Here is a 57,671-nt window from a genome sequence, read left to right as displayed (position 1 = left end):
GATGATTTAGACTCTAAAAATTATGTTGAATTGTATTCTAAATATAAAGAAAAATGGGATTTGCCAGATTTAGACATAAACTTAAAATTCACAACTAAGAAAAAATATTATTCTAGAGAACAAACTTATAAACAAGCAAAAGAGTTTAAATTAACTAAAAAAGAAAATGAAGAACTCTATAAACTTGAGAAAAAAGAATTATTAGGTCAAAAATTATCTTCCCAAGAATTAAAAAGGAAAGAACTCTTGCAAGCACAAGATGAATTTGCCTATCTCAATGCGTTAAATAAAAAACATGGGGGATTAAATTACGAGGATTATTCTAAATTTAAAAAATTATATAAGCAAGTAAAAACAAATATTAAAATAGATAAAAGGATATTAGAACAACCATTGTCTAACTATAAATCAGATATTCCTTTAGATAAAAATCCTAAAAATTTAAAGAAATTTAAAGGAACTAATGATGAAGGTTTACTTCCTAATGGTGAAGAAATCACAGATTATTTCACTAAGGATGCTCGAGACATGACTATCCGTGAGCAGCAAGTGGCTCATAGATGGTTAGGTTCTGATTATAAAGCATTCACTAACTTTGAAGTAGATTGTGGCCGTGATGTTAAGAAGTTCGAGAAATGGATTTATGACATGGCAAAAGCCTACGAAAAAGACAATTCATTGAAATATTATGAATATTATTATAAAAACTGTCGAAATAATATTACTGGAAAATTAAATAAATCTCTTGCTAAAGATTTGGCTCGTAGTATTGCTCATGATGTTCCTGTATTGGATGATATTTTGAATAATCAACTGAAACAAGGCATTACATTATGGAGAGTCCAAGAAAATCATAATCTCACTTCTATTGTTGTTGGCGATATTATGGATTTCCCTAATTTCCGTTCAGCTGCAATTTCAAAAGAAGGGGCATTATGGTTTAGTGCAACTAACTCTAAACCTATGAAGTATCTTATTGAAATTGAAGCTCCAACTGGTACAAGAGGTGCATTTTTAGCTCCTATTAAGCAAGGTACTTGGTTTGCTCCTCCTGAAATTGGAGTTGCCCATCCGTTACATGGTCAGAACTATGCACGGGAAATGGAGTTCCTGCTTAAGGAATGTAAAGTGGAACTTGTTAAATTTGGAGGTAAACCAGTTAAAGGAGCAATGGGTGAAGATTTAATACCGATAAAATTAAGGGTGGTCGGATACAAATGAAAAGAGCAGAATTTTTTAACCCTGATTATTTATTGCTTCATGCTGATGAAATAATTAATAATACAAGCGTGTTATTGCCTCAATGGTTCTTCCTATGTATTCAATTTGATGAGGATCCTAAGTTTAGGGATATTTGGCGTCGTATGTATCAGAAACACCAAGTAGAATCCGGTAATTGGTACATCTTTGGTCGTGGGGACCGTTGGATTGGTCCAAATGAAAGTTGGGAGGAAGCGGAGGATCGTATTGTTCGTGAGTATTGTGAAGCTACTGGTCACTGGGACTTATTCATATGGAAAGAAGTAAAATCATAATTATTAATTTTTTCCTATTTTTTCTATTTAAACTAAATCAATAAATTTATAAAACTCAAAATCCTGAAGATTATGAAAGGTATATTAAGTGGTGTAAGGATAGGGAGAGAAGTACTGGTAAAAAGTATTTTCATAAGATTTAATTATATTTTAGAGAGCGTAATTAATATTAATAAGTATATTAGGTGGTTATATGCCAAGTGAAGAAAATTTAGAAAGACATATCAATAAATTAATGATTAGTAAAATTTTTAAAGTAGATAGTAAATTTTCTGAAGATTGTGCAGAAAATTTTCTTCGTGATGCTTACATCAAAAATAGTTATATTGAGCGTATTGATGATGAAAATAGAAAATATTGGAGAGGATTTACATCAAAATATGTATATAGTTTTAAAACTAAAACAAAAAATATCAATGATGAAATAATTCAAACTAAAGATTTTGACGAAGGTATTGATGAACTTTATGAAAATGAAGTTTTCATATCTAAAATATTTAAAAATACTTATGTAATAAAAAAAGATGCCATATCTAATCCTAGTTTTGTGGATACTATAATTTTACCTGACTTAAATTTTATTTGTATTATTGGTAGCAAAGAAAATGTACAAGTTCCTGAAGAAACTTTAAAAGATTTTTTAAATGAAAATGAAATTCATTATGAAGAAATCAATATATGTCATGACTTTTTGTTATGGCTTTTATGGAAATTATATTTAGGAGAAAATATATCCTCAGATATTTCATTAGATTATTTTGAAGATTTAAGAGTTGGCTTAGATAATCCTAGAAATATTGCATATGATAATTCTCCAACAAGTATTAAAACTGAAGGAACAGGACATGAAATGCCATCACTACCTATATGTTATGGATTGTTTAATAAAAAACCTTTAAATCAGTTAAAAGGAGAATTTATTTATAAGGGAAAAAAATTTATTTTAAAAATCGATATATTTAAAAGGAATGAAACAGAAATAAGTAATATTCATATTCATTCTAATGGAGATTTAGAGGGTTTGTATTATAGTGAGAAATTACAATTAATTTTGCCATTTTTATATAATTTGTCTAATTTAATTTATGAATGGGAAAATTTTGAAAATAAAGATAAATATCCTGATGAAGAATATCTTGATACTTTATTAGAAAATGCTAAAGATGAATTTAATGAAACAATAGAAGCATTTGAAGAATATAAAGAAAACTATTTATCTAAGATTCAATAAGGGTGATAAAATGATTTTGTATATTTATAAGTTAAGAAATTTTATGAGTAAAATTAATGATTTGCCTAGCAATATAATAATACAAAGTCAAGATGAGGATCAAATTTTATGTTCTGTTAAATTTGATAATTTTTCAAGGAGCATAATCGTTCACCCTAATTCTGATTTTTTATTTATAATTGCAAATAAAAAATCTGAAAAAAGGAAAATTTTTAAATTATTATATTCTATTTTTAAAGAAAATTTATCATATTTTAGACCAACTGCTGAAGAAGAACATAGTTTTATTTGTTCAAATAAAGATGTTTCTTTAAAATTTATTCATGATAATAAAATAGAATATAGTAATAATTTAACAAAGGAGTATTGTAAAAAAACATTGAATAGGGACTATTATTTTTATGAAGCTAAAATTAATTTAGATTCCATACCTAATTGTTATTTTTTGTATTATGGTGATGCAATAAAAATTAAGGATTCTTTTAGGGATCATCTCTCTTCTATCATTGATTCATTTGAAAACAATTGGGTGGTGGAATAATTTTAAATTATATAAAAATCTATTTTAAAGCTATAAACGATTATTGTACATTTTATAGCCATGCAATTGCCGTTATATCTGTTGTAATTGCAATTATAGGTCTTTATTCACCCATAAATAATTTCATTGTTTCGAATTTTTTTTGTTTATTAATTTTTCTTATACTCTTTGTTGCGATTCATTTTTTTAATTGGAAAAATAATAATTTTAATTCATTAAATTTGGATTTTGATTCATCAATAATTATTGGAGGTGAAAATGACAATCATTTATCATTCAATATATCCAAATTAATTGTTCCATCTGAAGATGCATTGTTATTAACATTAAAATTAGAGTTTGATGAGGTTATAAAATCATCTTTGCTTAAAAAAAATTTTTATACTTTAATATTCAAAAAACCGAATGATTTAGAAATAAATTTTAAAAATAATACTAAAATTCAATATGCTATTGCCGATGATGGATTAGAAAGTCCTTTCTATTGTATTATAGTTGAAAATAAAAATAATTCTATTGACAATCTTTTATTTGAATTACAAGCAGGAAATGAAATGAAGGGCAATTTAGAAATTTATTTTTTAATAGGTAATTTTGAAGAAGATTTTAAGGAAAAAATTTCTAAAAAATCACCAGTATTTAATGAAAGAGTTTGTTCAAGGGAAATTGAGATAGATGGGGGAGGATGCATTATTATTGATCGCCGAGTTTAAATTCAACAGTTTAAATCTTTTAAAAAATTTTATTTTTATTTTTATTTCTATGTTCCATACTATTTACTTAATATATTATTTGTAACTAATTTGTAAATTATTCAAATTTGGCTATTGTCTTGTTTTTTATGTCATTACTATTTTATACACTTTTTAGGCTAACTTGTGACAATGTTGTCATGGGGTGGCCTTTTTTTATTTTTTATTTAACACTATTTTTACAAAAACTATTTTTTTTACAATTTTGCCTATTGGGGCTTATTCCACTCCCTATTTCTTATTTAAACTGTTTTCCTTTGAGTCTCTAACTTTCCACTATGTATAGTGAAGATACTATATTTAATTATTATCTTCAGTTTATTTTTTTCACCAAAAAAATAGAATTTTATTAAAAGTAGGAAAAGACTTAGTGGGGAGTGTAGATACTATCATCAACATAATCGAGGAAACCAGGGACTACATCATAGTCACATTGCCAATATTCATACCAGACACTAGGGATTGTGAGTATGATCAAGGCGAAAAGCCCTTGACTGCAGAACAGATATACCTGGACTGGAAGATAGTTGACCTGGAACATGAATTCCTTTACAATGGCCAAGTGATAGGAACATTAATGGAATCACATATTACAACAAGGCCACAAATTGTAAAGTTCATAGACGGCACTCCACGAGAATATCCTACAGGCACATGGTTTGTTACATTGAAAATTACAGACCAAGATGTGATTCAAGGAATCAAAGATGGACACTACACTGGCGGTAGTGCAACCACTATCGAAAGAAAGGATGCAGAAAAACTAAGGAAATTACTGAACAGTCATGTTCCCGCATCCACCAAGTCCAGAATAAAAAGGATAAAGATATCTGACATCAAGGACCCAGTAGTGATAACAATCAGCATAGTCCATTCACCTTGTGTTCCACTTGCAAAATTTTGTAGTTTAAAAAACAACAATAAAAAGGTGTCACATATGACAAAAGAATTAAACGAACAAATAGAAGAAGAAACCAAAGGATTCATTACCAAAATAGGCGAAATCCTTGGAAGTACCAAATCAGATAAAGAGAAAGATGATGAGAAAGATGATGGTAGCAAAAAGCAACCTGACTTTGTAACTGCAGCTGATTTTGATGATTTTAAAAGTGAAATCATTGAATTGGTAACTGCTATGAATGATAAGGTCAATGAGGTTGTCAAAGCTTCCGCAAAAGCAGATGATGAAGAAGACGAGGAGAATGAACCTTTAGGTTTGACTCCTGAAGAGGAAAAAGAATTGGAAAGACTTCTTGCTAAAAAAGAGGCCTCCACCAAATCAGATGATCAAGATGATGAGGAAGAAGAGGAAGAGGAAGAAGATGAGGATGATAAGGAAGAGGAGATTAAGGCAAGTAGCAAATCTACCCCCGTCCATGACACAGGCAAAAAGTCCAAGCCTCAATTAACCGATTCTGCAATCGTCTATAGTATAATGGGCCGTGACAACACCGGTTCCGCTAAAAGAAAATAATTTAATGATTTTATAATTTTTATTAATTTCTATACCAAAATAAACTTTTAAAAAACTAAAATTATGGAGTAAATGATAATATGGCTGTAAATAGCAAAATATTAAACGAAATCACCAATCCAGCTGAAAAAGCTGCATTCAAAAACATGCGTCCTGACATGGCAACTGGAAAAGCATTGCTCAATCCAGAACAATTAGGTTACTTCCTCAAAGAAGCAACCCTTGACAATACCTTATTAGCAGATGCAGATTTCACCTTAATGAAATCCTTTAAGAAACAACTCAACCGTACCGGAATTAACGGAAGAGTATTAACCAACGGTTACAAAGCAAACGGAGATACCGATGATGAAATTGCTGCTGCTGATGTAGACTTCGGTGCAAACGAATTGGATGCTAAAAAGTTAAAGGCAATGTGTGAAATCAGTGATGATGAAAAAGAAGACAACATGACTGGTGAACAATTCGAGCAAACCCTCCTTGGAATGATGGGAGAAAGAATCGGAGAAGACCTTGAATACTGGGCAGTCTACGGAGACACCACCATTGCAAGAGCAGATGATGCTCTCTTGAACACTACCGATGGATGGTTGAAAAAATGTGTCAACAAGCTTGAATCCACCGGTATCGATGCAAATGATGGTGCTTACGATATCAATGATGGGCCTGAAGCTATGTTTGATGCAATGATTAAAGCATTGCCTGCAAGATTCAGAAAAAATAGATCCCAACTCAAATTCTATGTTCCATTTGAAGTGGAAGATGCATACCGTAACGTATTAATCGCACGTGGAACTACCCTTGGGGATTCTGCACAAACTGGATTTGCACCTTTAACCTTTAAAGGGATTCCTGTTGTACATTGTGCAACCTTGGATGATGAAACCGGAAGAACCTTATCTGGTGATGTTGCACATAGCATTTTATCCAATCCTAAGAACCTTGCTTACGGTATCTGGAAAAACCTTAGCATTGAACCTGAAAGAAAACCTGGTGAGGAATTAACCAAATACTGGTTCAGAATGAGAGGAGATGTGGATTACTACTTCAGAAACGGTGCTGTAACTGCACAAATCACCACTACTGAAGTGGAAGGTTTACCAGAACTTAGTATGGGATAAAATATTAATGGTTTTATCCTATATTTTTTTCTTTTTTATTAGAATAATTTCTTTTTTAATCATTTAATAAAGACTCAAATAGGAGGTAATTATGTTATGAGTTTAAAGAATTGGAATGAATTGCCCCTTCTTGTTAAAAGAAACCCTAAAAAATTCTTTGATTATCTTTCTGAAGAATTAGGATTAGATGTAAGTTGGGATGATTTAACAGTGATTGAAAGGAGAAGCAGACACAAACAGTACAAGATTATACAATCCGGTGTTGATGGTTTGCCTGCTTGGAATGAGTTATCTCCTTTTGAAAGACGTAACTTGAAAAAACTTTATAAAAAGATTAAAACAGTTGTAGAGGGTAGCGAACCTATAGCTGAAGAGCCTGTCGATGAACCAGTTGCAGATCCTACTACCTATGATATTAGTGTCAGTGTAAAAGATGCAGAGGATACTGCAATACAAGGTGCAACAGTAACACTCACTGATTCAACCGATAACACTAAAACCTTTACTGGAACAAGTGGCTCTGCAGGAGGATGTACCATAAAGCCAACTGCTGGAACATACATTGTAACTGCAACCTGTGAAGGTTACGAAGATTACACTGCAGATGAAAATCTTGCAGTAAGTGAAAACGGCAATTTAGCTATTATTTTAACTGCAGCTGTTGAAACTGAAGAAAATACTGAATAAAATTAGATGGAGAGTGTATTGTTGTGTGGGTTAATGCTGATGAAATAATAGAATTCACTGGAGTCAAGCCAAAAACATTTCGTCTGGAAAAGGATGACACTAATGGATTAAGCGTTTTATTGGAAAAATGGATTGAACAATCTGAAAGCCTTATCTGCTCTTATTGCAATTATGATTTCAATAAAGAAGAAGATGAAGTTCCTCCAGCTGTTCAAAATGTTTGTCTTCGTTTAACTGCCAATATGGTTGCATTAGCCCAGGCAAGAAAGGACACTTCTGTAGTTAAAGTCAATGACTGGAGCATTCAAACTGTAGGCAGTGATGTTTTCACTGATGACTTGAAGGATGACTTGGCTCCTTGGGTTTGTGAACGAAAAAGTTACAAATCTGATAAAATTGAGTTCCTTGCTATAACTGGAGACTAGTCTTATGGTTAAAATCTATCTTGAGATTAACGAAATCAATAATGTGCTTGATAATATTGATGGTTTAAGTGAAAAGATAGTGAATAATGTAGCGGTTGATTTATTAGGTAATGTCAAAAGAGAAAGCCCAGTAGACCATGGAAGATTGCAAGGGTCTTGGACAATATTCGATGATGGGCCAAACCAAAAAACAGTCAAGTCTTCAGCTAACTATGCAGATTATGTAAACAGCGGTACTGGAATATATGGGCCACATAAAACACCTATTGTTCATCCAACCATAGGAAAAAAATTTGCATTTCAAGTAAATGGCAAAATGGTTTACACAAATATCATTAAAGGTATCAAACCTCGTAGATTTGTTGAAAGTGGAATGGAAAAAACTCAAAATAGGATTCCAGAACTTGTTATTCACAGTATCAATCAAGCAAAACTAGGATAAAAAAATAAGGATGTGATTCTAAGTGGATGTGGTAAATCAAACAGATGTTGTAACACGTAACATTAAGCATTATCTTGAACATGAAAACCAAGAAAATGGCCTCCTGGAAGATGTTGAAACAATCATCAAAAGTTACAGAAGCGATGAACCTATAGACACTCCATGCATATGGATCAACAAACAGGAAACAGTCCCTTATGATAAAAACAATTTATCCAATACCCAAAGTTTGCAAACTACTTATGAGTTTGTTTGTATTGATTACGATGAAGACCTGGAAACTGCTCAAGACAAAAGCGAAAACCTTGCAGCAAGAGTACTGGCTAGCATATTAAGAAATTTTAATCAAATCCGTGAAGATGAAAATGACCCTTTAAGAATATTCCTGAAGGTGTCTCTTAAAAATTTGACTGTGGGCAGCATTCCTATCCGTGGCAAGCTTGATGGCATTCCTGCAAGCAGCGTTACACTTGACTTTGTTTACAGTATTGATTGGTTGAAATGTAGAAAATTATGATGTTGACATTTTTATAGAATAAAAGGAGGATAATTAAAGAGAATAAAGGGGGAAAATGAATTTAAAGCAAAAAAATGGTTTAATAATTAATTCTTAAATTTCTTTGATAGTAATGGAAATTTTTTTCTTCAGCTTCTCAATTTACCATACTATTAAAAATTAAGATTCTTCTGCAAACATAACCAAAAAAATAGTTGCTTATTTTGATGTCACCTCCTAAAAAAATAGACTTTCAAACATTCCCCTTTTTCAGTTCTTAAAACCTCCTTTTTTCTATAAAAAAAATATTGATTAAAAGAAAAGACGATTATTAAAAATTAATGAAGATATGATGGTGCATGATTATGGTGCTAAGATTATTAGGATTAAAACAAGAGAAAACCTATGGAAAACTCGATGGGGAATACTTGGCAAATGGAGACCCTAATCCGGATTTTGATATTGATGATATAGATCCAGATTTCCATAGACGTTTAGGTGATGGAAGTTTCCAATTAAACGATGAACCTGTAACCTACAATGATGGTTCACGTATGGTTCAAGGAGCAAGACCTGGAGCAATCAAACCTTCAGGAAGCACTGCTGGGAAATGTGACCTTACACGTATAGGCCACTTCTTACGTGCATTCTTTGACCAATACAAATGTACAACTGGCACTGCTGTAGAAGGAGTGACATATTACACTCACGAATTCTATGGCCGTGAAGACCAATACTTAACCAGTTTTCATGGATGGGCAACCTTCGATATTTTCCAAAAACACATCAAAGGATTACTCTTGGAATCTTTGAAACTTGAAGTTTCAGATGACTATATGAACCAAAACGAAGAATGGATTTACATGGACGAGGAATCCGATGAAATAGACCAAGCAGAATATGACATTATAGAAGTGGAAAACGATATTCCTTTAATGTTCTATGATATCACTATACAATTAGATGATGAAGATATCAACAATCCTGCAAGGGTCTACACAAGCTTCAACTTTGAAGGAAAGAACAACTTCAACCAAGATGGAACTGTAGGATTAGGTAGCCGTAGGCCTCAAAGGCAGGCAGCTGCACAGGCAAGGGACATCCGTGTATCCTTGAACAGTTACTTGGATCCTTCCAGTCTTGAGTTGATTCGTGGTGCAGAATATGGTGAGAAAACAATTACCACCCCGTCCCAATGTAAAATTTTAAAAGTGCCTTTACGTGTGATTGTTCAAGCTTGTGAAAACCAGAATGAAAGGCTTGAAATGTTCTTCCCAAAATGTACAGTTAATGTGGAATACAGTGCTAGTGAGTCTGATGAGATTGAAACAACCTTCAACCTTACCGCTTTAGGTACTGGTACTGCAGAATTATTGGATAACAGTACTGTAAAAACCGATTGCTACTGCAGATTAGTGAACACTGTACCTGAAATCACTTATGAGATTGAAGAAGTGGCAACTGAGCCTTAAAATTTTAAACTTTATATTTTTTTAAAATTTAATTTTTTTTTTAAAGATAAATTTTTTTTTTGGTGATAAAAGATGGCAAGATTAACAAAAGACGCATTATTAAGTGGAATAAGTAACATTGTAACCTTAGAATTAAAGAGCATGGATGGAAGCGTAGCATTAAGGCCACTTTCACAAGCAGAAGTTGGAGAATACAACAACATCCAAGCAAGAGCAATGGGAACTTTCGACACTAACGAAAGAGCAAGAAGAGGAATGAGAAACACCAGTGATGTAACCAGCACTGGTAAAATAAACTTCGCAAAAACCTCCGAAGCAGAATACGATGCTCAAAGATATGCAGTATCCAAAAGCATGACCTGCAAAGGTGAAGAATACTCCGAAGAAGAAGTAGGCCAATTCACCGGAGCAGTATTTGAGGAAATATTTGAAAAAGTGAAAGAAATCAGCGGAATCGAAGATGAAAATATTGAAGAAGCTGTAGATCAGTTTCCTGAGGACTGATGAAGCTGAAGAGATAATCTGGTTGGATTACTGCGGTTATCATTTATCGGATAAGCAAAGTGATTTAACATTATATCAAACTTTATTCCTTTCTAAAGGGAGAATGAAACTTTATAAGGAAATGAATAAAGTCAAATAAAATTAATTTTATTTTTTTTATACTAATTTTTTTTACAAATTATAATTGATTCATAGGAGCAAAAAGAAGATGAGTTTAAAACATACTATAGAACTGGTTATAAAAGCACAGGATGAAGCTTCAAAGAAAGTGCGTGATGTTGAGAATCAGGTTAAAAAATTTAGTAACGCATCTAAAAATTCTGTGAATCAAGTAAATAAAGCATTTGAACTAAATAAAGGAACAATAAAAAATTTAGATTCTGAATTAAAAAGAATAGGAAATGAAGGACCCTCCAGTTTTAAAAAATTATCTAAATCCCAACAGGATGTTCTTACTAAATATAGTATGTTAGATAAGGAAACTAGAAATTTTTTAGAGCAAAGTACTCTCCCATCCCATATTAATTTATCAGGGCCTGTCAATGACGCTCAGAAAAAATGGAAAGAATTAAATAACATTACAAAAACATGGTCTGGAAGTATTGAATATTCTAAAGCAAAGCTTCAATTATTAGGGACCAATACAGATTCTTTGAAAGGTAAATTACAATTAGTAGGTACAAATATTCAAACTTATGTTAGTACAAAATGGGATACAGTAAAAAATAAGATATCCTCCGTAGCTTCAACTATACAATCTAAACTTAGTGGAGCTATTTCAAGAGTAGGCCAAGGAATCAGAAGTTTAGGAGATAAATTCAGTGGTCTTGGAGGGATTATTAGTTCTGTAATCGGAGGTATTGGTATGGCCAGCATTACAGATATGACTGTTGGCTTAGCTATGAACCGTGAAAGGATGACTGCATTGACTAATGCCACAATGGGGGGTGCAAAGGCTGGAGACCAACTTCTAAATGGTTTCACAGGTGTTAATGCAGTGTTCAAGGATCTGCAGGGGAACTCAACAAAGACATTCATGGGTCTTGACGAGATGACTAACCATAGTTTAGTTTCACTAGATGACCTCGGACAAGCAATGTCAACTATTAAAATGAGTACTGGAATGACTAATGAAGAATTGGCAATGTTTTCCAGTACCGTTAATGATGTAGGGCAGAGAGCTATATTGATGGGTAAAAGTGGAGAAGAATCAATAACTCTTATGCAGGCAGCAGGACGAGGTCTCAATGGTGAATTTGATATGTTGAAGACAAACTTTGGAATCACTAAAGAAACATTAACTGATCTTGGTTGGAGTGGTGCTGCCGACGATGTTGAAGGGTATCAGAAAGCATTAGATGAGGCTCTTGCAAAAGGAGGGGATATGGATGGAATGTTGGATACAACAACAGGGCATCTTGAAACATTGAAAAAGAATTTCCGTGTGGCGGGTCGTCATGTTGGGGAAATGTTCACACCTTTTATTGATCAAGCAGTCCAAATGTTAAATAGTTTAAATGATAAATTCCCTCATCTTTATGAAGGTCTTGTAGGTATTGCAGGGGCAGTAAGTGGTTTTGCTACTATTGCTCCAAGCATTGCTCCTGCATTATCTGCATTTGATAGTTTAAAAGATAAAACTAAATCAGTTCTTGTGTTTACAGGATTTTTAAAAGGGGAAGAGGATGCTTTAACTTTAGCTACACTTAGGGAATCTGTGGCTCAAAAGATTTCTGCTGCTACAAAATGGTTAAGTGCAACTGCAACAGGGGCATATAGTTTAGCAGTTGGTGTTCTAACAGGTGAGATAACTTTAGTTGCTGCTGCACAAAAAGTGTGGAATGCGGTTATGGCAGCCAACCCTATAGGTTTAGTGATTGTCGCCTTAGCTGCATTAGCACTTGCAGTTTATGAAGTGGGGAAATATTTTGGTTGGTGGAAAGATATTCCAAGTATGCTTTCCTCTGTTTGGGCTGGAATTCAAAGGCTTTGGAGTGCTTTTATTAATAATCCTGATGTTCAGGGTTTTATTAAAGGATTAGGTGATGCTTGGAACAGTGTAACATCTGCATTAGGGCCTGTAATCACTGCAGTGATGAATTTCTTTGGTGTAACTGTAAAAAGTAGTGAAGAGTTTGATATTGTTCGTGTAATCATAGATAGTGTAGGTGCTGCTTTCCATCAAGTAGCCAATGCAGTCCGTACTGCCATAGGTGTTTTCCAAACTATCTATGGAGTATTCCAAGGTATCGCTTCATTCCTTGCACCATATGGTCAAATGATCTATGATTTCCTCAAACCAATAGTCTGCATACTACTCGGATGCAGTCCAGGTATTGTCCCTGCATTGGAGAAAGTTCAGGAAGTGTTCCAGACTGTATGGAGTTTTATAGCAGGATTCATAGGAAGCTATGTAAGCACTGTTGTAAGTGTTATAGGTACTGTAGTAACTACTGTTCAATCAATTGTTAATGTGTTTGCTCAACTTTTAACTGGTCAAATCAGTCTTAGTGAAGCAATTCCAATGATTTGGAACCTTATAAGTAATGCTTTTGTAACAATTGGTGGAACAATATTAAGTTTCATCACCAAATGGGCAGGACAACTCTTAACACTTGCAATACGTGCAGCAACCAACTTCATGAATGGAATAGTGAACCGTATTAGAAATCTACCTGGAAAAGTCTATGGTTTCATCACTTCTACTGCTTCTCGCATTGCTTCAGGTGCTGTTAATTGGGCTAACAATGCTAGGAATGCAGCAACAAATACAGTAAATAGTGTTGTTAATAATATTCAAGGGTTGCCTGGAAAGGTTTACACAGAATTCTTTAATATAGGGGGAAAAATCGGTGAAGCTGCAAGTCATGTAATTCAAAAGGCAGCTGATTTTGCCAATGGTGTAAAGAACAAGGTACTTGATATATTAGGCATTCATTCACCAGGTATATTGCAAGAGAAAATAGGGATTGAATTCCAAGACATCAGTACCAGAAGCATTGGCGAAAAAGCAAAATTAGCATATGAAAACGCTAAAACATTCGCTAGCAATATAATTAGTGGTTTTGAATCAGAGGATATGAGCAGTCTTGAAGTGATGACTCCAGAAATCGCTTCAAACACTCCAACTATGCCATTGGCAAGCACAGTCACTCCACAGCTTGAAGCTCCAGATACAAAGGCCATCACTGATACTGTAACAACTGCCTATGACACTATGAATAATCTTGTAGGAACAGACTTGCAAGACTTGCAATATATGAACACACAATCCTTTAACAATATCAGTTTGAATGAAGAAACTATGATGAAAAAGATTTACAGTCACGTTAACAGTACTTTGTCAACTATTTTAAAGACTAATAAAACCTCTTTAAATCAAAACACTAACACTACAAAGACTCAATTAAGCAAAATGCGAAACAGTACAACTACTGTAACTGGGCAGATGGTTAAAGCTTGGAATAGTATGAGAACCAGCATTGTATCTGCAGCTAGAAAAATAGATTCCGATGCGACAGCACACTTCAATACTTTAGGTAAAACCATTGGAGGATTTTATGGTAAATTGCAAAACCCTAGCAGATGGGGTACTGGACCAGGACCTAAAGAGGAAAGAAGAGGTACAGGCAGAGGCTCAAGACTTGTAAGCAATGGCCACTCCATGAGAGTGATGAGCAGTAGATTAGCCAATGCCACTATGAGAGAAAATCATATGCCTAGAACAATCACTGTCAGATCTGTACAAAATAATCCTGTTTTAAAAGGTTTAACAGATTTCATCAGTGATGGGTCTAATATTGATGTGAGAACCTTATTTGAGACTGGTGTCTTATCACCATTTAATCTTGGTGGCTTGTCTCGTGCAAGTTTTGGTGCATGGGAGAACACTGCAAAACCAAACATTGACAAGATTAAAAAGACTGCACGTAACTGGAGCATGAAAGGCCCAAGGTTGGCAAATCGTGTCAGTAGTGGATTGACTTTCCATTTGAAAGACTTTGAGAATGGAACTCCCCGTATTGGTATGAATGATTTTATCAATATGGCCTATGCATTAGTAAACTCAACTAGTTATGGTTACTATGCTAATAGCGAAAGGTATGGTAGTTGGTTAAATGCACTTAATCATGGTGTAATGAACTGTAGTGATGGTAGTGATATGATTATAGCACTTGCAAGGACTTGTGGTTTGCCAGCATCAAAGGTTCACTGTTACTGGGGAACAAGCAGCGGTGGTATAGCAGGTGTTGCAGGTAAAGGTGAAGGTCATTTTGTTGCACGTATTGGTGGCCGTATCATGGACAGTGTTAGTATGCGTCATGGAAGCCTCACCAGTCCTAAGGTGCATGGTTATGGTACAGGGCCCTCTCCATTTAAAAGCCTTCGTGAAAGCAATAATGATAATTATATTGGTTCTGATGATGTTCAAATCGGTGGAAAATTAGAAATCATTCATAAGCATGAATTTGAAGGCCTACCACAAGGTATTGATGAGGCTAAACTTGCTCGCATGATCAACGATGCACCTAACAATGAAAGGTTTGTTAAGCAATTGGCTAATAATGTGAAATTCCAGATTGCAGACCATCGTGCAAAAGTGAGATTTGAACGTAAAGGAAATCGTAGCAAAGGTTTAGGAGCATAAATTATGAAAACATTTATAATATATCCAGATAAGGCACGTGCTTTAGGAAATGTGATGAATAATAATTCTAATGTTTTAGATATGGTTGAAGTTAATTCTAATGTTATACCCTTACTCGATGAGGAACACCCTATAACTCCAGAGGAAGGTAATCAATATTGCCCTCCAATGACAGTGGATTATGATAATTTACAGTTCCCTATTTTCCAGATGAATGTTTTAGGCAGTCTTTATGATACTAGTTTGACTTTAGATGTAAGTGCCAACGCTCTTTATGTGGGTGATGGAGTGACTATTACTGCTACTCTCCGTGATAATAATGGTAACCTATTGGATGGGGCTATTGCTTTCAAGTGTGGAAATGATTGTATTACTAATGGAAACAATACAGGAAATAATGATGTTTATGCAAGCACAACTAATGGGGTAGTCAGTTTCAATTATTCCTTTGATAGCATGGGGGAATATACTATCACGGCCCGTAGTGTCGCAACCAATAGGTATCATTCATCAGAATCTTTTGAGGAGATTTCTGTTTCTAAAAAACCAGTAAACATTTGGATTAATAATGTATCTGATTCTGGGAATGATGGAAGCATAGCTGATGCTGATACTGGATATAACAATGTTGGAGGTTCTGATAGTTATGTTGGAAGCAACACTGAATATAATGATGAGATACAATTCAAAGTCCAATTGGTTAACCATAATGATCAGCCAATAACGGGATTATCCTATTCAATAACATTAGATGACCAATTATTTGACACAGGAACAAGCACGGCTAATGGGGAAATTTATACTATAAGCAATCTGGATTCAGGGGAACATACACTTACTGTTTATTTCCCTGGAAATAATATGTATGCATCCCGCACTGAAACTATTGGAGCATATAATGGTTCACAACTGGAGGTTTACGTTTCATATGAAACCACAGACTTACTTAATGCCGCCTCACAATTGTATACTGGGGTTTTAGAAGTAGATGTTTATTATAAAACAAATCCAGTAGCAGGACTTCCCATAACTGTCATAATCGGAAATATTGACATTAGTGATACAACAAACTCAAGCGGATCAGTAGTTATTTCCGGTTGGCCACTGGGTAAAGGAACCCATTCGGTAGTGGTTAATACCAGTGCAACAAATCAGTTTACAGCAACTACAACCACTACAACAGTCACAGTGCCTTAAAAATATGTGAAAGGGAGGAATAAAATATGATTATTTTAAATTTTGATGTGGTAAAACAGAGAATAATCAAGAAAAATACTGAATACCTTGTAAATCATACATTAAATTTTTTAGAATTCCATTTTTCTTTTGATGAACAGTGGGATTCTTTCTCTCCAAAGTATATTATTTTTAAGCATAATGAAAAAAACTACTTAAATATTTTAACCTATGATGAGGAATTGGAAAAATATACTATAAAAGTTCCGTCAGTTGTTCTGGAAGGTTCAAGCTTCCGTTTCACAATATATGGATTAGTATATGTGGGAGGTTCAGAAGTAAGAATCACAACTCAAGAAGTAACAATCAAATTACATGATAGTGGGTTCACAACAGATATCTCTAATCTCTCTGAAGATGGAGATATAGATATTTTCACCAGGTTATTTGATTCTATAGGCAATAAATATGATGAAATAACTATTGAAGATGATAATATTCTCTGTAAAAGTGATAATATTGTACTGCAAGTTTTACCCTTATCCACTTTTTTAGATGATTATTACAAGAAATCTGAAACAGATTATCTCTTTGATAATAAAGCGGATAAAATTCATAATCATGTAGTTGTTGATGTGACAGATTTTGAAAATAATGTGGATTGCGATTTAGAAATTTTTTTAGATAGTTTAACTGAAAACATCAGAATAATATAAAAAGTTTAAAATAAAGGAGTGTTATAAAATGGTTGATAATACTAAAGTAACTGCATTCGTAAATGCTTTAAAAGATAAGTTTGAAAATAAAGTAGCAAACAAAAAAACAGATATTAGTGGGGATTTCAGCACAGATACTGTAAGTTATCCTACTGTACAAGCAGTTAAAAATTATATTAGTGGTTTGGGATTCCTTACAAGTCACCAAGATATTAGTGGTAAAGAAAACACCAGTAATAAGACTTCCAGTTGGAATAATACAACTAATAATACCCGGTACCCTACTGAAAAGCTTGTTAAAGATTCACTTGATGGGAAAGCAAGCAGTTCTCATTCACATGGGGATATCAGCAATGATGGTAAATTAGGAACTGCTAGTGGAAAACCTTTGATTACAGGTACAAGTGGAAAAATTACGGTTGGTGCATTTGGGTCTAGTAGTGGACAATTTGCAGAAGGTAATCACACTCACAGCAATTATTTAACTGAACATCAAAGCTTAGAAAATTATGTTCAAACCACTGATAGTAGACTATCTGATGCCCGTACTCCTACAAGCCACACACATGGGAATCTTCAAAACAATGGGCAAGTGGGTTCTACTGCACAAGCAAACAAGAATGTAGTAACTGATGCAAATGGTAAAATAACCACTGAGGCAAAACCTACCATACCAACTAAAACATCAGACCTTACTAATGACAGCGGATTCTTAACCAGTCACCAATCATTGGAAAGTAAGACAGTAACCGTTGAGGAGCAGGCCACTGCGGAATCAGGTTTTGCTAAAACATATGTTGTCAAGCAAGGAGGAAGTCAAGTTGGATCTAAAATCAATATTCCAAAGGATTTCCTGGTCAAATCTGGTCAAGTCAAGTCTTGCACCACAGCGGATAATCCTGTTTCTGGTTATGCTGTTGGGGATAAGTATATAGATTTTGTCATTAATGCAAAAGATGGCAATGCTACTGATGAACATATGTACATCCTCGTATCTGATCTTGTAGAGGATACCACTTACACTGCAGATAACAGCACTTTACAATTAAGCAATGGTCAATTCAGTGTAAAAAATGGAGGAATCACTAAAACAAAACTTGCCAGTGCAGTTCAAACATCTTTAGGTTATGCAGATAATTGGAATTCTTCTCCCGCTAAAGGAATTACTTCAGCCGATATTAACAATTGGAATAGTGCAGGCAGTTCAAATTTAACCATTAGTGATATTGACTCTGAGATTGAAGATTATTTGGATGCTATCACTGCTGCATTAACATAATGGAGGTATAATATGTCTTCTGTCAGTGCTTTTATTGATGCTATGGTTAATAAAATCAATGATTGTATAAGTTCACATAATACTGCTGCTTCTGCACACAACACATTATTTGAAGGTAAATCTGATACTGGACACACCCATGATGACAGGTATTATACTGAGGATGAATTGAAATTCACACAAAAACAATCATTGCAAAGCGGGAAAATATTAGTATTCTCGAATGCTTTCCTAGTTCATGTGATATTAACAGGAACATTTAGCAGTTTGACTGCCAATGGTGTAACAACATTAAGCAGTACAACAATAAACACTGCATACAGACCGAAATATTCATCTGCAGTGTGGGGTAATGGTGATGGAAGATTCGGTGCAGTCAGTGTTACAAGTTCAGGCACTATCAAAATAGTGAACAATTCCACAGCCACTTCATTGAATATTCACACAACTGTAACTTATCCATTGGCAAGTGCAATGCCATGATTTGATGGGAAACTATAACATTCACCCCAATGGGTGCAGGAAACTGATACAACACTATCCAAAGTTGGTGCATTAATTAAAGAAAGAAATAATTTTATAGAAAATGAGCTAAAATGTAGAAAAAGTAATAACTTCCATAATGTTCTCAATATAAATGGAGGAGAATCATGTCAACTAGTACAAAAAGACCAAACACTATAAATCAAACTACAGGATCATATGCAAGCGGAAAATATTATCGTTCCTGGTCTAATTTATCTAATCTAAAAACAGAAGCAAGTTTCGCAGACTGCGGTACAGGAACTAGTAATAGCACATTAATCAGTGGAAAAAATGGTACATACCCAAGACCAGCACCTCTAAAACTAACCAATTTTAAATTTAACATACCATCCACTTCAAAAATTACTAAAATCACAGTGTACTATAGGCATTATAAACCTAAAATCAAAGGGGCTTATCCGACATTCAATGCCCCGACAATAGATTTATTGAATGTTACTGCCGATGCTAAAAAGGGCTCTGCAGTACCAACAAGCAGTACAGAGTATAGTGTATCTTGGAGCATTAGTCCTAGTGTATCTAAAGTTAATAGTAGTTCTTTTGGTGTATCTATTAATTACCCAGCTAACACTAGCACTAATCCTGGACAGTTACGTCTTAGAAATGTGCGAATAGTTGTAACTTACACAAATGTGGTGACCAATACAAGTTCTAGCAGTTCAAATTCTGACATACTTGTATTCACTGAGGGCGGAAGTAGCCTAGTTAATATTGGAAGTGATGGTAATGTAATCAGTAATAACACGAATACTATAAGTATTTCTCAAACGGGGGCAAATGTTTCAAAATCTAAAGTATACTTTGGGGAAACAGTGGACATAACATTAACTATCTCTGCTTCTTCTAAGATCACTGCCACCACTTTGATGTTAATAACAATGCCTGATGGGGTCCAGTTCATAGGTAAAAAAAGTGGGAATGGAACAGTTGATGAAGGAATATGGGAGGAGTCTCAAAATTATGAAAATTATTACTGGGTAGCTAATTTCAGTAACAGCAATTCCGTTTCAATCACTTTCACAGTAAAAATCATGAGTATTGGAACAAAAAGTTTTAAATTCCGTGAATCAACAACTAGTAAGCAATCAACTATAAATATAATATCTGAATATCCTCCAACAATACTTTTTTGGGAAAATACTAATAATAACATTGCAACAGTTGAAAATGGGGTAGAAATTACAATTGGTTGTTATGCTCAAATAGAAATGGAAACTAATTTCACAGTAACATTTCCTCCAGAAGTCTTAACGGTTGCTTGGGATGATTCAGATTTTACAGTAACAAGAAATAACAATGTACACACATTAACAAAAACATTAAATCAAGGAGAAAATCACTTCACGGCCACCCTATCTTTTTCGGATGTTGGAAGATATTCCATAACAGCTGCCGGTGATGATAATACAATCACCCACACAATAATAGTTAAGCCTTCCTATCTCACGTTGCCTTACTTCACTAAGATAGTGGCGGATGAACAAATTAGGGACCGTTTAGGTAACAGTAAAGAATACACTTTATCCTCTTTAATGAAACTTGTCATAGACCAAGGTAATGAAGACATTATAGAATCATATGATTATAATTATCGTCTCGGAGTGTTTAACACAAACTTTCCAGAAGTTTCTACTCAAAATTCAATCGATATCATTAATGCAGATTATTGGAGAAATCTTATAGAAGGCAATGCAAACACTGTAACGATAGAAGATAATGCAATCAAAGCCAACTCTGTATGTTGTTTCGGATTAAATAGGGAGTTCATCAATAGTAATTATTATACTCTTTCTTTTGACTTGGACACTACAACAAGTACACGCGTAGGTTTTCTCTTATTCGGCGATCCATCTAGCACACTAGCAAATAAATGCTCATGGTATGGTTTCATAACAGATGTGGAAAATACATTCATTGAATCCTACGATCAAGAAGGGGAACCCACTAAGTTGTATACTGGACCAAAGAATTACTTTAAATATGGAGTAAATAATATTAAAATAATCCGTGACAACAATATGGCATTCATTTATATTAATGATGAATTATTTTACACAGTTAATGGCCTTTCTAATTGTTATAATACTATTGGCTTTCAAAAATGGGGAGGAGGTTCTGTTAAAATCAGTAATTTTAATTTGGATTTTGATATAGATCATATAGACGGTTATCTATTGGAAAATGCGGAATGGTCTGAACCAATAAGTTCTGCTAATAATTGGGAAGACATTCAAGTTAAGTTCTTCTATTCAGACCAATACCCTCTCATTTTCCTCATCACTGGAGAATATATTGAAGCTAATGCAGAAGAAATAACAATTGAATACACTTACCCATGTCTTATAGAGGCAGATTATCGGGAAAATGCTGAACTTCCTGGTGTGTATGAATACCCTATAAAAGAAATTGCTGATTTTGAAAAATCATGTTCTATTGACCTTCAACCAGGACAGGTTACAGATATTGCAAAACTTTATGATATAGATTTAACTAATTTCCTGGAATCAGATGAGGATAATAGAGTCATACAGGGGGTTAGCGTATTGTTTGATGTTCTCACTTGTGACAATCCCGTCAGTATCATGTGTGCCCTTAAAAGCCCGCTCTTCTCTAAAGAAGGGACAAGAAGCATCAACATAGAATCAGTATTCTTAGAGGAAGATATTTTCCAAGGGGTTGTGAACTTAGGGGGCAGTTTTGACCTTTGGGGATTAGATTTTGATGATTTCAAATTATCTTCATTGGAAGATTTGACCATTGATCTTCAATTATTAAACTATTTTGAACAAACTACACATATTGAATTTAATAATTTAAGGATAGTCTTCTATTATGTGGATCTTGAGGAATCAAAGATCTTAGCAAAAGTAAATGGTGTGGACCTCAGATATTATAATGTTTTCATACAAAATGTAACAATTAATCCAGGAACCAACAATGATGTAAAATACTTGGAGGTTGAAGGTACTGACAGTAACCTTGCTTACAGATCCAACATCAAAGGGAAAGAAATTGAATTAGAGATTCGTGTTCCTGGTTGCGATATCGAGGAAACCACAGCCTATGTTGAAAGGTTAAGTAAATTATTAAGCAATAAACGGGATAAGTTTAACAAGCCTATCCTTAACGAGATAGAATTTAGTCATTCCCCTAATCGTGTCTGGCCTTTTATAATTGAAGATTCATTAGACCTTTCTGCGGAATTTACGGAATATGAAGGAAAAATTAAACTTGTTGTTCCTAGTGGTACTGCTTATACCAAAGAGCCTACTGTTACCAATGCTGCAGGAACCAATAGTGGCCTTGCAAAAGTCAATCCAATTGTAAGGATTATAGCTCAAGGGGGCAGTATCATTGTAAAAGAAGTAATATCTAATCAAGAATGGAGATTAACAGATAAAACATTAAAAGTAGGGGACATTATCCGTATTGACTGTGGTGAAAGAAAAGCATACAAAATCGAAGGAGCGGATGATGAATACAGTGAAGAGGAAGGTGAGGATTCCCCAGATATTGATATAACTGATAAAGTTGATTTCAATAGTGATTGGTTCCTTTTGCATGAGGATTATAATTTTGAATGTGAAAACACAGCTATAATACAATCTGTAACATTCAACGAAAGATGGTGATGAAAATGAGTTTTACTATACTTGTACTCAATCCTAACGAAGAGCCATTAGAGTATTTGGATTCAGAGCAATGCGAAATTGAAGAGGTAAGTGAAGAAAAGGAATTAAGAAGATTATCTCTCATATATCCTCTTGGAGACAATATAAACCATACAAGGGAATTGTTTAAGATAGGGAATAAAGTATGGATTCCTGGAGGCAACGGTTTGGAACCTTGCTTGTATATCATTAGCAGTGCAAATAAGTTTGATTTTTGGGAAGACAATAATATAGAATTGGAACTAGAGGAAGTATTGGTTGAATTGAACTATGTGGAACTTTTCCAACAGAGGGAAAATGAAAATGTTACAATTATTAACTCAACTTTCTTACAAGAGGAATTTGGAAAGTATTTCAATATTGATCCAGAGAATATTGAAGATTGCTTAACTAACCGTCTTCAGAAAGTGGCTTTAAATGGTACAATGACTAAATTGGAACTCTTAAGATTAATTGAAGAGGAAACCAGCAATATTTTCATCACAAGATATGAGAAAGACTCTGGGAATGTGATAAAACGTTATCTTGATTTCAAAAAACCTACTAGTGTTGGCAGAGATCTTAATACAGTCATAGACCTTAGTTTTAATGCTGATAATATTGAGTATACTGTTGATGAATCAGATACTTATAAGGCTATGGCTCCAGTTTTAAGCCTCGACAGTGTCAGTAGTGGTGGAGAAAATGAAATGACTAGGTCAGATTTGCAGACCATAATTAATAATTGGAAAAGCTTGTCTATCACTAAAGGTTCATTAGTTCCCATGATTATTGAAAAGGTCAATGTAAAGGCCAGTACTCGTGCAGCTGCAGAAAATATTTTAGGCAGTTTTAATGTTTCATCTAATTACTGGGTTCGTCCACTAAACCCGAATGATAACATAGACACTAGCAACTCTAGTAATTCCACTTGGGAATTTTTAAAAGCTACTGCCTATTGGAATGCACCATTTGAAAAACGCAGCAATGAACTGTTTATACGTGACACTATTGATACTGAAGTTTCATATGATGAGATTCAAAGTCGAAAAGATTTAGATCAAAATGCTCAAATTGTTGTGCCTAAGGTTGGTACATTGGAAACAAGTGAATCGGATAAATACATTATCTATAACCGTTGTGCTATGAAGCTCATTGAAAAAAGGTACAGTGAAATAGAATTGGAGGTTGATGTTAAAGATATTGAACAGATAACAGATGGAAATAGTGGATTTAACTTATATGATAAAGTACAAATTAAGATTCCTGAGTATGAGAAAGCTATTAAAGCCCAAGTTTTAAGTATTACTAAAAACCCTCAACTTCCAGGTGAAACTAAAATAACTTTTGGAAATGCAAATATAGGTACCAAAATCAATCAGGAAGGAACCCTACTCACAGCTTCTGATACCACAGTAAAATATAAGAAGGGGCAATCTGTTAGTGCCACACTTAAAAAATCAGATGGGGCTGCTCTTTCTGGAAAAGACTGCAGTATCCTTGTCCATCGTGATGAGACTAAATTCACTATAAAAGCTTATGATGAATATGTAAAAGTCAATCAGGAAGTTACCACTACTGTGAAAGGGAATACTACTACAATAAAAACTTATGAAACCATTGATGGTAAGAAGTCTCTTGTGAAAACTGTCACTAAAACAGTTAGTGGCAATCAGATTAAAACTGTTACTAAAGAACCAGGAAAATCACCAGTGACAAAGATCACCTCTTCTGAAGGGACAACTGTAACTAAAAATAAGAACGACCGTGATGTAAGTACTACTAAAGCAGGTAAAATTAGTAAATCTACTACTAGTACAAGAGTTGGTGGGGGAAAAACTGATGATCCTTCCAAGGCACCTCTCTTGACAGTGACAGGTAATGCGGGTATAAAAACTAGTGCTTATCCTTACAAGAAGAGTACTCAAAAATATTATACTAAAACTTGGAGGAACTGGTGTCCTTTCTGCCACCGTATAGGGAGTCTTGCAGTCAATACCAAGCATGTGGCGGAGGGGGAATTGACTTGTGTTTGTGATGCAGATTTTGATATTCCAACAGGATTAGATAAAGACCCTCGTAGGCGTAAGGCACTACGGGATGCTAATGGTAAGTACAATACAAAAAATAACATTAAAACTAGTGTGGGGCATGCAAAATATACGGAAAAGGCATCTAATAAAGATACTACAACTACAAGGACTAGTCAGTTTGAAAGAAAAGTGCATCATAAAAAAGAGACCATTACGATTCCAGCTTTCGATAAGGTATATAATCATAAAACAAATAGCAATGGGGTTGTTAGTTTGAAAATTAACTTAAGCAAAGGAAAATATAAGGTCACTTTTAATTATGGTGGCAGCATGGAGTATGGGGCATGCAGCAGCACTATAAATTTAACAGTGAATTAATTATGATATCTAATAAAAAGCAGAAACTTTTCATTTACCTTATCTATCCTAATCAATGTGTGTATTGCTCATTGGATGGATCATGTGAATGTAAGTTGGAAATAAAAGATTGTGTTTGTAAAAATTATATCCCTAAGGGGGAATGAATGTTGTCAAAGTATAAGAAAGATTTGATTATTAAGGAATCAGGGGAGATTAAAAGTTTTATGGAGAGGAATAAGAAGATTCCTAAAACTTGCAATCTTGGTGGAGTGATTTTATCTCCGTATAGTGTATCTTATTTGATGGCTAAGAGTATTCAGGATAAATTCAAGAGTTCTGATTATGGCCTTGTAAATGTGGTAGTATACAATGATAAAATGCTTTCTGACACTATAGATGAGAAGGTTGATAAATCTGATTACATGATGATGGTTAATAATTTCATCAGTTTTTGTAATACGTATCGTCGTGTTCCACGGTACATAACCACTCAGAAGTCCAGGATTAAGGTAAGTTTTGAACTGTTCCTGTATTGCCTTTCTAAAATTATAGTGTTCTATCAAAATAATAAATGTTTGCCTAATTACTGTACTTTTAATAAAGGGTTTAATGCAAATACTAAAAAGGTTACAATACCTACTAAAAAAGTCATCAAGCAATCTACATCAACCAATAAAAATACTAAAACTTTTAACAGTTCACCACACCCAACCAAAAAAGGATGCGGTGGAATGGGACAAGACACAAGCTATTATTGTGGAGTTAGTGCATTGCAAAAATGCCTTTTCAAATTTGGCATAACTGATTTCTCACAAAAGACACTTGCCAGTTGGGCAGGAACCACACAAGCGGGCACAAGTCATCAGGGCCTAGCTACTGCAGTGGCAATGGTAAACAAGAAAAAAGGAACCAATATAAAAATAACCGAAAAGAACTTCTCAGACATTGGATGGGAGGGAGTAGGCAAAATACTAGCCAATCCTAAACAAGACATAATTTTCCACAATTGCTATAGATTAAAATATGGCCATTATGAAGTATGCAATCAAGTTAATCTCACCAATAATGTGGAAAAAGTGTTAAACAGTCTTGGAGACAAATGCACTAACACTTGCTATTGTGGGTATGTGGAAAATCGTACAGCTTCAGAGTTTAAAAAATATATGGCTGCAATAAGTCAAAAAAGCTTAATAATCTTAACCAAAGGGTGATTAATGATGGATAGGGAAAAGGAAGATTTCATAAAACGAGTTAATTTATCTAATCGTCAAAAAGAGATTAACAGGATGTTTGAAGAGGAAGGTTTAACTGATGAGATACTTAAGAAACAGATAGAGCTTAACAAGGAAAGACATAGGCTTGATATTCATGATCCAACTGAAACTGTTTATGTTGATGAAGATGGAAAAGTATTTGTTCAATAATTCTTTATTTTTTTATTTAATTTGCGCGTAAAAAACATATTATGTCTTCTGAAATAAAAAAGATATATTAATGATGAAAACATAATATTAATCACTTAATAAAAAAAGGGGTTTTTATAATGGCAAGTAAAATTAATAACACACCAACATTAACAGGCAGAAGTGCTAAAAGATTTGTCAAACTAATGAATGAACGACCTTCTAAAGAAAAAAGAGATTATTGGAAAAAAGTGGAATCTCAAAAAAAAGTGCCTTTTTAAATTTTTAAATCATGATATAAAAAGAACTTTCTTTCAGGGTCTTTTTCAATTATCTTTTCAAGATTTTTCTTTATTTCTTCATCATCTTTAGTTAGATTTACAAAGTAATGTTTATCTGTATAAAATGTATATGCTCTAGCAAAACTTTCTAATGTGATAAATCTGAAACCCAGCTGTTTTTCTGAAAGTTCCTTAAGATTTTGCATAATTGATTCAAATATTTTCTGTCCTATGTGTTTCCCCATATACTTTTTATCAATAGCGAAACGACCAATTAAAACACAAGGTAATAAATAATTATTATTTACATTTTTTGAAGATAATTTTTCTTTAATAATATTAATTTTATATTTCTCTCTAATTTTTTTAATTTCTATTTGACTAGTCAATAAAGTTACGTAACCTATTAATTCCCCATCACATAAAATTAATTTTGTTAAACTTAATTTTTCATTTTGTTGTTTTAAAGCATCCTCTTTTAAGAATTCATTTAAATCTTCTGAAATAGAATTGAAGTTATCAAGTTCATGTTTTTCATTTAATGTTTCATAATAAAAATTATTTTTTATATATTCTGCATTCATGAGGGATATATTTGTTTATAATCCTATATAATTTTAAATTTTTTTGTAGAAAATCATTTTTTTACATAATTTTATTTTTGTTCGTATGGTGTCTGATTGTTTTGGTTTCTATTTTTATATACTACTTTTTTCATATATATTATTAGTGAATATTTTTTTAGAAGAATTATGTTAAAAGTAAAAGGATTATTTTTGATGTTTATATATAATTAATTACATATTTAATTATGTATTGAAATATTAAAACAATTTATTATTAAAACAAGATTAAAAAAATCTTATTGATTTATATTTATTATTTAACGGTGAATAAAATGAGAATAGGAATTGCAGATACTACATTTGCCCGTTATGATATGGGTGCTGCAGCAATTGATGAATTAAAGAAAAATGCTTCAGACCTAAAGATTATTCGCACTACTGTTCCTGGGGTTAAGAATCTTCCTGTTGCAAGCAAAAAATTAATTGAAGAGGAAGATTGTGAAATTGTAATGGCATTAGGAATGCCAGGACCAATGGAAAAAGACAAGATGTGTGCTCATGAAGCTTCTACTGGCTTGATTCGTGCACAGCTCATGACAAACACACATATTTTAGAGGTATTTGTTCATGAGGATGAAGAGGAAGACCCAAAGGAACTTAAAAAATTGGCTGATAATAGGGCTCGTGAACATGCTCAAAACCTTATTAAAATGATGTTCCATCCTAAACAAATGAGAAAAGAAGCAGGAAAGGGAATGAGAGAAGGTAAAGAGGATGCAGGTCCTTTATAATAATTATTTGAATATAAATAATTTATCAAATGCTTAAAATTTAGAATTATTTAATCTAAATAAAAAATATATCTTTTAAGATTATGTATTTGATGTAAATTTAAATATGAATCCTTTAAGATTATTTTGATTAAATTCAAAATCAAATCTTAAAGATTATATAACTAAGAAGTAAACTCAATTAAAATACTTAAAAAAATTATTAAAACAATTTAAAATTCGATAATATGTCAAACGTAAATTCAGAACTCACTCAAGATGTTTATTTGATTGTGCCTGCCTTTAATGAAGAGAAAACCGTTTCTCAAATTATTGAAGGAATAGCTGAAAAAGGATACAATGTTATTTTAGTCAACGATGGTTCTAAAGACAAAACATTAGATTTGGCTATTGAATCAAAAAGGAAATATCCTGATCAGATATATGTAGTTTCCCATGTAATCAATAGGGGATTAGGTGCTGCATTAAAGACAGGAATGGTTGTTGCACTAAATAAGAATGCTAAATATATTGTTACCTTTGATGCAGATGGACAGCATGAAATTGGAGATATTCCAAAGGTTTGTAGGCCATTGCAAGATGGTCAAGCAGATGTTGTTATTGGTGCAAGACCTTTTGAAGATATGCCAATCAGTAAAAGTTTTGCAAACCTTATTATGAATGCCTTGACTTTCATATTCTATGGAAGAAAGGTTAAGGATTCACAATCAGGTCTTAGAGCATTCACTGCCCATGCTGCAGATGTCATCAATATTGTTTCAAGAGGATATGGTGTTTCATCTGAATTCATTAAGGAGATAAGTGACAAGAACCTTAGATTGTCTGAAGTTACAATCACTACAATCTATACTCCTGAAACACAAAACAAGGGTACTGATGCAATAGTTGGTTTGAGGATTTTAGCTAAGATGGTGTTAGATTTATTTAGAATATAATTGGGAAGTGTTATTATTATAGGTCCTTTTCGTACATATCAAGTTTTATTAATTATTACAACTATACTTGTGATTATATTCTTCTATAGGAGATTATGTGTTAAAAAGATCACTCCTGCCACATTTGTTTTATGGGTTCTTATTTGTTTAATTGTAAATTTCTTTGCATTTGCTCCTAGATTAAGTGACCCTCTTGCAGGATTCTTTGGTTTTGGTAGAGGTTTAGACCTGCTCATTGTTGTAGGATATGCAGTTCTGGTTTATGCAATCTACAGATTATATGTGAAAAATGATGAGTTAAATAGAAACATGACGGAATTGGTCAGAGCTTTAGCTATTAAGGAGGAAATTCAATCAGAAGACTTAAATGAGGATGAATAATTCTCATTTAATTTTATTAATAATATTTTTTAGATTTATCATTGGCAAAACTTTTAATGATAAATCTAAAAAATACTATTTTTCACTTCTTTTTAAATCCTTTTATCAATAAATTTTGAAGTAAGGTTATATCATGAGTGAACAAGCACAATGGGATTCAACAATTTCATTTATTTTTGCAATGATAGGAGTTGCTGTTGGATTAGGAAACATATGGCGATATAGTTATGTGGTCTATACTAACGGTGGAGGATCCTTTTTCATACCTTATCTTTTTGCAATATTCCTTTTGGGAATTCCATTTTTAATTTTGGAATATGGGATAGGCTTCTCTTTTAAGACTTCCTTTACAGAAATCCTGAAAAAGATAAATCCTAAATTTGAATATATTGCTTGGATTTTAGTTTTATTTACTTTTATCGTAACAATCTATTATATGGTTATTTTAGGTTGGGATTTAGTTTATCTCATAAGCAGCTTTACTTTTAATTGGGGAACTGATTTAGGAAATTACTTCATCAGCAATGTAGGTGGCAGTTCCAACATCAGTGATATTGGATTTTTAATAATTCCAACTACTGTAGCTGTTTTAGTTGTATGGTTTATCCTATGGTTTATTTCAAATAAGGATATAGACAAGGGAATTGGAAAGGCATCTAAAATACTTATTCCATTGCTCTTTATTATAATGGCAGTCATAATAGTATATGCATTGACTTTACCTGGAGCCAGCATTGGAATTAATGCTTTGCTTCATCCTAAATGGAATATGCTTTGGGATGTGAATATATGGCTTGCTGCATTTAGCCAAATCATCTTTTCATTAGCTTGCGGTGAAGCTCTTGCATTAACATATGCAAGCTATTTACCTGAAAATTCCAAATTGGTTGACAATGTACTTTTAGTTGTTGCATCAAATTGTATTTTTGAGATTTGTACAGCATTTGGAGTGTTTTTCATTCTTGGATATATGTCCTATACAAGTGGAACTGCCTTGACTGAACTGATTTCAGAAGGAACCGGTTTGATTTTCATTGTATTCCCTACAATCTTTAATATAATGGGTCCTGTTGGCAGAGTTTTAGCTCCATTATTATTTTTGGCAATCCTATTTGCAGGAGTCACTTTAGCCTTTGGACTGTTTGAGCCAATGCTTAGTTCAACCCATGATAAGTTTGGATGGTCAAGAAGAAAAACCACAACTGTATTATGCATAGTGGCTGTTTGATTTCTTTAGTTTTAACAACTGGAATCCGCAGTTATTTAGTTGGAATAATTGATTCATTCGTTAATAAATTCGGTGTATTATTCCTAATACCTATTCAAGCAATCATATTTGGATGGATCTATGGTCTTGATGATATTATTCCAATATTAAATGAGAATTCCTCAATTAAAGTAGGGAAGCTTTGGGTAGTTATTATAAAATATATTGCTCCTGTAATCTTATTCGTCCTTTGGTTTATTGGAATTATTGGATTGTTTAAGGATGCAAGCATGTTTGAATTGGCTATTGATATGATTGTTATGGTCTCTGTATTGGTGGTTTCTTATATTTTTACAAATAAGAAGTCTTCAAATGGATAAATGAGGATTTTTTTATTTTTCTATCAGAATTTTGATAAATAAGATTTGGATGAATATGGATTTTTTTATTTTTTTATCAGAATTTTGATAAATAAAATTTGGATGAATATGGATTTTTTTATTTTTTTATCAGAATTTTGATAAATAAGATTTGGATGAATATGGATTTTTTTTATTTTTCTATCTGTTATTTGATAATCATTGATGGATATGAATTTTTTTATTTTTTTATCAGATATTTAATAAATTATTTATTCTTAAAACTATAAATTTAATTTAATTAACTAGATTTGGAGAATTAAGATGCCTGAATTAAGTTTTAGACAAGCGGAAGAAAAAGATGTTCTTTTAATATTGGATTTTATTAAAAATTAGCTGATTATGAGCATCGTTTGGATGAAGTGATAGCTACAGAGGAAGCATTGAAATATTGGATTTTTGATATGAATCAAGCGGAAGTCATTTTTGCCCTTGAAGATGGAAAGGAAATAGGATTTGCATTTTTCTTCTTAAGTTTTTCCACTTATATTGCCAATGTCAATATGCATCTTGAAGACCTCTTTATTGATCCTGAATATCGTGGAAAAGGATATGGGAAGGCATTGCTTAGGGAACTTGCCAAAATTGTAAAGGAAAGAGGTTATGGAAGATTTGAATGGACTTGCCTTGATTGGAATGAGCCTAGCAAGGAATTTTATAAATCAATAGGTGCAGAAGAAAAGGATTGGGATGTTTTCCATTTTACTGGTAAATCCTTAGATGATTTTATAAATGAATGATTCTATTTTATTTTTTTTTTTTTCTTTTGCATTTTCATGATTTCCATTTTTTAAATTAGTAAAATTGTTGTTTATCCTAATTTTCATTTCAATTATTTTCTTTGATTTTTTTCCTAATTTTAATTTTTTAAAATAGGAAAATTGTTTTTTATCTTTTATTCTTCAAATTTTTCTGATTTTAAAAATATTCAATGTTTTAATCTTTTTTTATTATTTCATTTAATTTATGATTATTTTTTCATATTATTTCTGATTATTTTTTTTAATAATTTTTATTTCATTAAATTTATTTAATAAAGTTTTAATAAGTGTAACAATAAATATATTTTTAAATTAATTTAATTAATTCTTGGGTTATTTTTTTGTTTTTTTTATTAATTAAATTATAATTTTCTTTTATGGGTGATTATAATGAGTGAAAACGATAGCGATATGATTTATGGCTTATGGGATAAACCTCCTGCTTTTGAATTGATTTTATTATCCCTTCAGCGTTTATGTGCGATTTTTGGTGCTACCATTTTAGTACCTATTGTAGTGAATACTACTGTTGGCGAACCAGTGTTCTGTTCCAGTTGCATTGATTGCTTCTGGTGTAGGTACACTCCTTTATGTAATTTGTACAAGAAATAGAAGTCCCGTATATCTTGGAAGTTCATTTGCATTCATTGCTCCTATGATTGCAGGATTTGCTATTGGCGGTAAATCAAGTATTTTTTCAGCTTTAATGGTTGTAGGTTTAGTTTATATGGCAATAGTATTAATCATAAGATTTACTGGTAATGAATGGATCAATAAATTATTGCCTCCTGTAATTGTAGGTCCTATGATTATGGTAATCGGTTTATGTTTAGCTCCAACCGCTATTCAGGAAATCGGTCTTGACCAAGCGGTAATTCCAATGAACAACCTTATTGTAGCTCTTGTAGCATTCTTAACAACTGCTGTAATAGCTATTCGTGGTAGAGGTATGCTAAAGGTTATTCCATTCCTTATAGGTATTATTGTATCCTATATTGTAGCAGCTTGCTTAGGAATGGTTGATTTCTCAGGATTCTTTGCAGCTCACCTATTTGAAATTCCTGATTTCTATATTCCATTCGTTCACTATAACTTTAATCCTGCTGCTCTCTTGACAATTGTTCCTATTGCTCTTGTGACTATGGTAGAGCATGTAGGGGACCATAAGGTGTTAGGTGAAATCATTGGCCGTGACTTGATTTCAGACCCTGGTTTGAACAAAACCCTTTTTGGTGATGGTATTGCTACTTTCTTTGCAGCATTTATTGGTGGTCCTGCAAACACTACCTATGGAGAAAACACTTCTGTAGTAGGTTTAACAAGAGTTGCTTCCATTTATGTTATTGGTTTAACTGCAATCTTTGCAATACTATTTGCATTCTCTGGTCATTTGACTGCTCTCCTTGCAGCTATGCCTAACCCAGTTATTGGGGGTGTAGCTATTCTTCTTTACGGTTTTATAGCAGTTAATGGGGTAAAGCTCTTGATTCAAGAGGAAGTTAACTTCAATAACAATAAGAACATTGTTGTTGCAGCTACCATGTTGGTTTTAGGTTTAGGTGGAGCTACATTATCTGTTGCTCAAGGAGACTTGTCTGTTTCCATTTCAAGTATGGCTCTTGCAGCAATTACTGGTGTAGTACTTAATTTAATCATTCCAGAAAGAAAAGATGATGATGAATACACAGAAATTCATTAATTCTTTTTCTTTTTATTTTTTTATTTTTATTTTTTTATTTTTATTTTTTTATTTTTATTTTTTTATTTTTATTTTTTTTAATGAACAAGTCATAACTAGATTAAGTTTTGAGGTATTTAATCTGTATTATTGGATAAAATAAATCGGATCGGTTTAAATTGAATCTATTTAAATTGTATATATTAATTTTCAATATTAAAATCATGGAGATAAAATATGAATGAATATGTTTTAAATCATCCATTAATAACTCATAAATTATCTATTTTAAGGGATGAAGAGACAAACACTAAAAAATTTAGAGAAGTGGTAACAGAAATAGCTGCTTTATTATGTTATGATGCTACTTGGGATGCTAGACTTGAAGAAGTGGAAATAGAAACTCCTATAGCTAAAATGAAAACTGGTAAGATTCGTGAAGAGAATTATGCTGTTATTCCAATCCTAAGGGCAGGTTTAGGTATGGTGCATGGCATCATAGAGGTTATGCCTAATGCTAAGGTAGGCCATATTGGTCTTTATCGTGATGAAGACTCATATTTGCCTGTTGAATATTACTATAAGGTCCCTGAAAAGATTGAGGATAAGGTGGCAATGATTGTAGATCCTATGCTTGCAACTGGAGGAAGTGTTATAGCAACCATCGATAAACTTAAGGAGGATGGTGTTGAGCATATAAAATTCCTATGCATAGTGGCAGCTCCTGAAGGAATTAATGCTATTGAATCAATGCATCTTGATGTTCAGATTTTCTGTGCAGTAGTGGATGATGGATTGAATGCAAACAAATACATCACTCCAGGTCTTGGTGATGCAGGAGATAGGATATTTGGTACAAAATAAGATTGATCTTCATTTTTTCTTTTTTTTGATTAATCTTTTATTTTGTAGGGAATAAGTTTGATTTTCTTTTTTTCTTTTTTTTTGATTAATCTTTTATTTTGTAGGGAATAAGTTTGATTTTCTTTTTTTTTCTTTTTTTGATTAATCTTTTATTTCTTTTTTTCATTTGAATGAATATGAATTTTAGAATTTTGTTGTTATATTGTATTAATTTGCTTGATTTTATAGTAAACTTTATTATATAATGAAGTTCAAAAATAAATTAAGAAGATATGAAAAATATTCAAAAGATGAAATTTCTATAAAAATTCAATATTTTTTAAGATTTTTCAGAATTCTTTAATTAAACAATTATATTTATAAATATTTTTTTATGGTGAAATTATGAGTGAAGTATATAAAACATTCACATCCGAATCAGTAACCCCAGGACATCCTGATAAAATTGCAGATATTATATCTGATTCAATTTTGGATGCATATATGGAACAGGATCCTCATGCTCATGTTGCATGTGAAACTTGTGTTACAACTGATTTCTGTTTGGTGTTTGGTGAAGTTACATCAACTGCCAACATTACTAGAGCAGATATTGAAAAAATCATTAGAGAGACTATCATTGAAATTGGATATGACAATCCTGACTTGAAATTTGATGGTCACAACTGTGAAGTCGTTAGTTTATTGCATGCTCAATCTCCAGACATTAAGCAAGGAGTGGACCGTGAAGGTGAAGAAAGTGGAGCTGGAGACCAAGGTATGATGTTTGGTTTTGCAACAAATGAAACCGATTCATTAATGCCATTCCCAATTGATTTGGCTCGTAAGCTTACAAATAAATTAACAGAATTAAGAGAGTCTGCTGAAATTCCATATTTAAGACCTGATGGTAAAGCTCAAGTATCTGTAAACTATGATAAGGATGGAAATGTAATTTCCTTAGATGCAATTGTTCTTTCAACCCAACATGATGAGACTATGTCTCAAAATCAGCCACAACTTAAGGAAGATATTCGTGAAAAGCTCTTTAAGGCTGTTATTCCTCAAGAGTTGATGACTGAAAACACCAAAGAACATATCAACCCAACTGGTGTATTTGAAATTGGTGGTCCTCATGGTGATGCAGGTTTAACCGGTCGTAAAATCATTGTAGACACTTATGGTGGATATGCAAGACATGGTGGTGGAGCATTTTCAGGTAAGGACTGCACTAAAGTGGATAGAAGTGCATGTTATATGGCAAGATACATTGCTAAGAATATTGTAGCAAGTGGACTTGCTGAAAAATGTGAAATTCAAGTCTCTTATGCAATTGGTGTTGCAGAGCCAACTTCTGTCATGGTTGATACCTTTGGAACTGGCGTGGAAACCACTAAACCTATGGAAGAGATTGTACGTGAAAACTTTAAGTTAACTCCTGATGGAATCATCGAAACCTTAAACTTAAGATCAACCAAATACAAACAAACTGCTAAATACGGTCACTTTGGTATTGAAGGACTTCCATGGGAAGAAACTGATAAAGTTGACGATTTAAGAAAATATATTGCATAATTATTTTTAAATATATTTTTTATAATTTATTGAGACTTCATTTTTCTGGAGTTTCAACTTTTTTTACTTTTTTTCTTTATTGATTTTAGGTTTTTTTTGCTTTTTTCTTGATTTTTTGAGTATTTTTTTATTTTTCGACTTTTTGTGAAAATGTTCATTTTTTGTTAGTGTTTTTTTATTTTTTGATTTTAAAGTGCTGATTTTTTCTATTTTTTGCCATTGATTCCAATAAACGATTATCAAAAAAAATTAATATAGTATTATAATAAAAATTATATTAAATAATAGGAGATTTGCAATTTTAGAGAATATCTTAGGTAGGGTTTTCAATGACGTTAGATGAAATTAAATTGAATGATTATTTAAATTCCTCTGAATTTGAAGATGATTCCTCTTTTTGGAAAGATAATTTGTCTGATATTGGTGAATATGTAAAATTCCCTAATCTTTCATCAAGCAATTTTGCAATCAAAGAGATTCCTTATAAATCATTTGATGATTTTTTTAATCAGCAAGGAATTACTAACTTTGAGTTCATGGCTGCAATATTCTCCTTATACTTATCTAGAATTGATATGACAAAGGGATGTCTCTTAAAAACAGTCATACGCGATAATGATGAGGATAGGAATACTCTTCTTAAGATAGAATACAAAAAAGAGATTTCATTTATGGATTATGTTGAAGAGGTCAAAGATGCTTATGCTGATGCCCTTAAGCATACGATAGTGGATATTGAAAATTATATAGAGGACTCCCTATCCTATTATTCCATTTATGATTTTACAGCTTCAGAAGACATTTCCCTTGATGATGAGGAACATGATTTTAGCAAATTCAATAATCTTTCAATCTTAAATTGCGAATCTTCTGCCTTGACATTAAATATCTACAAGGATTCATTGGAATTGGCTTATGATTCTAATCTGTTTTCTGAAGTCTATATTGAACATATGGCTGCAAATATCGGTGCTTTGATTAACGAGGCAATTGATGATCCTAATCAGCTCATTTCTGAAATGAATATGCTTTCAGATAATGAAAAATCATTGATTTCTCAGTTTTCCAAAGGAGAATCCATTGATATTGGTGAAAAGAAATCATTCGCCAGTCTTTTTCGTGAAAGCTATATCAAATATCCTGATTATATTGCTGTTGATGATGGAGTCAATCAAGTCACCTATGGCGATTTGGAAAGATTCTCTAATTCAATAACCTATGACCTAGAAAACGCTTATGACATTGACATCAATAATCCTGTTGGATTGATGATTCCTCGAAACTATCATTATCCTGAATTGGTTTTGGCATTAAATAAGTTAGGTGCAGCTTTCATTCCAATTGACCCAATATACCCTATTAACCGTATAGATCATATGTTGAATATAGCCAATTCAGATTATATTATAACCACTAGGGAATTTGCAGATTTGCATGATTTCACTTTGATGTCATATGCATTGAAGATTTGAAAAGGGATTTGGATGGGGATTTTGAAATCATTGTCAATCCTAATGATATCTTTGCTGTTTTTTTCACTTCAGGAACTACTGGCTTGCCTAAGGGTGTGACAGTTACCAATTATCTTATTCAAGGAATAGGAACCCGCATTGGAAACGTCTTCAAGCCATCCTCTGGTGATGTTGTAGGTATTTTAACAAGTTTCAGCTTTATGATTTCCGCTAGGATGTTCATTGCATTCTCTTTCGGTGAAACAGTAAGAATTTTCAATGAAAATGAACAAAGAGATCCGGTTTTATTGATTAAAACTCTTAAAGAACAAGAAATGAATGATATGGGTTTGCCTCAGTCTTTGGGGTTTCATATTTTTGCAAATGAAGATATTAAATTGAAATATATGGCATTTGATGGTGCCAAAGTAGGTAAGGTCCCTAAAAAAAGCAGCGATACTAAATTGGCTTGCGCTTATGGTACAACAGAATACCTTATGGCATTGATGAATATTTTCAATCCAATGGATGCTGATGATTATCCTGATGGAATTCCTCTTGGAAAGCCTGTTGCCAACACTTGGGTTTATATCCTTGATGAAAAGGGAAATCAAGTTCCGATTGGTGTTCCTGGTGAGATTTGCATATCAAGTGACTTTTTAAGTTCTGGCTATTACAATCAGCCTGACTTAAGCAATGTTGTATTTGTAGACAATCCTATCTCCGATTGTGATGACAATAAACGGATGTACCGTACTGGAGATATTGGATTTTATAATTTTGAAGGGGAAGTTGAAATCATTTGACGAAGTGATGACCAATTGTCAGTTAGAGGATTCCGTATTGAATCCAATGAAATAGCAGGCATTATGAAACAGTTCAAGGAGATTGATGAGGTCTATTTGGATGTTGTCCAAGACAATCTGATTGCATACTATGCAATTGGTGATGACTTGAATATGAAGTTAAAAACGCCTTAAGTCGTGAATTGCCTTATTATATGATTCCTTCAATGTTTATTGAAGTGGATGAGATTCCTTTAAATCCTAATGGAAAAATAGATAAGTTTGCATTGCGAGATATTGTCAGAAAGGATAGGAATTTGGATATTGAAATCAATGATGATGTTTTGGCAGCTGTTGTGGATGCCTTTAAGGATGTCTTAAGAAGCGATAGTGTTATGATGGATGATGATTTTGTAGCAATGGGTGGTAACTCCTTATCTGCAATGAAGCTTCAGATGGTATTGAATGAGAAATTAGGTGTGAACTTGTATTCCAATGAAATCATTGAACTTAAGACACCTCTTGCCATTGCCAACCATATAAAGTCTGATTCTGGGATTTATTCCCCCTGTAATTTCAAATTACAGTTTTGATGATATCTGTCCTTTGTCTGAAGCCCAATTAAACGTTTACCTTGATGAGATGGTTAATGATGTAGGGACAGCTTACAACAATCCATATATTCTTGAATTTAATGGAAATTATTCAATTGATGAAATCAGAAATGCAATCGACATATTGCTTGAGGCTTATCCTGTTTTATCTGCTCGCATAATAAATGAAAAAGAGTTATTGTCACTTTCTTTTGATGTTAAGCCCGAGATTATGGAAGGGTCAAAGGATGATATTGGATCATTTATAAGACCATTTGAATTGGACAAGAGCCTATCAAGATTCCTGATGATTGAAAATGATGGGTCAATTTCCCTATGCCTTGATTTTCATCATTTGATTTTTGATAGAAGCTCTATAAATATTGCATTGAACAGTTTAAACTCTATTTTAAAGGGTGATAAGATTCTTCAGATGATGGAGTATTGAGGCAAATTTCATTAGAAGAGAATATTAGCACTGATTATATGGAAAATGCAGGGGATTTCTTTGCTTCAATGTTGGAAGATAGGGATGAGGCATATGGATTGCTCCCTTCAGTCATTTGCAGTGATGATGATTTTGAATACAATTCTAGCTTTAATATTGATAAGGATAATTTAAGCTCTAATGAAATTGATGATCTTGAATACAATTCCTGCTTTAATATTGATAATGCTAATTTAAGCTCTAATGAAATTGATGATTATGAATACAATTCCTGCTTTAATATTGATAATGCTAAATTAAGCTCTTTTCTACAGGATAAGTCTATCACTAATAATCAATTTTTTGCTAGTGTTTCGCTTATTCACTATCAAGATTTACAGGAGATTCAAAGGCCCTATTTAACCTTATTGAGGATGGCCGAGGACATATTGACCTCTCTGAGTCTGTAGGGATGTTTGTTAGAACATTGCCCTTGCTCATTGACTGCAGCAATCAGGATGTCTCCTCATTTTTAGATTATTCAAGCGGGCTGATTAATTCGGTTATGAAGTATGACTTGTATCCTTTCCGTATTTTAGCCAATCAATATGATTTAACTTCAGACATTTTATTCCAATACTCACATAGTCTCTTTTATGATTTGATGGATAATGATGAATTGCCTTATAAAGTAGAGGAATTAAAGCATGATTCAATGGGAGACTTGTCCTTTTTCATATTTGACCTTGGGGAAGACAGTTTCGGCATAAAGATTCTATATTCAGACAAGTTCTCTAAAGGATTCATTGAAGATTTTGCCAAGACATATGAATTGATTCTAAAGGAAATGATGGATGCAGATAAGTTATCTGATATCAATTATATAAAAGATGAGGACATCAAGCTATTGGAAAGCTATTATAGGAAGGAGGATTTGGATTATGATGATGTTTTAGATGCATTCAATGACAATCTTTCAAATCATCCTGACAATCCTCTTGTATCTTATGGGGATGTTTCCTATTCCTATGCTGAAGGGGCCTTCATTGCAGATAGGATTGCCAAATCCTTAAAGGATATTGGAGTGAAAGCTCAGGACAATGTTGCATTCCTTCTTGAAAGGTCTGAATTGTATATGTTCAGCGCTTTAGCCATAATGTCCATTGGTGCAGTCTATGTTCCGATTGATGATGCACTTCCAGATGAACGGATCAGATTCATGATAGAGGATGCTGATGCGAAGGCTGTCATTGTCAGCGATGCCACTTTCCAACGTGCTCAAGGATTAGTCAACAAACAGGAGAATGGAAATATTCTATTGAACATCTCTTCCATTGTTAAAGATGATTGTGGAGCTTTGACTGATTTGCCTGTCATTTATGGGGATTTGGCTTGCATATTATACACAAGCGGAACTACTGGAATTCCAAAGGGAGTCAGAATCACTAGAAAGGGAATCACCAGCTATGTTGATTTCTATGTAAAGGAATATGAAATGAGAAATGATTCCACATTCGGATTGTTCTCTTCCATTGGTTTTGATGTAGGGGCTATAAGAGGTCTTTGTGCACCATTATATGGAGGGTCATCCTTAGATATTGTTCCTATGGACATTAGGTTGGACATTAAAAGGTTGAATGAACATTTCATTGCTCATAATGTTAGCCATACCACCCTCCCTACACAGGTTGCAAGAATGTTTATAAATGAAGTTGAAGATACTTCCTTGAAAGTTCTGATTACAGGAGGAGAGAAGCTTGGTGAGGTCAATGCAGATTTAGACTATTCATTCATTGATTCTTATGGGCCTACAGAATGCTGCGTTGCGGTTTGTGCTATTGAAGAATGTAAAAAGATAGATTCTTCTTCCATAGGCCATCTATTCCGCAATATAAAGGCTTATGTATTGGACAAGGAGTCTAGGCAGGTTCCTATTGGTGCAGTAGGTGAGTTATGCATATCAGGAAATCAGCTTGCTGACGGTTATCTGAATCGTGAAAAGGAAACAGAGGAAGCATTTGTTGAAAATCCATTTGACAAGGACGAGGATTATTCAATGATGTATCATACTGGGGATATGGTAAGGGTATTGCCTGATGGTTCATTAGGAATTGTTGGCCGTCGTGACGGTCAGGTTAAAGTCAGAGGCAATCGTGTTGAGTTGGCTGAAGTTGAAGCCATTATCAGTGGAATGGACCATATCATCAACGTATCTGTTCAAACTATAGACTTTGGAGGCAATAGGGAATTAGTCGCTTATGTTGTTGCAGATGATGAAATTGCTGAAGGCAATATTCAAGAGCTGGTTTGCAGTCATGTTTCATTCCATCAGCCTGATTATATGGTTCCGACATTTGTCATGGCCTTGGATGAGATTCCTTTGACCCTTAATGGTAAAGTGGATAAGAAAGCCCTTCCTGAAGTCGATAGGTCTCTTTTGCATAATGATTATGTCGCTCCAAAAAACGAGAATGAACAGGCAATTGTCAATGCCTTTGAAAAGGTGTTTGGTTTGGAAAAGGTCAGTGGCTATGATGATTTCATTCGTTTAGGAGGGGATTCCTTAACTGCAATCAAGCTATTGTCCCATCTTGAAAATTATCATGTCACTGCAGCGGATATCCTAAGCTTGAGAACTCCTGAGGCCATTTCAAATAATATGGATGATGTTTCCTTTGATTTGGATGTTTATTCATTGGAGACTGGATGCCCATTGAATGAGGCTCAAGTCAATCTATTTGCAGATATCATGTTTAGCAATACTGTAGACATTTTTCACATCCCAATATATATGCAAATTCCTAAACGCTATGGCATTGAAAAGATACTTGATGCATTGGATGAGATTCTAAAGGTCCATCCTATCTTGACCATGCACTTAAGTGACCATTATGAAAAAGGGGAAAAGAAGAATCTCTTTGCAAGAATTACAGAGGATATGGATTTGCTAAAGGATTTAGGTGATAATTTTGGAGACCAATCCCTTGTGGATTTACTAAAGGAGAAAAATTGGAATGTCAAGAGTATTTATGACATGATAAGCACTGTACTGAAACTGTTTAAGGGACAATACCCTTATTTGGTCAAAGGTTCAAAACCTCCAATGTCTGTTGAATCTAACTTCAATATGGATATGGTGAAGGATTTCATGACAGAGGCTTTTGATTATTACAATTATCTGTCTATGTTCAAGATCTTTGAATTAGAGGATTCCTATCTGTTTCTGGCCAAATGCCATCATATAATCTTTGATGGATTGTCTGGAAATGTGTTTAAGAGGAATTTCCAAATTCTTCTTGATGGAGGTTCCATTGATGTTGATGATTCATTCCTGAAGATGTCTGCATTCCATCAGCAAATCAAGGGCACTGATAAATTCATTGAAGCAAGTGATTTCTTTGATTCCATGCTCGGTGGCATTGGAGAACTTGAAAGATTAAGTGAAGATGGCAAAGCTGGAGGATATTCCCTTTCAGTATATGATTTGGAGCTTGACCATAGGGCTGTTGAATCATTTTTAGAAAGTGGAGGAATCAGTGAAAACATATTGTTCACAAGTGCCTTTGCTTATGCATTGGCTCAATTAACAGGTGGCGAGGATGTTCTCTTCACCATGATTGACAATGGTAGAGGCAGATTCAATGATTATGATTCTGTTGGATTATATGCAAATATTGCACCATTATTGATAAATTGCAGAAATCGCAGCATAAGCTCTTTTATGGAGCATCTTTCAGATAGGGTCTATGGTGCAATAAAGTATGATTTCTATCCTGTTCTATTGCTCTTTCAAAAATACCCTCTTGATGCTGAGGTAATATTCCAATTTGTGCCTAATTGGGTTAATTATGATGGAGTCAATGAGGACAGCAGTGAAATCTTCTCCTTTGATTCCTCTGATGATTTTCTTGGTGATTTCCTATCTAATTTGAATGACCTGATTGCTGAGTTCATTGTTCAGGTATTTCAAAATGGGGACAAGTATAGTGTAATGATTGTCAATTCAAATAAGTATTCTGAGAAGATGGTTAAAGATTTCAAGGATGTTTATGAATTGATTTTATCAAATATCATTTGCTCAGACTTATCTGATGATTTAAATAACTTGACATAGGATTTTTGATTTATGAGTAATATGTTTTAAAAAATTTGTGATGGTTTTAAATGGAATGGTGTTTCATTTAGTGTGGTTTATTTGATTTGTGATTAGTGGAATGGTGTTTCATTTAGTGTAGTAGATTTGATTTGTGATGATTTTGGTGAGATGGTGATTTAATGCTTTACAAAAAGATGCTGAGGGACATTTCGAATTATAAGATTCAATTCATTTCCATATTTTTAATGGCATTTTTAGGAGTCTTCATATTTTCAGGCATTAGTGGGGAGGCTCTTTCTCTTGAAGAGAACATCAATGACTACTATCAAGAGTCTAATCTGGCTGATGGTTGGATTTACGCAACAGATATTGGTGATGGTTTTGTTGATAAGGTCACTGATATAAGCCAAACCAAGGATGTTGAAAGGCAATTGGTCTTAAGTTCCACACCGAATTTCACAAGCAATCCTGAGATTAAACTGGATTTCATTGAAAACAATTCTATTTCAAAGTTTTATTTGGTTGAAGGAACCCCCTTCGATTTGAATGATGAATATGGGGTATGGATTGATAAGAACTTTGCTGATGAAAAAAATCTCAAAATAGGGGACAAGATAAGCTTTAAGGTCAATGGCATTGAAATGGAAAAGGAAATAAGGGGATTGATTTATTCTCCAGAATATGTTTATAATGTTCCTTACTATGCAATAAAGCCTGATCCTAGTGGATATGGATTTGCATATATGTCCTATAAGGCATTTCCAATAGACCCTGTCCCATTCAATGTCTTGAATGTCAAATTTGATGGGGATGCTCAAGACTATTCCAATCTCTTAGATGAGAAATTAGGTGATGATTACAATTCATTCTTGCCAAGAGACTTGCATTCCAGTGTAAGCGCATACCAAAATATGATCAGCCAGCTGAAAATGATAGCAAATGCCCTTCCATTGGTATTCATCTTTATTTCAATGCTGATGCTTTTAACTTCAATGAAAAGAATCATCACACATCAAAGAACTCAAATTGGTGTTCTTAAGGCGAATGGATTTAAAAATAGGCAGATAATGGTGCATTATCTTTCTTACACTTTTCCAGTATTGCTTGGATCCATTTTCGGTTTGATTTTAGGTCAGATTCTCATACATAAGATAGCCTACCCTCTTATTAGTCAGTTCATTGGCAATGCTTTCTTCTCTGGATTCTCATACATAAGATAGCCTACCCTCCATTAGCTGAATTATATGTATTGCCTTACTTTAATCCTGTAGGGGGAATGAGATTTGTTTATGTAGTCATTATAATGGTCTTGTTGTCACTTGCAGTTTCATATTTCTCAATCAGAAGCATTGTTAATGAACATCCCTCAACTATTATACGGCCAAAGGCACCTAAAGCTACAACTTCTTCATTTGTTGAAAAGTTGAAGATTTGGCAACACATGTCATTTAATCTTCGTTGGAATTATAGGGATGCGAAAAGGCATAATTTCAGGGCAATCATGACTATTGTAGGTGTATTGGGATGCACTGTGCTTTTGATTTATGCATTTGGATTGTATGATGGAATGACTGATGCGGAACATTGGGAATTCGATAAGATAAATCATTTTGAAAATAAGCTGATGGTTGATGCTGATGCAAGCTTATCTGAAATTGATGATGTGGCAGATATGGTTAATGGAGATAAGATAATGGAATCTGCCGTTGAAATAGAATCGGATTCCACGAAAAAGTCTGGTTTGCTTTTGGTATTGGACAGCACAGATTTGATTACTCCAACAGACATTCATCAAAATGAGATTGAAATAGCAGATGATGAGGTTGCCCTTTCAAAGAAAATGGCTGATCTTTTAGGGGTAACTGTTGGAGATACTGTCAAGTTTCATATTATGGGCTCTGATAAATGGGTTAAAGTGAAAATAGATAAGATAGATGGACACCCATCCTCACAAGGATTCATAATGTCTAGAGAAAAATTAGATGATTTAGGTTTGAATTACACTACAACAAGCATCATAACTTCAAAAAAAGATCTAAAAAGAGAGTATGATGGAATAAAATCCATTGTCTCTAGGAAAGATATATAAATGCTTTGCATGAACTTAACAAATCCCTATGGTCAATGATTTATGCATTGATGATTTTTGCAGTTCTTTTGGCATTGATTATCATGTATAATTTAGGTTTGCTTAGTTTTTTAGAGATGGAACGTGATATCGGAACCCTTAAGGTTTTAGGGTTTAAAACTGCAGACTTGACAAAGCTCTTGCTGACACAAAGCTTGGCTTTCATAATCATTGGAGGTTTATTGAGAATTCCTTTAGCCTATAAGGTATTGGAAAAGGCTTGGGAGTCATCAAGTGAGAAGTTCTTTGCAGTTCCGAGTATATCCTTAACAAATTTGGCAATCACATTTTTGCTAATACTGGCAGTTTCAATTCTAATAAATCTGAACTTTGCATATAAGATCAAAAAGCTTGATATGGCTGAAGCCCTTAAGATTTTGGAGTAATTATTATTTTTTACTTTTTTTTTAATTTTTTTAATTATAAAATTGCCTTAAGATTCTGGAATAATTCTTATTTTTTACTTTTTTTTAATTTTTTTTTAATTATAAAATTTCTTGATTTTTCTTTAATGTTTGCTTTTTTTGCTAATTGTAAATTTATCTTGCTTTTTTCTTTAAAAAATTTAATCATTATTTAATCATTATTTTAAGTCGAATTTCCAATCCTTTCTTTTATACATTCATATCATTTCAAGTATAATTGAAAATTATTTCAATACATTTATATATTTATTAAAATAATTATTATATAAGAGAAGATTATACATAATAGATTTTTATTCAATATTTCATAAAAATAAAGATAAATTTTTATTTTTATTTGATTTAAATATTTTTAGTCTATTTTTTTAATATAATCTTTAATCTTTTGCAAGTTTATTTTAATTTAACATATTAAATAAGTTAAGTTAATTTAACCTTTTGAATTAATTAATTTAATTTAACTCTTTAAATAAACTAATTTGATTTAACCTTTTAAATAAAATAAACGATTGTAGTCGAATTTTTTATATAATGTGGTGTTATGATGAAAGAATTATATGAAAAAATGATTAATGAATCAGTAGCTGCTCTACAAGCAGATATTGATGTAATCTCAAAAAATAGATACAATGACTTTAAGATTGTTGATGCAAAACCTTATGCAGATGCTGTTGCAGGGATGACCTGTGCAGATGGTCAAGCAGAATCTGTAATTGACTTACACAAAAAATCTGTAGAAAGCCATTACAAAGTATTGACTTCTGTTACTGAAACAATCAGACCTGAAGATGACCCCTTTATTGAACATTATCAAACTCCTCCGGTACTTGAAATCTTATATGAGGAAGATGGTGAATTTGCAGACAGCTTAGACGCATTCATTTAGGCTATTGCTGATAAAGAAGCATTGGTTGCAAAAGAATCCATTTGCCGTTATGGTGGATTCTATGGTCCTACCTATGTAGTGGACTTTGCTTTAATGCCAGGAAGTACTTCCAATGTTGTAAACCAAATCTTGCAAACCATTGACATTCCTGTAATGCATAAACAAGCTATTCTTTCTGCAAAATCTTGGGGTATGAACACTTCCTATGGTATTGGTGATGCATTTGCAAATGCTATTGAAGCTGGCGATACTGCTGCTCAAGCAACTGAAAAAGAAATTGCTGCATTGCAAATGATTTATAAGGAACCTGTAGAAGCTCAAGGAAAATTAATGGATGATGCAGGACACTCATCATTTGATGTAAGAAAATTCATGTTAGGATACAAAATGGAAATGACTTCTGTTGTTAAAGCAGCAATGGATGATGGCGTACACTATGGTAACATTGTAACTGTACCTGCATACTGTGTAGGGGACATTGGTCACCACATTGGTCAAGCAAGCTACAACATGTGTAAGGATGATGTGATCTTAGCAGTTATCCAAGCAACTGCAAAAGTAATGGAAGCTTCCTTAAAAGCTAATGTTGACAATTTCAAAACCCCTTATAATGTATTGTCATTAGCAACCGGTTCAACTGCATGTGCTGCTGAATACATTCTTGAATTAGACGGATTCAATGCACCTATGGTTGTAGACTTATTAACTAAAAGATTCCACAACTTCGTACAACAATATCCTACCAGAGGAGCAGCTGCAGAATTGCACAACTGTGACTTTATGGACATGATTTATAGAGGATACACAGCAATCAACAATGCTAGAAAAGCTAGAAGCAGTCAAAAAATTGATCTTGTACCAAAAGCGGCTGGATTTGATGTTGACTTAAGTGCTATCAATGAAAGTGAAGTGCTTATGAACCCACAAAGGTACACTTACCCTGCTTGTGGAATTACAGTAAGATTCTCTTCATTAATGAGACTTACAGACTATCCTTGCTTGCTTACTCCTGAACCTGTAAATGCAACCATGATGACCAACATCATTGCACTTAACAAGGAAGTTCCAGGTTCCCCAGTAAGAGGATGTAAAAACTGTGCTTCTTGTATGATTGATGCAAAACACGAATACTGTCAATGGAAAGAATCTGTATAGATCTGCATTTTAAAATAGACCAATTTTAATTAAGCCTTTTGGCTTAATTATTTTTTTATTTTTTAATAAATAAATTAGTTAATTTTATTGAGATTTAAACTCAATCAATGATTTATTAAGTTTTAATTTATTCACGATTATCAAATTATAAATTTAAATAATTATGGAGGAAAAATATGGCTTCTTGTAATATTGGAAAAAAATTCATTGCAGAGCTTTTAGGTACCTTTTTCCTAGTGTTCTTCGGTACTGGAGCTGCTGTTGTAACTTTACTTATTTCTGATAGTGTTACTCCTGGAGCTGCTGGTATTGGATTACTTGGCGGTCTTGGAGACTGGATAGCTATTGCATTAGCATTTGGTTTAACTGTAATGGCTTGTATTTATTTATTTGGTAAAATATCTGGTGCACACTTAAACCCTGCAGTAACCATTGGATTGCTTGTAAGCAAAAACATTTCATTGATTGACAGTGTTTACTATATTGTTGCTCAAGTGATTGGTGCATGTTTAGGCAGTTTCCTGTTATGGTATATATTAGGTAGTGCTGCTGTAACCGTTGGTGGATTAGGTGCAACTGCTCCTGGAATGGGAGTAGGTTATATGCAAGCTATGGTTGCAGAATGTATCGGTACCTTCTTCTTGGTACTTGTTGTTATGGGTGTTGCAGTTGACAAAAAAGCAGAACCTGGTTTTGCTGGAATTTCCATTGGTATGACTGTAGCTACTGTAATCGTAGTGCTCGGTGCATTCACTGGTGCTTCCATTAACCCAGCACGTACCTTTGGTCCTTACTTAATGGATATGCTTCTTGGAGGACAAAATCTTTGGGGATTCTTCCCAATTTATTTGGTTGGACCTATAGTAGGTGGAATCCTTGCAGCTTTAGTATACACTTACTTAGCTAAAGGAAACGATGCTTGTGCATTGCCACAACCATTTGAAGAATAAGTTCAAACTTTAAACCCAAGCTTCCGGACCCAAGCTTTTGGACCCAAGCTTTTGGACCCAAGCTTTTGGACCCAAGCTTTTTGAGCCTTCGGCTCAAAAACCTTGACCAAAATATTTTCATTAGTTGGGAGTGATTGCTCTTGACTTTTCTTTTTTTATTTTTATTTTCCTATTGTTTACTTTAATTCTATTTTTTAGTTTCTTATTGTTATTTGTTCCATTTTAGATTCTTTTTATAGTTTTATTGTATATTTTTGGTAATACTTTTTATTTTTCAATTTACTTTATATTTTTAAATTTATAAAGTAAATTTTAAATATTATTATGATTAATAATATATTTTAGGGAAGGTGTTTTGATGTATGCATTGAGTAAAGTGAGTAAAAGCAATCAAATTGTAGTTCCTGCAGAATTTAGAAAGTTATATGACATTAAGGCAGGGGATAAAATTTCATGGACCAATACAGAGGAGGGAATGCTCTTGAAAGTTGAAAAGAAATATACTGAAGAGGATATAATAGGTTTAATTAAAAAAGAGTTACCTATTAATAGTGTTGAAATTAAGAAAAGAGGATCAAAAGGTTTGAAATGGTGATTGTTTGATTTATGTAGATGCATCATTTATCATTGCTTTAGTTATTGAAAAGGATAAATGGCATGAAAGGGCTTTGGAATTGTTGCCAAAACTCAAAACGGAAGATAAGTATATTACCGAAGCGATGATGATTGAATCTTTGAATTTAATAGGGTCTTCTCTGGGAGGAAAGGTAGGATATTCTATCTTTAAGTATATTACTGACAATTATAACATTTATCATTCAGAAACATTGATTGATGAATCTATGCATTATTTCCTAAAATATGATGCAACTTTATCATTGGCAGACTGTACAGCTATCAATACTATGAAAGAACTTGGAATATCAGAAATATTGTCATTTGATGATGATTTTGATAAAGTTGAAGGTATAGTTAGGGTATATTGATTTTTATTAAAATTTAAATATCTAAAAAAATAAAAATATGATTGCATTTAGTTCCATTATATATGAACAATTAAGTGTTTTAAGTTTTTATTTGGCTTAAAGAAAATTTATTGGATGAATTAAAATGGAGATTCTTGCTTTAATAGGCAGTCCACGTAAAAACAGTAATTGTGAAATAATTGTAGATGAAATAGCTAAAGGTGCTGAGGAAAATGGGCATACTGTAACTAAATATGTCATACATGATCTTGATATAGCACCATGCAGTGGTTGTGAATTATGCAATAAGGGAAAAGACTGCAGATATGAAGATGATGGAAAGGAGATTATTGACAAGCTTGCAAATGGAGCAAGTGTTATTTTAGCTAGTCCTATTTACTTTGGTCAAATGACTGCACAGGCAAAAACAATTGTGGATAGGTTTTACAGCATATTCAACAATCCTGAAAAAAGCTTTTCTAAAGATGCAAAGGCCGCTATTGTTTTAACTCATGCATATCCTGGAGATTATGATGCTTATCTTCAGTTAACTATTACACAACCATTTAAAAACAATACGAAAATGGAATTCATTGGAGCTTTGGATGTAGGTGATGTCAAATTCCCTGCAGATGTAAAAGAAAAGGAAGATGTTTTAAAAGAGGCTTATGAACTGGGTAAAAAATTTTAAAGCCAGTGCGATGAATAATAATTTCAAATCTTTTTTTTGTTTTTTTTTAAAAATTTTTATTCTGACAATCAACCACCTATCATTTATTATTATATTTTTTCTGTTTTTAAGAGATTTTCAAAAAATTATTTAACTTAATTAATTCTTAATTATAAGTATGTGTACTGCAAGTGAATATATTACAGAAGACCATTACTTTGGTAGAAATTTTGATTATGAAATCTCATACAATGAAAGGGTATGTATAACTCCAAGGAATTACGAGTTTAAATTCAGAAAAATTGATGATATGAAAACCCATTATGCAATTATTGGTATAACTGCAGGTATTGATGAATATCCTTTATATTATGATGCTTGTAATGAAAAATGAGTTGCTATTGCTGGCTTAAACTTCGCAGGTAATGCAATTTATAGAAAAATTGAAGAGGACATGGTTAATGTAACTCCCTTTGAATTCATCCCTTACTTATTGTCACAAGCTGAATCTGTCGATGATGTTAGAAAACTCCTAGAAAATCTTAATATGGTAAATATTAACTTTTCAGAAAATTTGCCATTATCTCCACTTCATTGGATGATTTCAGATGATAAATCTTCTATAATTGTAGAGCCTTTAGAAAATGGATTGAAGATCTATGACAATCCAGTTGGGGTATTAACTAATAATCCAACCTTTGATATGCAACTGTTTAATTTAAATAATTATATGAGTCTAAGTGTTAAAACACCTGAAAACAATTTCTCTAAAAATTTTGAATTGGACACATACAGCAGAGGTATAGGTGCTATTGGACTTCCAGGTGACTTATCTTCATCATCAAGATTTGTTAAGGTGGCTTTTACTCGTGAAAATTCAGTTTCAGGTACAAGCGAAGGTGAAAGCGTTTCACAGTTTTTCCATATTTTAGGATCTGTTGATCAACAAAAGGGCTTGACTTTTATCGATGATCCTGATTTATATGAATATACAATTTATTCTTCATGTTACAATACAAATAAATGTATATTATATTATAAAACTTATGACAATCATCAAATAACTGCTGTAGATTTGAATAAGGAAAATCTTGAAGGTGATGCTTTGGTATTTTATCCATTAATTGATGAGGCTCAAATCAATTTTGTTAATTAATTTTTTTTTTTTTTATTTTTCATTGTTATTTATTTGATTTTTTTTGGAAATGGATCTTTTTTTAAAATTTCATGTCAAAAAGTTTTTATAGAATGAAACTAAATTTAATATTACTAACTAATTTAAAATAAAATATTAAAGAAAAAAATGTATTTTGTCATTTTTATATGTTTATTTAAATTTAGATTAGTTTTAAATTTTAAAAATTTTTGGAGAGATTATTATGGCAGATTTAAAAGGAACCAAAACTGAAGAAAACTTAAAGGCAGCTCTTGCTGGTGAATCTCAAGCTCGTGTAAAATATGAATTTTATGCTTCTCAAGCTAAAAAAGACGGTTACGTAGAAATCAGAGACATTTTCCAAGAATCATCTGATAATGAAAAGGAACATGCAAAAATCTGGTTTAAACTCTTAAACGGAGGAAAAGTACCTGAAACTTTAGCTAACCTTGCAGATGCAGCAGCTGGTGAACATGAAGAATGGACTTCAATGTACAAAGAGTTTGCAGAAACCGCTCGTGAAGAAGGATTCGATGACATTGCAGCATTATTTGATGCAGCTGGTGCTACTGAAAAAGCACATGAAGACAGATACAATGCTTTAACAGATAAGATAAAAGCAGACAAAGTCTTTAAGAAAGATGAAGAAATTGCTTGGAAATGTAATAACTGTGGTTACATCCATGTTGGAAAAGACGCTCCTGAAGTTTGCCCATTATGTGATCACCCACAAGCACACTTCAGAAAACAAGACACCAGTTATATCTAATTTTTAATTATTGAGTTTGTATTAAGATTTCCTTAATACATTTTTCTTTTTTTATTTTTATTTTTTTTTTTTTAGGATTTTTAGTAATTGATTTTTTAATCTATTCTATTTTTTTCTATTTTTATTTTTATTTTTTTTTTTAGGATTTTTAGTAATTGATTTTCTAATTAATTCTATTTTTTCTATTTTTATTTTTCATATTTTATCTTATATAATAAATTTTGTTATTTTTTTACTAATTTTTTGCTTATACAATAAATTTTTATATTATAAAATTAAATATTATTATATAAAATAAGTTTTTTAAATTTCAATATAAATTTTATTTTATACAATAAAATTCAGGAGCTAATTATGGTCAAGAGAGAATTATATATGGAACAGGTTAAAAGACTCATAGATAAGGATTTAATAAAAATAATCACTGGGATTAGACGATCAGGGAAATCTTATTTTTTAAATCAAATTGTTGAAGAGTTAAAAAACAATGGAGTTGAAGAAGAAAATTTCATCTTCATAGATTTAGAGCATCCTAAATATAATTCAATTGAGACCAGAGAAGAATTGGATGAGTTTCTTATTCCCTTAATAGAATCAGGAAATCATCGAAAATACTTGTTTTTAGATGAAATTCAAAATGTTGAAAATTGGGAAATTAGCGTCAATTCCTATTATAAGTCATTTGATATTGATATCTTTATAACAGGTTCCAATTCTAAGTTGCTCTCAAAGGAATTGGCTACTTTGTTAACAGGAAGATATATTGAAATCAGAATGTATCCATTTTCGTTTAAGGAATTTTTATTATACAAGCACGAAATTGGTGCTGCTTCTATTTTTGACAGTCAATTGTACACTGATTTGGAAAATCTATTTGAGGAATACCTTCAGTATGGAGGAATGCCTGCGGTAATATCTGCAGAAGCAGAAGACAAATTGGTTGTTTTAAGGGATTTATATTCTTCTATCTTTTTATATGATGTTGTTGAGAGATATCAGATTAGAAATATGGGATTATTGAAAAGAATAACTAATTCCCTGATTGAAAATGTAGGTAATCTAATCTCTGCCAATTCAATTTATAAATATTTAAAGCAATCAAAATTAGGTTTGACCCCAAATACTATCTATAATTATTTGGAATATTTGGAAAATGCAAATTTTATTTCAAAAGTTACAAGAGAAGATGTAATTGGTTTAAATGAAATTAATTATTCTGAAAAATATTATTTAATTGATTTAGGTTTTTATAAATCTTTATTGGAAGAGAAACAAGAAAATCGAGGACATTTAATTGAAAATTTAGTTTATTTAGAACTCTTAAGGCATGGTTATAAAATAACCATTGGAATTATGGGAGATATGGAAGTTGATTTTATAGCTCGAAAGGGAAATGAAAAGATCTATATCCAAGTTGCATATACAATTGCAGATGAAAAGACAGCAAATCGTGAATTTAAGCCTTTAATGAGAATACCTGACAATTATCCTAAATATATCCTCACTACAGATAAGGAGGATAAGAGCAGGAGGGGTATAATGCATTTGAATGTAATAACTTTCTTAAAGGATTTTTTATAATAAATGCTAAAAGTGCTTTTATCCTAAATAAATTCTTATTAATAAATAAGTTTTTTTTCATTTTCAATGATTTTTAATTGTTATTTTTGTCATTTTCAATTATTTTTTTTATAGAATCATTTAAGAAACTATTTATAGATGTTTTAATAGAATAGAAATTATGGGGTGATATAAATGGATAAGAAAATTATTTTTTCTATTTTAATCAGTATTTTTTTGATATCTATTTTTTCTATCGGATTGATTGAAACAGTTTCTGCAGATAACTATTTTGAAATCGAGGATGAATGGTATGGAATGCCTCCTGATGCTCAAAAGAAGAATAATGATCTCCTTGATTATTATAATAATGTCTATCCTAATCAGGTCACTATTGACTTTCATCGGGAAGGAGGATTTAGCATAGATGTCCATACCTCTGGAAACCTTTATGATTTGGCTGATCCCTTAGCTGATTGCATTTATAGGCAAATAGATGATCCTAATGCTAATATCACTACCTTAAGGTCTGAATTAACACAAATCTGCAAAAATCATGGTCTCACTAATCCTAATATAACTATCAATTCTCCTTATGGTGAAGATTGTTTTATTTACACTTCAAAAGGAGTGGGAATTTCTATGGAACCTACATTGAAAGAGGGTTCTATGACTGTTTTAAACAAGACCCATAATGTTCATGTTGGGGATATTGTACGTGCTAAGTATGATAAAAATCAATATGGCAGCATCATGAAAAGAGTGGCTAAAATAGAGGGCAACAAGATTTATCTTGTAAGTGATAATGTCAATGGAACCTTTGAAAGAAATGGCAAAACATACAAATACGAGGGGATACGAACTTGGGTTGACATTTCAGATATTCAGGGAGTGGTGATTGATGTTTATAATAATGATGGGGTAATTAGAATCTGAAAATGAATCTTTTAATATTTTTTATTTTCAATTATATTTAAATAGTGCATTCCATCAGCGGTTATTTCATAAAATCTAAATCTTTTATCATTTTCGTTAAGGCATACTACAAGACCATTTTCTTTTAAGCTTGCTAAATATTTGGAGACATGATGGCTGCTATCTCCTATGTCCTTGCCTATGATTGAGGGTATTTTATTACCTTCAGATAATGATTTTAAAATTTGCACTCTTTTCTCAGATCTTGCTAAAAATGATATTATGCTCATGTTATTTTCTGAATCTTTTTTGATATTATTTGATTTTTCTAATGTTTTTTTGCTGCTAATTTGAGTTATTGTTTCAGATTCAAAAATTTCATTATCCTCTTTAATATCATTTATCATATTTACAGTATATTCATTTTCAAGCCTATCTTCATCTATTTTTCTCTCAATTAATTCGGTTCTATTTTTTTGCTTTTTTAAGAGTTCTCTTAATTTCTTATTTTCCTCTTTCAGACTTTTTATTTTCTAAGAGAATATTGTTTATTTCTTCTTGATTCATATTTTAAAATATAATTTTTTAAATATATTATACTATGTTCATACTATATATATACTATTAGCATGCTATTAGCAAATTTTAAATATTATTATTTTATACATATTATATATAATAATTTTTTTTAAAAAAAAAATGAAAGTTTTTATTTAAATTAAAATAATATAATTAGGTGATATTGTGTTGGTACGTAATTTAGATTTTTTATCAATTCCTAAGGAATTCTCAAAAGTGAATTTGGATATTTTTGAAGATAAGTCTATTGTTCTAGTTTATATTGAAAATAAAGGATATTCTTTAGTGCTAAAGGAAAACGATGAAATTGATTCCATTTTCCTATTGAAAACAGAATTAACACCAGAAAATATTAATTCTGATAAGGAAGACTTCATTAACATTATAAAAATGTTGTTGGATAAGATTTATGAAGGTGCAGAAATCAAAGAATATGAAAAGCAACATCAAGAACATGTATTTTTACAGTTAATGGATATTTTGACTGAAGGAGATGATGTTGAGATAATAACTGAGGAATCAAAACTTTACACTGATATTGAAAAAGGATTTATGAAATTAGAAATTGATATTATGGAAAATAAAATTAATTCTTTAAACAGTGCAATTAGTGAAGTTTCAGGTAATTTGAATAATCTTGGAAGTGAAGTTGAAGATAGTAAATTAGAAAATAGAATTAGAAAAACATTCACTCAACAATAAGTTTTATGGGGGAATACTTATGGTTAAATGTAAAAATTGCGGTGCTGAAATAGGAGATGCAAGTTTTTGCTTTTCTTGTGGTGAAAAGGTTGAAAGTGGGATAACTGGTCCTAATATTTGTCCTAAATGTGGTACAAAAAATCCAAAAGGAACAACATTTTGTGTTGAGTGTGGCCAAAAATTCGAAAATGCATTATTGCCTGAATCTATAGCTCGTAAGCAAAAAGAATGGGAACTTAGACGTCAAGAAATCATTGAAAGATATGATTTGCTTGCAGAAGAATTTGGAATAAAAGATGAAGATTATTTTTTAACAAGTGTAGTGAGAGTAAATATGCTCGAGGAAAAAACCACTAAACATAAGGTTCTTGGACCTGTTGGTTCTTCTGGTGGAAATAAAACTACGATTGATGGATTTTTCTTAATAGAAGATGATAAATTTGTCTTCATGGAAATAGATAACAGAGACATGAAAAAAGTTAATGCGGGAATTACTAATTTTTATTTTGATAAGATAGTTTCAATGAGAATAACAAAAAGGCTTGGGGATACCTCAAGATATGAAGATATTACTAAAAGAACAAGCCTTAATTCCGCTCATGCAATCAAAAGGGCTATTCAAAATGATATTCAATCTCTCAAGGCTACAAGATTCAAAGATTTGATTGTAAATAATGATAGTGCAGATATGTTTGACAGATTATTGATTAAGCTCGTGGATAACACTTCATTTGAAATAAGGCTTCCAGGATTTGAATTTGGGCAAAATTTAGTGGCATTATTTAAAACCTCTAGAAAGAGCCCTCAAACTGTTGTTATACAAAATGATTCAAAATCAAGTAAGGCTGATCTTTTAAAGAAATATAAAGAATTATTAGATTCTGGTGCAATCACTGAAGAAGAATTTAATGAACTGAAAAATGAAATTTTATCCAGTTAATTATTTCTTTATTTTTTTAGGGCTGTTGAAACCTTTTTTAATTTTTATTTTTAATCTTTAAGGTTATATTTTTAAAATTTTTATAAAAATCTGTGGATTTCAACAAAGCCTATTTTTTATTTTTTTGAGGTTAATTATGATTAAATGTAATAAATGTGGTTTGGAATTTGATGATGATATTGAGATATGCCCTAATTGTGGTAATGAAATCAATGACAAAGAAACTCAAGAACTGATTAATGAAGATTCTAAAAGATGCCCTAGTTGTGGATCTATTATTGGTATGGATGAATTTATTTGTCCAAGTTGTGGCAATAAGATAGCTGAATTAAAAATCATTAAAAAATGCCCTTCTTGTGGTGAAGAATTAGATGAAGATGCAGTTTCCTGTGATAACTGTGGTGCTAGTTTATCCACTGCAAATCAAATTCAGGAATTTAACAATTCTTTAATAAACTCAAATAAATCAATAATGGAAAAAATTTCTGAATGGATAATTTAATTCGGAGAGTTTTTGGATAATCTATTTGATTCTTTTAAGAAATGATAAATTTTATTTTTTTTTTTTTTTTTTTTTTTTTTTTTTTTTTT

At 32.4% G+C, this 57,671-nt stretch carries 53 protein-coding genes and 3 pseudogenes (1 of these 56 running past the window's edge); 54 read left to right on the top strand and 2 right to left on the bottom strand.

Annotated elements, in window-relative coordinates; genetic code table 11:
* From QZV12_RS06270 to QZV12_RS06160, 23 genes are all read left to right on the top strand, one after another.
* Positions 1–1,221: part of a hypothetical protein coding region (locus tag QZV12_RS06270; RefSeq protein ID WP_295618915.1), annotated on the top strand (this coding region is incomplete at its 5' end). The annotated region extends 358 nt beyond the left edge of the window; the window shows 1,221 of its 1,579 annotated nt.
* A 68-nt stretch (positions 1,222–1,289) separates the two neighbouring features.
* Positions 1,290–1,535 carry a hypothetical protein gene (locus tag QZV12_RS06265; RefSeq protein WP_295618912.1) on the top strand — a complete coding sequence of 82 codons (246 nt, stop codon included), beginning with the start codon at positions 1,290–1,292 and terminating at the stop codon, positions 1,533–1,535.
* Positions 1,536–1,728: 193 nt separating this feature from the next.
* A complete protein-coding gene (locus QZV12_RS06260) occupies positions 1,729–2,766 on the top strand; it encodes a hypothetical protein (RefSeq protein ID WP_295618909.1) in 1,038 nt (345 codons plus the stop codon).
* A gap of 10 nt (positions 2,767–2,776) precedes the next feature.
* Positions 2,777–3,307, top strand: a complete 531-nt coding sequence (locus tag QZV12_RS06255; RefSeq protein WP_295618906.1) for a hypothetical protein — start codon at positions 2,777–2,779, stop codon at positions 3,305–3,307.
* Entirely contained in the window at positions 3,292–4,020 is a 729-nt protein-coding gene (locus QZV12_RS06250) for a hypothetical protein (RefSeq protein WP_295618903.1), read from the top strand. The genes QZV12_RS06255 and QZV12_RS06250 overlap by 16 nt, the downstream gene beginning before the upstream one ends.
* A gap of 409 nt (positions 4,021–4,429) precedes the next feature.
* Positions 4,430–5,533 (top strand): XkdF-like putative serine protease domain-containing protein, encoded by a 1,104-nt coding sequence (locus tag QZV12_RS06245; RefSeq protein WP_295618900.1) that lies wholly within the window; start codon positions 4,430–4,432, stop codon positions 5,531–5,533.
* 80 nt (positions 5,534–5,613) lie between these two features.
* Entirely contained in the window at positions 5,614–6,654 is a 1,041-nt protein-coding gene (locus tag QZV12_RS06240) for a phage major capsid protein (RefSeq protein WP_295618898.1), read from the top strand.
* A gap of 96 nt (positions 6,655–6,750) precedes the next feature.
* Complete coding sequence (locus QZV12_RS06235; protein ID WP_295618895.1) at positions 6,751–7,341, top strand: carboxypeptidase-like regulatory domain-containing protein; 591 nt, start codon at positions 6,751–6,753, stop codon at positions 7,339–7,341.
* A gap of 23 nt (positions 7,342–7,364) precedes the next feature.
* Positions 7,365–7,766, top strand: coding sequence for a hypothetical protein (locus QZV12_RS06230; protein ID WP_295618892.1), 402 nt, complete (start codon positions 7,365–7,367; stop codon positions 7,764–7,766).
* A gap of 4 nt (positions 7,767–7,770) precedes the next feature.
* Entirely contained in the window at positions 7,771–8,208 is a 438-nt protein-coding gene (locus tag QZV12_RS06225; RefSeq protein WP_295618889.1) for an HK97 gp10 family phage protein, read from the top strand.
* A 22-nt stretch (positions 8,209–8,230) separates the two neighbouring features.
* Entirely contained in the window at positions 8,231–8,725 is a 495-nt protein-coding gene (locus tag QZV12_RS06220; protein ID WP_295618886.1) for a hypothetical protein, read from the top strand.
* A gap of 344 nt (positions 8,726–9,069) precedes the next feature.
* Positions 9,070–10,176: a carboxypeptidase regulatory-like domain-containing protein gene (locus tag QZV12_RS06215; RefSeq protein WP_295618884.1), complete on the top strand. Its 1,107-nt coding sequence runs from the start codon at positions 9,070–9,072 to the stop codon at positions 10,174–10,176.
* Between the two features lie 72 nt (positions 10,177–10,248).
* Entirely contained in the window at positions 10,249–10,680 is a 432-nt protein-coding gene (locus QZV12_RS06210; protein WP_295618881.1) for a hypothetical protein, read from the top strand.
* Between the two features lie 208 nt (positions 10,681–10,888).
* On the top strand, positions 10,889–15,328 hold the full coding sequence (locus tag QZV12_RS06205) for a hypothetical protein (RefSeq protein WP_295618878.1): 4,440 nt from the start codon (positions 10,889–10,891) through the stop codon (positions 15,326–15,328).
* 3 nt (positions 15,329–15,331) lie between these two features.
* Positions 15,332–16,525 (top strand): Ig-like domain-containing protein, encoded by a 1,194-nt coding sequence (locus tag QZV12_RS06200; RefSeq protein WP_295618875.1) that lies wholly within the window; start codon positions 15,332–15,334, stop codon positions 16,523–16,525.
* A gap of 47 nt (positions 16,526–16,572) precedes the next feature.
* The gene (locus QZV12_RS06195; RefSeq protein WP_295618872.1) at positions 16,573–17,220 is read left to right on the top strand and encodes a hypothetical protein; all 648 of its coding nucleotides are present in this window, start codon (positions 16,573–16,575) and stop codon (positions 17,218–17,220) included.
* Positions 17,221–17,248: 28 nt separating this feature from the next.
* Positions 17,249–18,499, top strand: coding sequence for a hypothetical protein (locus QZV12_RS06190; protein WP_295618869.1), 1,251 nt, complete (start codon positions 17,249–17,251; stop codon positions 18,497–18,499).
* 12 nt (positions 18,500–18,511) lie between these two features.
* Positions 18,512–18,982 (top strand): hypothetical protein, encoded by a 471-nt coding sequence (locus QZV12_RS06185; protein WP_295618866.1) that lies wholly within the window; start codon positions 18,512–18,514, stop codon positions 18,980–18,982.
* Positions 18,983–19,149: 167 nt separating this feature from the next.
* A complete protein-coding gene (locus QZV12_RS06180; protein WP_295618863.1) occupies positions 19,150–22,677 on the top strand; it encodes a phage tail domain-containing protein in 3,528 nt (1,175 codons plus the stop codon).
* Positions 22,678–22,682: 5 nt separating this feature from the next.
* A complete protein-coding gene (locus tag QZV12_RS06175; protein ID WP_295618860.1) occupies positions 22,683–25,106 on the top strand; it encodes a hypothetical protein in 2,424 nt (807 codons plus the stop codon).
* A gap of 146 nt (positions 25,107–25,252) precedes the next feature.
* Positions 25,253–26,299, top strand: coding sequence for a hypothetical protein (locus tag QZV12_RS06170; RefSeq protein ID WP_295618857.1), 1,047 nt, complete (start codon positions 25,253–25,255; stop codon positions 26,297–26,299).
* A gap of 6 nt (positions 26,300–26,305) precedes the next feature.
* Positions 26,306–26,512, top strand: a complete 207-nt coding sequence (locus QZV12_RS06165; protein ID WP_295618854.1) for a hypothetical protein — start codon at positions 26,306–26,308, stop codon at positions 26,510–26,512.
* Between the two features lie 119 nt (positions 26,513–26,631).
* The gene (locus QZV12_RS06160) at positions 26,632–26,772 is read left to right on the top strand and encodes a hypothetical protein (RefSeq protein ID WP_295618851.1); all 141 of its coding nucleotides are present in this window, start codon (positions 26,632–26,634) and stop codon (positions 26,770–26,772) included.
* Here the strand turns inward: QZV12_RS06160 and QZV12_RS06155 are convergent.
* The gene (locus tag QZV12_RS06155; RefSeq protein WP_295618848.1) at positions 26,769–27,356 is read right to left on the bottom strand and encodes an N-acetyltransferase; all 588 of its coding nucleotides are present in this window, start codon (positions 27,354–27,356) and stop codon (positions 26,769–26,771) included. The two genes, QZV12_RS06160 and QZV12_RS06155, sit on opposite strands and share 4 nt — an antisense overlap.
* 314 nt (positions 27,357–27,670) lie before the next feature.
* On the opposite strand from QZV12_RS06155, the gene ribC reads away from it, so the two are divergent.
* The 28 genes and pseudogenes from ribC (at position 27,671) to QZV12_RS06010 (ending at position 54,880) form a co-directional block, all read left to right on the top strand.
* Entirely contained in the window at positions 27,671–28,129 is a 459-nt protein-coding gene (gene ribC, locus QZV12_RS06150; RefSeq protein WP_295618845.1) for a riboflavin synthase, read from the top strand.
* A gap of 227 nt (positions 28,130–28,356) precedes the next feature.
* Complete coding sequence (locus QZV12_RS06145) at positions 28,357–29,064, top strand: glycosyltransferase family 2 protein (RefSeq protein WP_295618842.1); 708 nt, start codon at positions 28,357–28,359, stop codon at positions 29,062–29,064.
* Positions 29,065–29,445: a DUF2304 domain-containing protein gene (locus tag QZV12_RS06140; RefSeq protein ID WP_295618839.1), complete on the top strand. Its 381-nt coding sequence runs from the start codon at positions 29,065–29,067 to the stop codon at positions 29,443–29,445.
* Between the two features lie 133 nt (positions 29,446–29,578).
* Positions 29,579–31,032, top strand: a pseudogene (locus QZV12_RS06135) (sodium-dependent transporter).
* Between the two features lie 401 nt (positions 31,033–31,433).
* Entirely contained in the window at positions 31,434–31,811 is a 378-nt protein-coding gene (locus QZV12_RS06125) for a GNAT family N-acetyltransferase (RefSeq protein ID WP_295618921.1), read from the top strand.
* Between the two features lie 411 nt (positions 31,812–32,222).
* Complete coding sequence (locus QZV12_RS06120; protein WP_295618828.1) at positions 32,223–32,444, top strand: hypothetical protein; 222 nt, start codon at positions 32,223–32,225, stop codon at positions 32,442–32,444.
* Complete coding sequence (locus tag QZV12_RS06115; RefSeq protein WP_295618825.1) at positions 32,362–33,531, top strand: uracil-xanthine permease family protein; 1,170 nt, start codon at positions 32,362–32,364, stop codon at positions 33,529–33,531. The genes QZV12_RS06120 and QZV12_RS06115 overlap by 83 nt, the downstream gene beginning before the upstream one ends.
* A gap of 216 nt (positions 33,532–33,747) precedes the next feature.
* Entirely contained in the window at positions 33,748–34,374 is a 627-nt protein-coding gene (gene upp / locus QZV12_RS06110) for a uracil phosphoribosyltransferase (protein WP_295618822.1), read from the top strand.
* Positions 34,375–34,758: 384 nt separating this feature from the next.
* A complete protein-coding gene (gene metK / locus QZV12_RS06105) occupies positions 34,759–35,928 on the top strand; it encodes a methionine adenosyltransferase (protein ID WP_295618819.1) in 1,170 nt (389 codons plus the stop codon).
* 329 nt (positions 35,929–36,257) lie between these two features.
* Complete coding sequence (locus tag QZV12_RS06100; protein WP_295618817.1) at positions 36,258–37,400, top strand: AMP-binding protein; 1,143 nt, start codon at positions 36,258–36,260, stop codon at positions 37,398–37,400.
* Positions 37,397–38,185 carry an AMP-binding protein gene (locus QZV12_RS06095; RefSeq protein ID WP_295618814.1) on the top strand — a complete coding sequence of 263 codons (789 nt, stop codon included), beginning with the start codon at positions 37,397–37,399 and terminating at the stop codon, positions 38,183–38,185. Before QZV12_RS06100 ends, QZV12_RS06095 begins: the two co-directional genes overlap by 4 nt.
* 15 nt (positions 38,186–38,200) lie before the next feature.
* The gene (locus tag QZV12_RS06090; RefSeq protein ID WP_295618811.1) at positions 38,201–38,359 is read left to right on the top strand and encodes a hypothetical protein; all 159 of its coding nucleotides are present in this window, start codon (positions 38,201–38,203) and stop codon (positions 38,357–38,359) included.
* A gap of 20 nt (positions 38,360–38,379) precedes the next feature.
* Positions 38,380–38,757 carry a phosphopantetheine-binding protein gene (locus QZV12_RS06085; protein ID WP_295618808.1) on the top strand — a complete coding sequence of 126 codons (378 nt, stop codon included), beginning with the start codon at positions 38,380–38,382 and terminating at the stop codon, positions 38,755–38,757.
* A gap of 13 nt (positions 38,758–38,770) precedes the next feature.
* A complete protein-coding gene (locus tag QZV12_RS06080) occupies positions 38,771–39,205 on the top strand; it encodes a condensation domain-containing protein (protein WP_295618805.1) in 435 nt (144 codons plus the stop codon).
* On the top strand, positions 39,202–39,654 hold the full coding sequence (locus tag QZV12_RS06075) for a hypothetical protein (protein WP_295618802.1): 453 nt from the start codon (positions 39,202–39,204) through the stop codon (positions 39,652–39,654). The genes QZV12_RS06080 and QZV12_RS06075 overlap by 4 nt, the downstream gene beginning before the upstream one ends.
* Entirely contained in the window at positions 39,612–43,298 is a 3,687-nt protein-coding gene (locus QZV12_RS06070) for an amino acid adenylation domain-containing protein (RefSeq protein ID WP_295618918.1), read from the top strand. Before QZV12_RS06075 ends, QZV12_RS06070 begins: the two co-directional genes overlap by 43 nt.
* Positions 43,299–43,459: 161 nt before the next feature.
* Complete coding sequence (locus QZV12_RS06065; protein ID WP_295618799.1) at positions 43,460–44,500, top strand: ABC transporter permease; 1,041 nt, start codon at positions 43,460–43,462, stop codon at positions 44,498–44,500.
* Between the two features lie 56 nt (positions 44,501–44,556).
* On the top strand, positions 44,557–45,369 hold the full coding sequence (locus QZV12_RS06060) for a hypothetical protein (protein ID WP_295618796.1): 813 nt from the start codon (positions 44,557–44,559) through the stop codon (positions 45,367–45,369).
* A 5-nt stretch (positions 45,370–45,374) separates the two neighbouring features.
* Positions 45,375–45,794 carry an ABC transporter permease gene (locus QZV12_RS06055; RefSeq protein ID WP_295618793.1) on the top strand — a complete coding sequence of 140 codons (420 nt, stop codon included), beginning with the start codon at positions 45,375–45,377 and terminating at the stop codon, positions 45,792–45,794.
* A gap of 583 nt (positions 45,795–46,377) precedes the next feature.
* A pseudogene (locus QZV12_RS06050) lies at positions 46,378–47,874 on the top strand (DUF2193 domain-containing protein).
* A gap of 176 nt (positions 47,875–48,050) precedes the next feature.
* Positions 48,051–48,824: an MIP/aquaporin family protein gene (locus tag QZV12_RS06045; protein ID WP_295618790.1), complete on the top strand. Its 774-nt coding sequence runs from the start codon at positions 48,051–48,053 to the stop codon at positions 48,822–48,824.
* A gap of 358 nt (positions 48,825–49,182) precedes the next feature.
* Positions 49,183–49,419 carry an AbrB/MazE/SpoVT family DNA-binding domain-containing protein gene (locus QZV12_RS06040; RefSeq protein ID WP_295618787.1) on the top strand — a complete coding sequence of 79 codons (237 nt, stop codon included), beginning with the start codon at positions 49,183–49,185 and terminating at the stop codon, positions 49,417–49,419.
* A 4-nt stretch (positions 49,420–49,423) separates the two neighbouring features.
* On the top strand, positions 49,424–49,810 hold the full coding sequence (locus QZV12_RS06035) for a type II toxin-antitoxin system VapC family toxin (RefSeq protein ID WP_295618784.1): 387 nt from the start codon (positions 49,424–49,426) through the stop codon (positions 49,808–49,810).
* A gap of 124 nt (positions 49,811–49,934) precedes the next feature.
* Positions 49,935–50,480: a flavodoxin family protein gene (locus QZV12_RS06030; RefSeq protein WP_295618781.1), complete on the top strand. Its 546-nt coding sequence runs from the start codon at positions 49,935–49,937 to the stop codon at positions 50,478–50,480.
* Positions 50,481–50,637: 157 nt separating this feature from the next.
* Positions 50,638–51,615, top strand: a pseudogene (bsh, locus tag QZV12_RS06025) (choloylglycine hydrolase).
* Between the two features lie 223 nt (positions 51,616–51,838).
* Positions 51,839–52,384, top strand: coding sequence for a rubrerythrin (gene rbr / locus QZV12_RS06020; protein ID WP_295618777.1), 546 nt, complete (start codon positions 51,839–51,841; stop codon positions 52,382–52,384).
* A 354-nt stretch (positions 52,385–52,738) separates the two neighbouring features.
* Positions 52,739–53,965, top strand: coding sequence for an ATP-binding protein (locus tag QZV12_RS06015; protein WP_295618774.1), 1,227 nt, complete (start codon positions 52,739–52,741; stop codon positions 53,963–53,965).
* Positions 53,966–54,139: 174 nt separating this feature from the next.
* The gene (locus QZV12_RS06010; protein WP_295618771.1) at positions 54,140–54,880 is read left to right on the top strand and encodes a S24 family peptidase; all 741 of its coding nucleotides are present in this window, start codon (positions 54,140–54,142) and stop codon (positions 54,878–54,880) included.
* Between the two features lie 11 nt (positions 54,881–54,891).
* Here QZV12_RS06010 and QZV12_RS06005 read toward each other — a convergent pair whose 3' ends face one another.
* The gene (locus tag QZV12_RS06005) at positions 54,892–55,266 is read right to left on the bottom strand and encodes a winged helix-turn-helix domain-containing protein (protein WP_295618768.1); all 375 of its coding nucleotides are present in this window, start codon (positions 55,264–55,266) and stop codon (positions 54,892–54,894) included.
* A 337-nt stretch (positions 55,267–55,603) separates the two neighbouring features.
* Between QZV12_RS06005 and QZV12_RS06000 the strand changes: the two genes are divergently transcribed.
* The 3 genes from QZV12_RS06000 to QZV12_RS05990 all read left to right on the top strand — a co-directional run bounded on the left by QZV12_RS06000 (position 55,604) and on the right by QZV12_RS05990 (position 57,582).
* Positions 55,604–56,140 carry a hypothetical protein gene (locus QZV12_RS06000; RefSeq protein WP_295618765.1) on the top strand — a complete coding sequence of 179 codons (537 nt, stop codon included), beginning with the start codon at positions 55,604–55,606 and terminating at the stop codon, positions 56,138–56,140.
* 19 nt (positions 56,141–56,159) lie between these two features.
* The gene (locus tag QZV12_RS05995; protein WP_295618762.1) at positions 56,160–57,080 is read left to right on the top strand and encodes an SHOCT domain-containing protein; all 921 of its coding nucleotides are present in this window, start codon (positions 56,160–56,162) and stop codon (positions 57,078–57,080) included.
* Between the two features lie 136 nt (positions 57,081–57,216).
* Positions 57,217–57,582 carry a zinc ribbon domain-containing protein gene (locus QZV12_RS05990; protein WP_295618759.1) on the top strand — a complete coding sequence of 122 codons (366 nt, stop codon included), beginning with the start codon at positions 57,217–57,219 and terminating at the stop codon, positions 57,580–57,582.
* Positions 57,583–57,671 lie beyond the last annotated feature (89 nt).

The organism is uncultured Methanobrevibacter sp. (genome assembly GCF_902769175.1).
Classification (GTDB): Archaea; Methanobacteriota; Methanobacteria; order Methanobacteriales; family Methanobacteriaceae; genus Methanobrevibacter.
The sequence above is the reverse complement of the archived record's forward strand: the minus strand, read 5'-3'. Positions and strand labels throughout refer to the sequence as shown.

Bases quoted from the DNA above. Each gene is read 5' to 3' on its own strand.
- QZV12_RS06165 (WP_295618854.1), top strand. From the start codon at position 26,306: ATGGATAGGGAAAAGGAAGATTTCATAAAACGAGTTAATTTATCTAAT.
- QZV12_RS06060 (WP_295618796.1), top strand. From the start codon at position 44,557: ATGAGATTTGTTTATGTAGTCATTATAATGGTCTTGTTGTCACTTGCA.
- QZV12_RS06045 (WP_295618790.1), top strand. From the start codon at position 48,051: ATGGCTTCTTGTAATATTGGAAAAAAATTCATTGCAGAGCTTTTAGGT.
- QZV12_RS06260 (WP_295618909.1), top strand. From the start codon at position 1,729: ATGCCAAGTGAAGAAAATTTAGAAAGACATATCAATAAATTAATGATT.
- QZV12_RS06255 (WP_295618906.1), top strand. From the start codon at position 2,777: ATGATTTTGTATATTTATAAGTTAAGAAATTTTATGAGTAAAATTAAT.
- QZV12_RS06185 (WP_295618866.1), top strand. From the start codon at position 18,512: ATGTCTTCTGTCAGTGCTTTTATTGATGCTATGGTTAATAAAATCAAT.
- QZV12_RS06005 (WP_295618768.1), bottom strand. From the start codon at position 55,266: ATGATAAATGATATTAAAGAGGATAATGAAATTTTTGAATCTGAAACA.
- QZV12_RS06010 (WP_295618771.1), top strand. From the start codon at position 54,140: ATGGATAAGAAAATTATTTTTTCTATTTTAATCAGTATTTTTTTGATA.
- rbr (WP_295618777.1), top strand. From the start codon at position 51,839: ATGGCAGATTTAAAAGGAACCAAAACTGAAGAAAACTTAAAGGCAGCT.
- QZV12_RS06205 (WP_295618878.1), top strand. From the start codon at position 10,889: ATGAGTTTAAAACATACTATAGAACTGGTTATAAAAGCACAGGATGAA.
- QZV12_RS06160 (WP_295618851.1), top strand. From the start codon at position 26,632: ATGGCAAGTAAAATTAATAACACACCAACATTAACAGGCAGAAGTGCT.
- QZV12_RS06155 (WP_295618848.1), bottom strand. From the start codon at position 27,356: ATGAATGCAGAATATATAAAAAATAATTTTTATTATGAAACATTAAAT.
- ribC (WP_295618845.1), top strand. From the start codon at position 27,671: ATGAGAATAGGAATTGCAGATACTACATTTGCCCGTTATGATATGGGT.
- metK (WP_295618819.1), top strand. From the start codon at position 34,759: ATGAGTGAAGTATATAAAACATTCACATCCGAATCAGTAACCCCAGGA.
- QZV12_RS05995 (WP_295618762.1), top strand. From the start codon at position 56,160: ATGGTTAAATGTAAAAATTGCGGTGCTGAAATAGGAGATGCAAGTTTT.
- QZV12_RS06085 (WP_295618808.1), top strand. From the start codon at position 38,380: ATGATTCCTTCAATGTTTATTGAAGTGGATGAGATTCCTTTAAATCCT.
- QZV12_RS06235 (WP_295618895.1), top strand. From the start codon at position 6,751: ATGAGTTTAAAGAATTGGAATGAATTGCCCCTTCTTGTTAAAAGAAAC.
- QZV12_RS06120 (WP_295618828.1), top strand. From the start codon at position 32,223: ATGAGTGAAAACGATAGCGATATGATTTATGGCTTATGGGATAAACCT.
- QZV12_RS05990 (WP_295618759.1), top strand. From the start codon at position 57,217: ATGATTAAATGTAATAAATGTGGTTTGGAATTTGATGATGATATTGAG.
- upp (WP_295618822.1), top strand. From the start codon at position 33,748: ATGAATGAATATGTTTTAAATCATCCATTAATAACTCATAAATTATCT.
- QZV12_RS06040 (WP_295618787.1), top strand. From the start codon at position 49,183: ATGTATGCATTGAGTAAAGTGAGTAAAAGCAATCAAATTGTAGTTCCT.
- QZV12_RS06190 (WP_295618869.1), top strand. From the start codon at position 17,249: ATGGTTGATAATACTAAAGTAACTGCATTCGTAAATGCTTTAAAAGAT.
- QZV12_RS06175 (WP_295618860.1), top strand. From the start codon at position 22,683: ATGAGTTTTACTATACTTGTACTCAATCCTAACGAAGAGCCATTAGAG.
- QZV12_RS06215 (WP_295618884.1), top strand. From the start codon at position 9,070: ATGGTGCTAAGATTATTAGGATTAAAACAAGAGAAAACCTATGGAAAA.
- QZV12_RS06240 (WP_295618898.1), top strand. From the start codon at position 5,614: ATGGCTGTAAATAGCAAAATATTAAACGAAATCACCAATCCAGCTGAA.
- QZV12_RS06180 (WP_295618863.1), top strand. From the start codon at position 19,150: ATGTCAACTAGTACAAAAAGACCAAACACTATAAATCAAACTACAGGA.
- QZV12_RS06210 (WP_295618881.1), top strand. From the start codon at position 10,249: ATGGCAAGATTAACAAAAGACGCATTATTAAGTGGAATAAGTAACATT.
- QZV12_RS06100 (WP_295618817.1), top strand. From the start codon at position 36,258: ATGACGTTAGATGAAATTAAATTGAATGATTATTTAAATTCCTCTGAA.
- QZV12_RS06200 (WP_295618875.1), top strand. From the start codon at position 15,332: ATGAAAACATTTATAATATATCCAGATAAGGCACGTGCTTTAGGAAAT.
- QZV12_RS06015 (WP_295618774.1), top strand. From the start codon at position 52,739: ATGGTCAAGAGAGAATTATATATGGAACAGGTTAAAAGACTCATAGAT.
- QZV12_RS06030 (WP_295618781.1), top strand. From the start codon at position 49,935: ATGGAGATTCTTGCTTTAATAGGCAGTCCACGTAAAAACAGTAATTGT.
- QZV12_RS06145 (WP_295618842.1), top strand. From the start codon at position 28,357: ATGTCAAACGTAAATTCAGAACTCACTCAAGATGTTTATTTGATTGTG.
- QZV12_RS06170 (WP_295618857.1), top strand. From the start codon at position 25,253: ATGTTGTCAAAGTATAAGAAAGATTTGATTATTAAGGAATCAGGGGAG.
- QZV12_RS06225 (WP_295618889.1), top strand. From the start codon at position 7,771: ATGGTTAAAATCTATCTTGAGATTAACGAAATCAATAATGTGCTTGAT.
- QZV12_RS06065 (WP_295618799.1), top strand. From the start codon at position 43,460: ATGCTTTACAAAAAGATGCTGAGGGACATTTCGAATTATAAGATTCAA.